This is a genomic window from Streptomyces sp. AV19 (genome assembly GCF_015999245.1).
GTDB lineage: Bacteria > Actinomycetota > Actinomycetes > Streptomycetales > Streptomycetaceae > Streptomyces.
Genome location: NZ_JAEAMR010000022.1, coordinates 285815 through 337602, shown reverse-complemented (window position 1 = coordinate 337602; position 51788 = coordinate 285815). Strand labels below are relative to the sequence as shown.

General features: G+C 72.5%; 54 protein-coding genes. 24 read left to right on the top strand and 30 right to left on the bottom strand.

The window, feature by feature from the left end; all coding sequences use genetic code 11:
* Positions 1 to 161: 161 nt before the first annotated feature.
* From I5Q34_RS29700 to I5Q34_RS29690, 3 genes are all read right to left on the bottom strand, one after another.
* Complete coding sequence (locus tag I5Q34_RS29700) at positions 162 to 743, bottom strand: hypothetical protein (protein ID WP_199895537.1); 582 nt, start codon at positions 741 to 743, stop codon at positions 162 to 164.
* A 107-nt stretch (positions 744 to 850) separates the two neighbouring features.
* Positions 851 to 2194: a diaminopimelate decarboxylase gene (lysA, locus tag I5Q34_RS29695; RefSeq protein WP_199895536.1), complete on the bottom strand. Its 1344-nt coding sequence runs from the start codon at positions 2192 to 2194 to the stop codon at positions 851 to 853.
* A 130-nt stretch (positions 2195 to 2324) separates the two neighbouring features.
* On the bottom strand, positions 2325 to 2759 hold the full coding sequence (locus I5Q34_RS29690) for an SAV_915 family protein (RefSeq protein WP_199895535.1): 435 nt from the start codon (positions 2757 to 2759) through the stop codon (positions 2325 to 2327).
* A 538-nt stretch (positions 2760 to 3297) separates the two neighbouring features.
* Here I5Q34_RS29690 and I5Q34_RS29685 point away from each other — a divergent pair.
* Both I5Q34_RS29685 and I5Q34_RS29680 read left to right on the top strand, forming a co-directional pair.
* Positions 3298 to 4983: an AMP-binding protein gene (locus I5Q34_RS29685; RefSeq protein WP_199895534.1), complete on the top strand. Its 1686-nt coding sequence runs from the start codon at positions 3298 to 3300 to the stop codon at positions 4981 to 4983.
* On the top strand, positions 4980 to 6596 hold the full coding sequence (locus I5Q34_RS29680; protein ID WP_199895533.1) for an AMP-binding protein: 1617 nt from the start codon (positions 4980 to 4982) through the stop codon (positions 6594 to 6596). Before I5Q34_RS29685 ends, I5Q34_RS29680 begins: the two co-directional genes overlap by 4 nt.
* 39 nt (positions 6597 to 6635) lie before the next feature.
* On the opposite strand, the gene I5Q34_RS29675 is transcribed toward I5Q34_RS29680, so the two are convergent.
* On the bottom strand, positions 6636 to 7634 hold the full coding sequence (locus I5Q34_RS29675; RefSeq protein ID WP_199895532.1) for an NADP-dependent oxidoreductase: 999 nt from the start codon (positions 7632 to 7634) through the stop codon (positions 6636 to 6638).
* Positions 7635 to 7733: 99 nt separating this feature from the next.
* On the opposite strand from I5Q34_RS29675, the gene I5Q34_RS29670 reads away from it, so the two are divergent.
* Entirely contained in the window at positions 7734 to 8681 is a 948-nt protein-coding gene (locus tag I5Q34_RS29670; RefSeq protein ID WP_199895531.1) for a LysR family transcriptional regulator, read from the top strand.
* Here the strand turns inward: I5Q34_RS29670 and I5Q34_RS29665 are convergent.
* The 9 genes from I5Q34_RS29665 to I5Q34_RS29625 form a co-directional block, all read right to left on the bottom strand.
* On the bottom strand, positions 8630 to 9031 hold the full coding sequence (locus tag I5Q34_RS29665) for a hypothetical protein (RefSeq protein ID WP_199895530.1): 402 nt from the start codon (positions 9029 to 9031) through the stop codon (positions 8630 to 8632). The two genes, I5Q34_RS29670 and I5Q34_RS29665, sit on opposite strands and share 52 nt — an antisense overlap.
* Before the next feature lie 159 nt (positions 9032 to 9190).
* Positions 9191 to 10126, bottom strand: coding sequence for an AraC family transcriptional regulator (locus I5Q34_RS29660; protein WP_199895529.1), 936 nt, complete (start codon positions 10124 to 10126; stop codon positions 9191 to 9193).
* A gap of 147 nt (positions 10127 to 10273) precedes the next feature.
* Entirely contained in the window at positions 10274 to 10945 is a 672-nt protein-coding gene (locus I5Q34_RS29655) for a hypothetical protein (RefSeq protein ID WP_199895528.1), read from the bottom strand.
* 96 nt (positions 10946 to 11041) lie between these two features.
* Positions 11042 to 12292 carry a helix-turn-helix domain-containing protein gene (locus I5Q34_RS29650; RefSeq protein ID WP_199895527.1) on the bottom strand — a complete coding sequence of 417 codons (1251 nt, stop codon included), beginning with the start codon at positions 12290 to 12292 and terminating at the stop codon, positions 11042 to 11044.
* A 320-nt stretch (positions 12293 to 12612) separates the two neighbouring features.
* Entirely contained in the window at positions 12613 to 13206 is a 594-nt protein-coding gene (locus tag I5Q34_RS29645; protein WP_199895526.1) for a pyridoxamine 5'-phosphate oxidase family protein, read from the bottom strand.
* A 53-nt stretch (positions 13207 to 13259) separates the two neighbouring features.
* A complete protein-coding gene (locus tag I5Q34_RS29640) occupies positions 13260 to 14183 on the bottom strand; it encodes a helix-turn-helix domain-containing protein (RefSeq protein WP_199895525.1) in 924 nt (307 codons plus the stop codon).
* A 299-nt stretch (positions 14184 to 14482) separates the two neighbouring features.
* Complete coding sequence (locus tag I5Q34_RS29635; RefSeq protein WP_199895524.1) at positions 14483 to 14782, bottom strand: hypothetical protein; 300 nt, start codon at positions 14780 to 14782, stop codon at positions 14483 to 14485.
* Positions 14779 to 15117 carry a DUF6247 family protein gene (locus I5Q34_RS29630; protein ID WP_199896044.1) on the bottom strand — a complete coding sequence of 113 codons (339 nt, stop codon included), beginning with the start codon at positions 15115 to 15117 and terminating at the stop codon, positions 14779 to 14781. The genes I5Q34_RS29635 and I5Q34_RS29630 overlap by 4 nt, the downstream gene beginning before the upstream one ends.
* A 226-nt stretch (positions 15118 to 15343) precedes the next feature.
* Positions 15344 to 15550, bottom strand: coding sequence for a hypothetical protein (locus I5Q34_RS29625; protein ID WP_199895523.1), 207 nt, complete (start codon positions 15548 to 15550; stop codon positions 15344 to 15346).
* 70 nt (positions 15551 to 15620) lie between these two features.
* On the opposite strand from I5Q34_RS29625, the gene I5Q34_RS29620 reads away from it, so the two are divergent.
* On the top strand, positions 15621 to 16247 hold the full coding sequence (locus I5Q34_RS29620; protein WP_199895522.1) for a TetR/AcrR family transcriptional regulator: 627 nt from the start codon (positions 15621 to 15623) through the stop codon (positions 16245 to 16247).
* Positions 16248 to 16519: 272 nt separating this feature from the next.
* On the top strand, positions 16520 to 16747 hold the full coding sequence (locus I5Q34_RS29615; protein WP_199895521.1) for a hypothetical protein: 228 nt from the start codon (positions 16520 to 16522) through the stop codon (positions 16745 to 16747).
* A 31-nt stretch (positions 16748 to 16778) separates the two neighbouring features.
* Here the strand turns inward: I5Q34_RS29615 and I5Q34_RS29610 are convergent, their stop codons facing one another.
* From I5Q34_RS29610 to I5Q34_RS36185, 5 genes are all read right to left on the bottom strand, one after another.
* The gene (locus I5Q34_RS29610) at positions 16779 to 17471 is read right to left on the bottom strand and encodes a hypothetical protein (RefSeq protein ID WP_199895520.1); all 693 of its coding nucleotides are present in this window, start codon (positions 17469 to 17471) and stop codon (positions 16779 to 16781) included.
* 155 nt (positions 17472 to 17626) lie between these two features.
* Positions 17627 to 19360 carry a glyoxylate carboligase gene (gene gcl, locus I5Q34_RS29605; protein WP_277965581.1) on the bottom strand — a complete coding sequence of 578 codons (1734 nt, stop codon included), beginning with the start codon at positions 19358 to 19360 and terminating at the stop codon, positions 17627 to 17629.
* A complete protein-coding gene (locus tag I5Q34_RS29600) occupies positions 19357 to 20244 on the bottom strand; it encodes a 2-hydroxy-3-oxopropionate reductase (protein WP_199895519.1) in 888 nt (295 codons plus the stop codon). Before I5Q34_RS29600 ends, gcl begins: the two co-directional genes overlap by 4 nt.
* The gene (locus tag I5Q34_RS29595; RefSeq protein WP_277965580.1) at positions 20241 to 21050 is read right to left on the bottom strand and encodes a TIM barrel protein; all 810 of its coding nucleotides are present in this window, start codon (positions 21048 to 21050) and stop codon (positions 20241 to 20243) included. The genes I5Q34_RS29600 and I5Q34_RS29595 overlap by 4 nt, the downstream gene beginning before the upstream one ends.
* A 256-nt stretch (positions 21051 to 21306) precedes the next feature.
* Positions 21307 to 21816, bottom strand: coding sequence for a transposase (locus I5Q34_RS36185; protein ID WP_199895517.1), 510 nt, complete (start codon positions 21814 to 21816; stop codon positions 21307 to 21309).
* A gap of 253 nt (positions 21817 to 22069) precedes the next feature.
* Between I5Q34_RS36185 and I5Q34_RS29585 the strand changes: the two genes are divergently transcribed.
* Positions 22070 to 22321, top strand: a complete 252-nt coding sequence (locus I5Q34_RS29585) for a hypothetical protein (protein WP_199896042.1) — start codon at positions 22070 to 22072, stop codon at positions 22319 to 22321.
* Positions 22318 to 22680: a helix-turn-helix domain-containing protein gene (locus I5Q34_RS29580; RefSeq protein ID WP_277965579.1), complete on the top strand. Its 363-nt coding sequence runs from the start codon at positions 22318 to 22320 to the stop codon at positions 22678 to 22680. The genes I5Q34_RS29585 and I5Q34_RS29580 overlap by 4 nt, the downstream gene beginning before the upstream one ends.
* Before the next feature lie 111 nt (positions 22681 to 22791).
* Here I5Q34_RS29580 and I5Q34_RS29575 read toward each other — a convergent pair whose 3' ends face one another.
* The 5 genes from I5Q34_RS29575 to I5Q34_RS29555 form a co-directional block, all read right to left on the bottom strand.
* Entirely contained in the window at positions 22792 to 23604 is an 813-nt protein-coding gene (locus I5Q34_RS29575; protein ID WP_199895516.1) for a protein kinase, read from the bottom strand.
* 20 nt (positions 23605 to 23624) lie between these two features.
* Complete coding sequence (locus I5Q34_RS29570; RefSeq protein ID WP_277965578.1) at positions 23625 to 24485, bottom strand: radical SAM/SPASM domain-containing protein; 861 nt, start codon at positions 24483 to 24485, stop codon at positions 23625 to 23627.
* Between the two features lie 716 nt (positions 24486 to 25201).
* Positions 25202 to 25393: a hypothetical protein gene (locus I5Q34_RS29565; protein WP_199895514.1), complete on the bottom strand. Its 192-nt coding sequence runs from the start codon at positions 25391 to 25393 to the stop codon at positions 25202 to 25204.
* Entirely contained in the window at positions 25390 to 26085 is a 696-nt protein-coding gene (locus tag I5Q34_RS35200) for a hypothetical protein (RefSeq protein WP_234429695.1), read from the bottom strand. Before I5Q34_RS35200 ends, I5Q34_RS29565 begins: the two co-directional genes overlap by 4 nt.
* 93 nt (positions 26086 to 26178) lie before the next feature.
* Complete coding sequence (locus tag I5Q34_RS29555; protein WP_199896039.1) at positions 26179 to 27390, bottom strand: helix-turn-helix domain-containing protein; 1212 nt, start codon at positions 27388 to 27390, stop codon at positions 26179 to 26181.
* 444 nt (positions 27391 to 27834) lie between these two features.
* Here I5Q34_RS29555 and uraD point away from each other — a divergent pair, with 444 nt between their 5' ends.
* From uraD to I5Q34_RS29530, 5 genes are all read left to right on the top strand, one after another.
* The gene (gene uraD, locus I5Q34_RS29550) at positions 27835 to 28680 is read left to right on the top strand and encodes a 2-oxo-4-hydroxy-4-carboxy-5-ureidoimidazoline decarboxylase (RefSeq protein ID WP_199895513.1); all 846 of its coding nucleotides are present in this window, start codon (positions 27835 to 27837) and stop codon (positions 28678 to 28680) included.
* A gap of 7 nt (positions 28681 to 28687) precedes the next feature.
* Positions 28688 to 29590, top strand: coding sequence for a factor-independent urate hydroxylase (pucL, locus tag I5Q34_RS29545; RefSeq protein WP_199895512.1), 903 nt, complete (start codon positions 28688 to 28690; stop codon positions 29588 to 29590).
* A gap of 15 nt (positions 29591 to 29605) precedes the next feature.
* Positions 29606 to 30997, top strand: coding sequence for an 8-oxoguanine deaminase (locus I5Q34_RS29540; RefSeq protein ID WP_199895511.1), 1392 nt, complete (start codon positions 29606 to 29608; stop codon positions 30995 to 30997).
* 120 nt (positions 30998 to 31117) lie between these two features.
* Positions 31118 to 32509 (top strand): nucleobase:cation symporter-2 family protein, encoded by a 1392-nt coding sequence (locus I5Q34_RS29535; protein WP_199895510.1) that lies wholly within the window; start codon positions 31118 to 31120, stop codon positions 32507 to 32509.
* A 51-nt stretch (positions 32510 to 32560) separates the two neighbouring features.
* Entirely contained in the window at positions 32561 to 34066 is a 1506-nt protein-coding gene (locus I5Q34_RS29530) for a YfcC family protein (RefSeq protein WP_199895509.1), read from the top strand.
* A 121-nt stretch (positions 34067 to 34187) separates the two neighbouring features.
* Here I5Q34_RS29530 and aceB read toward each other — a convergent pair whose 3' ends face one another.
* Together aceB and I5Q34_RS29520 are read right to left on the bottom strand one after the other, a co-directional pair.
* Complete coding sequence (gene aceB / locus I5Q34_RS29525) at positions 34188 to 35804, bottom strand: malate synthase A (RefSeq protein WP_199895508.1); 1617 nt, start codon at positions 35802 to 35804, stop codon at positions 34188 to 34190.
* A gap of 83 nt (positions 35805 to 35887) precedes the next feature.
* Positions 35888 to 36577 carry an NTP transferase domain-containing protein gene (locus tag I5Q34_RS29520; RefSeq protein WP_199895507.1) on the bottom strand — a complete coding sequence of 230 codons (690 nt, stop codon included), beginning with the start codon at positions 36575 to 36577 and terminating at the stop codon, positions 35888 to 35890.
* 158 nt (positions 36578 to 36735) lie between these two features.
* Here I5Q34_RS29520 and I5Q34_RS29515 point away from each other — a divergent pair, with 158 nt between their 5' ends.
* Positions 36736 to 37131 carry a DUF5955 family protein gene (locus I5Q34_RS29515; RefSeq protein WP_374193072.1) on the top strand — a complete coding sequence of 132 codons (396 nt, stop codon included), beginning with the start codon at positions 36736 to 36738 and terminating at the stop codon, positions 37129 to 37131.
* Between the two features lie 24 nt (positions 37132 to 37155).
* On the opposite strand, the gene I5Q34_RS29510 is transcribed toward I5Q34_RS29515, so the two are convergent.
* Entirely contained in the window at positions 37156 to 37941 is a 786-nt protein-coding gene (locus I5Q34_RS29510; RefSeq protein WP_199895506.1) for an IclR family transcriptional regulator, read from the bottom strand.
* Between the two features lie 237 nt (positions 37942 to 38178).
* Between I5Q34_RS29510 and allB the strand changes: the two genes are divergently transcribed.
* Both allB and alc read left to right on the top strand, forming a co-directional pair.
* Positions 38179 to 39513 (top strand): allantoinase AllB, encoded by a 1335-nt coding sequence (gene allB, locus I5Q34_RS29505; protein WP_199895505.1) that lies wholly within the window; start codon positions 38179 to 38181, stop codon positions 39511 to 39513.
* Positions 39510 to 40655: an allantoicase gene (gene alc, locus I5Q34_RS29500; RefSeq protein WP_199895504.1), complete on the top strand. Its 1146-nt coding sequence runs from the start codon at positions 39510 to 39512 to the stop codon at positions 40653 to 40655. The genes allB and alc overlap by 4 nt, the downstream gene beginning before the upstream one ends.
* 339 nt (positions 40656 to 40994) lie before the next feature.
* Here alc and I5Q34_RS29495 read toward each other — a convergent pair whose 3' ends face one another.
* From I5Q34_RS29495 to I5Q34_RS29485, 3 genes are read right to left on the bottom strand one after another with little or no spacing between them, the layout of a single operon-like run.
* On the bottom strand, positions 40995 to 41639 hold the full coding sequence (locus I5Q34_RS29495) for a transcriptional regulator (RefSeq protein ID WP_199895503.1): 645 nt from the start codon (positions 41637 to 41639) through the stop codon (positions 40995 to 40997).
* Between the two features lie 22 nt (positions 41640 to 41661).
* Positions 41662 to 41850, bottom strand: coding sequence for a DUF6126 family protein (locus I5Q34_RS29490; protein WP_199895502.1), 189 nt, complete (start codon positions 41848 to 41850; stop codon positions 41662 to 41664).
* On the bottom strand, positions 41847 to 42482 hold the full coding sequence (locus tag I5Q34_RS29485) for a helix-turn-helix domain-containing protein (RefSeq protein ID WP_199895501.1): 636 nt from the start codon (positions 42480 to 42482) through the stop codon (positions 41847 to 41849). The genes I5Q34_RS29490 and I5Q34_RS29485 overlap by 4 nt, the downstream gene beginning before the upstream one ends.
* A gap of 149 nt (positions 42483 to 42631) precedes the next feature.
* Here I5Q34_RS29485 and I5Q34_RS29480 point away from each other — a divergent pair, with 149 nt between their 5' ends.
* Together I5Q34_RS29480 and I5Q34_RS29475 are read left to right on the top strand one after the other, a co-directional pair.
* Entirely contained in the window at positions 42632 to 43048 is a 417-nt protein-coding gene (locus I5Q34_RS29480) for a ribonuclease domain-containing protein (RefSeq protein WP_199895500.1), read from the top strand.
* 258 nt (positions 43049 to 43306) lie between these two features.
* On the top strand, positions 43307 to 43957 hold the full coding sequence (locus I5Q34_RS29475) for a bifunctional 4-hydroxy-2-oxoglutarate aldolase/2-dehydro-3-deoxy-phosphogluconate aldolase (protein WP_199895499.1): 651 nt from the start codon (positions 43307 to 43309) through the stop codon (positions 43955 to 43957).
* Positions 43958 to 43983: 26 nt separating this feature from the next.
* Here the strand turns inward: I5Q34_RS29475 and I5Q34_RS29470 are convergent, their stop codons facing one another.
* Complete coding sequence (locus tag I5Q34_RS29470; RefSeq protein ID WP_199895498.1) at positions 43984 to 44610, bottom strand: LysE family translocator; 627 nt, start codon at positions 44608 to 44610, stop codon at positions 43984 to 43986.
* A 202-nt stretch (positions 44611 to 44812) separates the two neighbouring features.
* Between I5Q34_RS29470 and I5Q34_RS29465 the strand changes: the two genes are divergently transcribed.
* The 7 genes from I5Q34_RS29465 to I5Q34_RS29435 all read left to right on the top strand — a co-directional run.
* The gene (locus tag I5Q34_RS29465; RefSeq protein ID WP_199896038.1) at positions 44813 to 45532 is read left to right on the top strand and encodes a GntR family transcriptional regulator; all 720 of its coding nucleotides are present in this window, start codon (positions 44813 to 44815) and stop codon (positions 45530 to 45532) included.
* A 370-nt stretch (positions 45533 to 45902) separates the two neighbouring features.
* Positions 45903 to 46913 (top strand): sugar ABC transporter substrate-binding protein, encoded by a 1011-nt coding sequence (locus I5Q34_RS29460; RefSeq protein WP_199895497.1) that lies wholly within the window; start codon positions 45903 to 45905, stop codon positions 46911 to 46913.
* Positions 46910 to 47953, top strand: coding sequence for an ABC transporter permease (locus I5Q34_RS29455; protein ID WP_199895496.1), 1044 nt, complete (start codon positions 46910 to 46912; stop codon positions 47951 to 47953). Before I5Q34_RS29460 ends, I5Q34_RS29455 begins: the two co-directional genes overlap by 4 nt.
* Positions 47950 to 48783: an ATP-binding cassette domain-containing protein gene (locus I5Q34_RS29450; RefSeq protein WP_199895495.1), complete on the top strand. Its 834-nt coding sequence runs from the start codon at positions 47950 to 47952 to the stop codon at positions 48781 to 48783. Before I5Q34_RS29455 ends, I5Q34_RS29450 begins: the two co-directional genes overlap by 4 nt.
* A 209-nt stretch (positions 48784 to 48992) precedes the next feature.
* Positions 48993 to 50114: an ROK family glucokinase gene (locus tag I5Q34_RS29445; RefSeq protein ID WP_199895494.1), complete on the top strand. Its 1122-nt coding sequence runs from the start codon at positions 48993 to 48995 to the stop codon at positions 50112 to 50114.
* 5 nt (positions 50115 to 50119) lie between these two features.
* Entirely contained in the window at positions 50120 to 50677 is a 558-nt protein-coding gene (locus tag I5Q34_RS29440) for a hypothetical protein (protein WP_199895493.1), read from the top strand.
* Positions 50678 to 50727: 50 nt separating this feature from the next.
* Positions 50728 to 51788: alpha/beta fold hydrolase (locus tag I5Q34_RS29435; RefSeq protein ID WP_199895492.1), on the top strand; the 1061-nt coding region annotated here is incomplete at its 3' end.

Sequence of the window (51788 nt, the reverse complement as noted above, 5' to 3'; positions counted from 1 at the left end):
GGGCCCGGGGCCGCCCCCCCCCCCCCGGGGCGGGGGCCGGCCCCCTGGCGGCCACCCCCACCCCCATGCCCCCCCCCACCCGCCCCCCGGCCCCCCCCCCGGAAAACGGGAAAGGGGGGGGGGGGGCAAAAACCCCCCCCCCCCCGCCCCCCACCCGCCGCCTACGGCTGGAACTGGCAGATCACATACCGGTATCCTTCGACATTCGGCTTGGCCGCCGAGTGCCAGTTCCAGAAGAAGGACACGACCCGGCCCTTCTGCAGCGTGAACTTCTTCTTGTTGTCCTGCCGGACGAATGTCCGCTTCACCGTCCCATGGAACTTATAGTTCCACTTCTGCTTCTGGGTGCCGTTCCCGGCCACCTCATGCCCGTCGGCGAAGATCTGGGTCCGGAAATTGACCGTCCCCAGGTTGGAGTTGAGCTTCTTGCCCAGCCCCACCTGCCACGGAATGCCGCCCTTGAGCGACTCCTTGAGGGTCACGTCGGCGATGGGCATCTTGTACGTGCCCTGGCACTTGGGGATCGTGATGCCGGCCGCCAACGCGCCGTCGGCCGTGGCCCGCCGCAGGTCCGCCGCCGACGGACCGGCTCCGTACCCGCCGCCCTCGGTGGCACCCGAGAGGACCGCACCGGCCGGCGGCGCCTGCCGCGGAGCGGCGGCCTCCGCCGCGGACACCGACGTGAGGACGAGTGCCGCGCCACACGCGGCGGCGACGGCGGCGCGCGAACGGGATATGTGCATGAGGTTCTCCCCGTGATCTTGAGCTGTTCGGCATGCACCGTACAAGACTCCCGGGTGTTTTCGCGCAGGGGGCGCCACCGGGCCCCTCCGTGGCGGACCCCGCGCGATCAGACGCCCACGTCCCGCCCCCGCAGGTCCTCCGCCGTCTCCCGGCGCACCAGCAGCCGCGCCGTGCCGTCCGCGACGGCCACCACCGGCGGGCGGCCCACCAGGTTGTAGGCCGAGGCCATCGAGACGTGGTAGGCCCCGGCGGCGGGGACCGCCAGGACGTCGCCGGGGCGGACGTCGCCGGGCAGCGGCACGTCCTCGGCGAGGATGTCGCCCGCCTCGCAGTGCCGGCCCACCACGGTCACCGCCCGCGCGGGCACCCGCGAGGCGCGGCCCGCCAGGCGGACGGTGTAGCGCGCGCCGTAGAGCGCCGGGCGCGGGTTGTCGCTCATGCCGCCGTCCACCGCGACGAACGTCCTGGCGGCGGTGCTCTTGACGGCCAGCACCCGGTACAGGGCCACGCCCGCCGGCCCGGCGATCCAGCGGCCCGGCTCGACGGTCAGCCGGGGCACGGGCAGGTCCGCCCGGGCGCAGCGCAGGGCGAGTTCGCCGGTGACGCGCAGCGCGTAGGCGGCGGGGTCGAAGGCCGGGTCGCCGTCGCGGTAGGCGATGCCGAAGCCGCCGCCGAGGTCGAGCTCGGGGAAGGTGACGCCGTGCCGGTCGCGGAGCCGGGCCAGGAGGGCGACGAGCCGCTGGACGGCGGTGACGTACGGGCCGGTGGAGGTGATCTGGGAGCCCAGGTGGCAGTGCAGGCCCACGAGTTCGAGCCGGGGCTGGGCCAGGGTGCGGGCGATGGCCTCCTCGGCCTCGCCGCCGGCGATGGGCAGGCCGAACTTCTGCCCCTCCACGCCGGTGCGTATCGCGGCGTGCGCCCCGGCCTCGACCCCGGGGACCACCCGGATCAGCACCCGCTGCCGGCAGCCGGGCGGGACGAGGGCGGCGAGCCGGGCGATCTCGCCCGTGCCGTCGATGACGACGCGGCCGACGCCCAGGCGCAGCGCGGTGGCCAGGTCGGCGGGGCTCTTGGCGTTGCCGTGCAGGATGATCCGCTCGGCGGGGAAGCCGGCGTGGGCGGCGAGGTCGAGTTCGCCCGCCGAGCACACGTCCAGGCCCAGCCCCTCCTCGTCGATCCAGCGGACCATCGCGCGGGAGAGGAACGCCTTGCCGGCGTAGGCCACTTCGGCGTCCGGGAGGGCGGTGCGCCAGGCGCGGGCGCGGGTGCGGACCTCGTTCTCGTCGAGGACGTAGGAGGGGGTGCCGAACCGGTCGGCGAGCTCCGCGAGCGCCACGCCGCCGACGGCGAGCCCGCCGGTGGCCGCGGTGCGGGTGGAGGCGGGCCAGACCGGGGCGGGGACGGCCTCGTCGGGCGCGAGCGGGGGGAGGGGAACGACGGGGAGTGACACTGCGGTCTTCCTTCAACGGGCCGACAGGCCAACGTGCTTCGACGGGCCATCGCGGCCTCGGGATTCCTGGGCGAGGCGCCGTGGGACGGGCGGTCGTGCCGCGCCGCCCCACGGCGCGGGCGCCGGCCGGTCAGCCGGGGAACGTGGGCAGCGGGGACGAGGACGGGGACGCGGGACCGTCGGGCGAGGAGCGCACCGCGGGGGCCGTGAGCTGGGGGTCCACGGAGACGAGGGTGACGCCGAGGGGGCCGGCGAGGGACCGTACGGCGGGCAGGGCGAGACGGACGGCGGGCTGGCCGGGGCCCAGACACGCGGCGAGCCGTCCGGCGGTGGTGAAGGCGACGGCGGTCCGCGCGCCCAGGGGCGTGCGGAAGACCCGCAGGGAGTAGCCGTCGGCACAGGGGCGCACGGGGACCAGGAGTGCTTCCGAGGGGTGGCCGGCCCGCGGCGCCCCGCCGGGATGGGCCGGTTCCTCGGAGGTCTCCCCGCCCTCGGCCTGGGGACCGTTGGCGGCCGTCACGGCGGCGACGGCCGCCGCCTCGGCGGGGGTTCGGTTGACATGCATGGTGATCCTCGGGTGGGAGGAGGGATCCGTCGTGGAGCGGCCGCGGGGCCGCGCCGCTCACGCTATGCCCGCTCCACGGGCGCACGACCGTTTCCTTGACAGCCTGTTGACCCCCGCCACCGCAGCCTTGACGGCGCGTTGACGGGCCGCCGGTACGCGGCCGCGGCGGCTCCGCCCGCCGCCCGCCGGGCTCCCGGACACGGGCCGCGGATTCCGGCCGCCGCGGCCCGCGCCGACCGGCCTGAGAGGCCCTCCGGCCCCGTCCGCCCCGAGGGGGGCTCGCGGACCCCCGCCGTGACCCCGTGCGCCGGGTGTGCGCCCCTGCCGCGCGCCGGATCCCACCACCACGCTGCCGTGGAGGGTCGGAAAATTTGGAAGAATCGAAGCGGGGTCGGCCATCCGGTGGCCGCGCTTCCTCGAAGAAACCCGTGTTCGCGAGGCGCGGACACCACTGTCCGGGGCTGGCGGGTCCTCGATCACCGTCGCACGATGCTCACCTGCGACCGACGGCCCACCCGGCACCCTGGAGGCACACGCTATGACGACGAAGCAGCCCGTGCGAGGCCACGCGGAGTTCCGGGCGGCGAGGGACTTCCTCCTCGACCACCGGGCGGACTACCGGACCGCGTACGAGGGCTTCGTCTGGCCACGGCCGGCGACGTTCAACTGGGCGCTCGACTGGTTCGATCCGCTCGCCCGGGGCAACGACCGCACCGCCCTGTGGATCGTCGAGGAGGACGGCACCGAGGCGAAGTCGTCGTTCGACGCCCTGCGCCGCCGCTCCGACCAGGTCGCCCGCTGGCTGCGCGAGCACGGCGTGGCCGCCGGCGACCGGATCGTGGTCATGCTGGGCAACCAGACCGAGCTGTGGGAGACCATGCTCGCCGCGATGAAGCTGCGCGCCGTCGTCATCCCCGCCACCCCGCTGCTCGGCCCCGCCGACCTGGCCGACCGCGTCGGCCGCGGCCGCGCCCGCCATGTGATCGTCCGGGCCCGGGACGCCGGCAAGTTCGCCGACGTCCCCGGGGACTACACGAGGATCGCGGTCGGTGGCGCCCCTTCGCCGGGATGGCTCGCCTACGAGGACAGCGCCGGGGCCGAGGAGGACTTCACCCCCGACGGCCCCACCCGCGCCGAAGACCCGTTGCTGCTCTACTTCACCTCCGGCACCACCGCCCGCCCCAAGCTCGTCGAGCACACCCACGTCTCGTACCCCATCGGTCAGTTGACCACCATGTACTGGATCGGGCTGCGCCCCGGCGACGTCCACCTCAACATCTCCTCGCCCGGCTGGGCCAAGCACGCCTGGTCCAACCTCTTCGCGCCGTGGAACGCCGAGGCGACCGTCTTCGTGCACAACTACACCCGCTTCGACGCGGTCCGGCTCATGGCCGAGATGGACCGCTGCGAAGTGACCAGCTTCTGCGCCCCGCCCACCGTGTGGCGCATGCTCATCCAGGCCGACCTGCGCGCGCTGCGCACCCCGCCGCGCGAGGCCGTCGCCGCCGGCGAGCCCCTCAACCCCGAGGTCATCGAGGCCGTCCGGCGGGCCTGGGGGGTCACCATCCGCGACGGCTTCGGGCAGACGGAGACCTCCGTCCAGGTCGCCAACCCGCCCGGCGAGCCGCTCAAGACCGGCTCCATGGGCCGCCCGAGCCCCGGCTTCCGCGTCGTCCTGCTCGACCCGGTGACGGGCGAGCCGGGCGACGAGGGCGAGATCTGCCTCGACCTGACCGAGCGCCCGGTCGGCCTGATGACCGGCTACGCGGGCGACCCCGACCGCACCGCCGAGGCGATGGCCGGCGGCCACTACCGCACCGGTGACATCGGCTCCCGGGACGAGGACGGATACATCACCTACATCGGGCGCGCGGACGACGTGTTCAAGGCCAGCGACTACAAGATCTCCCCCTTCGAGCTGGAGAGCGCCCTCCTGGAGCACGAGGCCGTCGCCGAGGCGGCCGTCGTGCCGGCCCCGGACCCGCTGCGGCTCGCCGTGCCCAAGGCGTACGTCGTCCTGGCCGCCGGCTGGGAGCCGGGGCCGGACACCGCGAAGGCCCTGTTCGCCCACTCGCGCGCCGTCCTCGCCCCGTACAAGCGCATCCGCCGGCTGGAGTTCGCCGACCTGCCCAAGACCGTGTCCGGAAAGATCCGCCGCATCGAACTGCGCGAGCGCACCGCGCAGGGCGGCGGCACCGAGTTCAGAGAGGAAGACCACCGGTGAGCACACCCTCGTACGCGGGAGGCCCCACTGACACCCCCCTGCTCGACGAGACCATCGGCGCCAACCTGGCCCGCACCGTCGAGCTCTTCGTCGAACGCGAGGCGCTCGTCGACGTACGGGGCGGCCGCCGGTGGACCTACGCGGAGTTCGCGCGGGCCGTCGAGGAGGTCGCGCTGGGGCTGCTCGCCAAGGGGGTGGCCCAGGGGGACCGGGTCGGCATCTGGGCCGTCAACTGCCCGGAGTGGGTGATGGTCCAGTACGCCACCGCCCGCATCGGGGCCGTCATGGTCAACATCAATCCCGCCTACCGCGTCCACGAACTGGCGTACGTCCTGCGGCAGTCCGGGGTCTCGGTGCTCGTCTCGGCCGTCGAGTACAAGAAGAGCGACTACCGGCGCATGGTCGAGCAGGTGCGGGGCGACTGCCCCGCGCTGCGCGACGTCGTCTACCTCGGCGACCCGACGTGGACCGGGCTCGTCCGGCTCGGCGGCTCCACGCCGCGCGAGCGCCTCGCCGAGCGCGAGGTGAAGCTGCACCCCGCGGACCCCGTCAACATCCAGTACACCTCCGGCACCACCGGCTTCCCCAAGGGCGCCACCCTCACCCACCGCAACATCCTCAACAACGCCTACTCGGTGGGCGAGTTGCTCGGCTACACCGAGGAGGACCGCATCGCCCTCCCCGTGCCCTTCTACCACTGCTTCGGCATGGTCATGGGCAACCTCGCGGCCACCTCCCACGGCGCCTGTGTCGTCATCCCCGCCCGCACCTTCGACCCCACCGCCACCCTGCACGCCGTCGAGCGCGAGCACTGCACCTCGCTCTACGGCGTCCCCACCATGTTCATCGCCGAGCTCGACCTGCCGGACTTCGCCACGTACGACCTGTCGACGCTGCGCACCGGCATCATGGCGGGCTCGCCGTGCCCGGCGGACGTGATGAAGCGGGTCGTCGCCGAGATGCACATGGAGGAGGTGGTCATCGCCTACGGAATGACCGAGACGTCCCCGGTCTCCACCCAGACCCGCCGCGACGACGACCTCGACCGCCGCACCGGCACGGTCGGCCGGGTCCTCCCGCACATCGAGGTCAAGGTCGTCGACCCTGACACGGGCGCCACGGTCCCGCGCGGCGGGACCGGCGAACTGTGCACCCGCGGCTACTCCGTGATGCTCGGCTACTGGGACGAGCCCGAGCGCACGGCCGAGGCGATCGACGCCGACCGCTGGATGCACACGGGCGACCTGGCGGTGATGGACGAGGACGGCTACGTCCGCATCGTCGGCCGCAGCAAGGACATGATCATCCGGGGCGGGGAGAACGTCTATCCCCGGGAGATCGAGGAGTTCCTGCACACCCACCCGAAGATCGCCGACGTCCAGGTCATCGGCGTCCCGGACGAGCGCCTGGGCGAGGAGATCATGGCCTGCGTCATCCTCCGCGACCCCGCCGAGCCCCTCACCCGCGACGAGCTCGCCCGCTACTGCCGCGGGCGGCTGGCGCACTACAAGGTGCCCCGCTACCTGCGGATCATGGAGACGTTCCCGATGACGGTGAGCGGGAAGGTGCGCAAGGTGCAGCTGAGGGAGGAGGCGGCGGCGATCGTCGGGTGAGGGCGCTCACGGGGTGAAGTCGCTTACGGGCGAGGGCGCTCACCGGGTGAGGCGTACGAGCATCTTCCCGGTGTTGCGCCCCTGGAGCATCCCCCGGAACGCCTCCACGATTCCGTCGAACCCGTCCACGACCGTCTCGTCCTGCACCACCCGCCCGGCCAGGATGTGCGGCACGAGGAATTCCTCCCACTCACCTTGCAGATCGCGGTGGTTGCGGACGAGGAAGCCCTCCAGGCGAATGCTCTTCTCCACGACGTCGTAGAGGTTGCGGGGCGCGGGCGGCGGCTCGGTGCTGTTGTACTGGGCCACCGCCCCGCACCAGGCGATCCGTCCGTGCGGCCGCATCGCGGCGATCGCCCCCTCCAGGTGGTCGCCGCCCACGTTGTCGAAGTACACGTCGATCCCCTCCGGCGCGGCCTTCGCCAACTGCCCGGCCACCGGCCCGTCGTGGTAGTCGAAGGCCGCGTCGAAGCCCAGGCCGTCCACGAGGTGCCGGACCTTGGCCGCCGACCCCGCGCTGCCGATCACCCGTCCCGCGCCCATCAGCCGCGCCAACTGCCCCGCGACGCCGCCCACCCCGCCCGCGGCGGCCGAGACGAAGACCGTCTCCCCGGCGCGCAGCCGGGCGACCTTCGCCAGGCCGACGTACGCGCTCAGCCCGGTCCCGCCGAGCAGCCCGAGCCAGGCGCTCAGCGGCACGCCCTCGTGGCGCGGCAGCACCCGCGCCCCGTCCGCCGCGCTCACCAGCGCGTGGGTGCGCCACCCTTTGCGGTGGAAAACGAGGTCGCCGACGGCGAGCGCCGGGTCGCGGGACTCCACGACCCGCCCGACGGAACGGCCTTCGAGCGGCGCGTTCAGCTCCCACCCGGCGTCCATCGCCTCCCTCATGTACGGGTCCACGGACAGCAGGACGTTCTCCACGAGCGCCGTGCCGGGTGTCACGGCGGGAAGCGGCCCGTCGACGAAGGCGAAGTCGGCGGCGGTGGGCAGGCCCTGCGGGCGGGCGATCTGGTGCACGGAGCGGAAGGTGCTGGTCATGGGCTGCACGGTAGGCGCCGGGGGGCGGCCCGTCCCAGTACGTGGGACTGCTGGAACAACCCCTTCCATGAACACCATTCATGATCGTGGATTCGCCCCATGCCGTCGCCGTCGCCGCCACCGCCACCGACCGAACCGACCCTCCCCGAACTGCGCGTCCTCGTCGCCATAGCGGAGCACGGCAGCTTCACCGCCGCCGGTTCCCGCCTCGGCCTGACCCAGTCCGCGGTCTCCCACACCGTACGCACCTGCGAACGCAAGCTCGGCGTCGTCCTCTTCGACCGAGGCCGGCACGGCGCCCGCCCCACGGAGGCGGGGCTGCGGGCGGTCGCCCGGGCCCGCCGCATCCTGCGGCTGCTGGAGACCATGCGCGACGAGACGCGCGGCCCCGGCCCCGCGGGCCTCACCGGCCCGCTGCGGATCGCCGCCTTCCGCAGCGCCGCCGCGCACCTGCTGCCCGGACCGCTGGCCCGGCTCCGGGCCCGGCACCCCGGGCTCACCCCGGAAGTGCGCATCGTCCGGGAGATCGGCCGCGGCACGACGGGCGAGGTCGCGGACGGCCGCGCCGACCTGGCCATCGCGACGCTCGACGACTCGTCCGCCGCGATGGTCTCCGCCCGCCTCGTCACCGAGCCGTACTCCCTGGTCGCACCCGCCGACCACCCCGACCCGCGCTCCCTCCCCCTCGTCGACTGGGCCGAGAACTGCGGCTCCTGCACGAGGGACTGGTGGTCCCGGCAGGACTGGATCCCGCCCGCGACGATCGACGCGGAGGACGACAGCGTGGTCCTGTCGATGGTGGCCCAGGGCCTGGGCATGGCCATCATGCCCGCCCTCTCGCTCGCCTCCGCGCCCTCGACGGTGACCGTCACGGACCTGGGGGAGGAACGCCCGACGCGGGCCGTCGGCTACGTCACGACACCGGAGCTGGCGGGGAGCGCGGCGGTGCGCGAACTGATCCGGGAACTGCGGTCCGCGCGTACGCTCCCCCCGGCTCAGGGGACGTCATCGGCCTTCCAGAGGGAGTGCACCACGAGTCCGTCCTGAAGGATCACGATCTGAGTGTTGGGCCGCTGCGTCCAGGCGAAGGCCGCCCCGAAGTCCTCCCACTCCACCGCGAGTTGTTCCCAGTGCCGGGTGATGTCGGGGCCGGTGGGGTAGCACTCGTCCAGCGTGTACATGGTCCGGTCGGTCACCGGTGACCGGGGGTCGAAGGGGTTGACCGACTCCGGACCCTTGGTGAGGGTGTAGGCGATGAGGCACTGCCCATGGCCGTTCTTCAGGTACGCGAAGTAGCTGTCCCAGAGGCGGTCGCCGTCGGCGACGTTGCCGGGATCGGTCGTCATGACGATGGTGATCTTGTGGTGGTTCTCCTCGCAGGGATTGGGCAGCGGCACCTGGCTCTCCCCTCGGGCAGGAGCGGCGTTCCCGGCGGCTCGCTGCTCCGGTGCTCCGAGCGGATCCGCAAGGCCCCTCGACGAAGACTCTAGGTCCGCGCCTCACCCCGTGCGATCACCCACATGGGCTAAACCTGCGCGGAGCCGGGACCGTCGCGATCAGTGGCGAAATGTCCCTGGCGCGGTGGCCGTGATGCGCCGGAGGAGCGGCCGGGTGGTCATGAGCGGATTGCCCGTCATCAGCCCCGACCAGTCCGTCATGAGCGCGCGGAGCCCGGTCGGGGTGCCGCCGGCGAGCATCCGGAAGTCGCGGATGAGATGCGACTGGTCGGCGAAGCCGCACATCACGGCGGCGTCCGCCCAGGAAGGCCGCATGGTGCCGGTCATGAAGCCCAGGGTCTTCTGCAGCCGGGTGATACGGGCGACGGTCTTGGGCGGCAGGCCGATCTCCTGATGGAACCGGGCGTTCAAGTGCTGGCGGGACCAGCCCACTTCGTCCGCCAGCGTGCCGATCCGCATATCGCCCGACAGGGCCGTCAGCCGTCGCCAGGCATGCCATACCGGTGCCGCCAGTTCCGCTGCGGCACCGATGCGGGCGATCAGGTAGCCGTCCAGCATATGGAACCTTGCCGCCCAGTCGGGGGCTTCGGTGAGCCGCTCGGCCAGGCGCCGGGCATCGGCGCCCAGGAAATCGTCGAGTTCGACAACCCTGTTCGTGAGTTCGTGCAACGGCATGCCGAGCAGCATCCGGGCACCCGGCGGCGTCAGTTGCACCGTCATGCCGTACGCCCACCCGGCCTGCTCGACCAGCATCGGCCGGTCGGTCAGCCCGGACATCAGCGAGGCCTTCGGGAGCCACAACGGTGCGCGAGCATCGGCGATCACCCGACGCTCCGACGGCGAGAAATTGATCACGAGGACGACGGACGCCAGCGCCATCGCCCGTCGCACCAGCGGCCGGGCGAACGTCCAGTCCTCTCCCGTGTACGCGAGCACGAGACCGGCGAGTCGGTGATCAGGGGCGCGATAGACGAGTTCGGCCGACTCGGACATCCATGTATCGATCACAGCTGCCTGGTTGCCGCCGAGGCTCATGTCATGAATCCTACATTTCCCCAAGCAGGCTCCCAGGGCCCCGCGTTGACGTCGGGTCCAACTTGTGATCGGGGCGGCCGGGGGCGGTGCGACGAGCGTATGGTGCGAGGACCTGGGATTTTCCGGGCGCTGATCGCCTGCGGAGCGTCACAGCGGCGACGGGCCGTCACCGGCCAAGGAGGCATGGTGACGGTGGTCGCCTGTCCGGCCGTCCAGCCCCACGAGGCGCGTGCATGCGAGCAGCGCGCGGATGCAGTCGGGTACGCAGAGGTCCTGATCGCCTTCCGGGGCGGGCAGGAGCCAGTGGGCGCCTGGGGGTTCGTGGCGTGTGGGTGGGGGCGTGGCGAGGTAGTTGGTGTGATTGGTGGCGCCGAGGCATTGGGCGCCGGGAACATTCCAAGTGTCGGCGGTGTCCGGAGGTACGAGGATGCTGTAGCGGTCCCGGCGGCGGGAGACAAGGACAGCGGTGGTGATGCCGACGGCGCGGAAGTGGCGTTCGACGGCGTCGCGGTCGCGAGAACCGCGGATCCCGTCCTCGACGAGGGCGGCGGGGACATGGACGGCGTCGAAGTGGATGCCTGCGCGGAGGGTGGCGGGCAGTCCCTTGGACCATGCCTCGCGTGCGACGCGAGGGTGCGTTTCGCGGGACACGAGCCAGCGACCGGCCTTGTCGGTGGTGCGGTGGCATGGGCAGGTGCAGGGGAGGGCGTCGGTGCGCGTGGTGCCCACGCGGCGGATGGGTGTGGCCCCGATGCATGTGCCGTGCTGTCCGAGCCGGCACGGCTCGGTCGCATGGCTGCGGCTGTCCTCGGTGCGCATCGTAACTCCCGTTTCTGGAGAGGTCGGAGAGCTGCGACCGTAGGGGCGCCCGCGCCGAGGGAGGGGCAGGGATCCTGCCCCTCGCTCAACCGTTCGTCATGCGGCGAGGAACCCCAGCTTCACGGCCAGTTCGGAGGCGCGCTGCCGCCGGCCCGGGCTCTTCGCCTCCGTCTCCTCCAGGACGATGCGCCGGGCGTAGCCGTTGTACGTGACTGTGTCCGGCGCCGATTCGTGCGCTTTCGCCAGGGTGGCGAGAGCAACCTCCGGCTGCCCGTCGAGCTGGTAGCCGCGGGCCTCCTCGATGCGGTGCCGGGCCCTGCGCGGCCGCGAGGGAATCGTGTGGGCGTCGGCCGCTGTGGCTTGCCGTACGGACTCACCACCGGCGTGCAACTCGACGGCGACGGTCACGGCGTGGGCCGACATCACGGCCCGCGAGAAGGACGTGACGGGATGGTAGTAGTGCACCGGGAGTGACTCGGCGAGGGCATGGGCCTTCTCCCACCATGCCCAGGCCGTACCCGACTCGCCGCGTCGCGCTGCCGTGTACCCGGCCTCGAACTGCAGGGCTCCGACGACGGCCCGCACGTCGTCCCCACCGTCGGGCGTCAACGGCTCCAGGAAGGCCAGGGTGTCCCGGTTGACGGAGTCGGCGGCGTCGAAGTGGGCGTGCCCGGAGTCCCGGTGGGCCTGCACCGTCAGCCAGGCGGCGATGCCGATGACGTGCGGGTCCTCGGACTCCTGCGCCGCGACCATCCCCCGGTCCGCCACCCGCCACAGCAGAGCGGGATCGGGCTGGTACGCCACGAAGAACTGCGCCAGGGAATAGACCTCGGACAGGATGCCCTGCAGTCTGCGCCGGTCCGCAGCCGACGTGGCCTGGCGCACGGCCAGTTGGGCGTCCCGGATGAGCCCGGGCAGCAGCCCGCCCACGACTTCGCGGTGCCGTGCGGCCGAATGGCGCGCGGCCCACGCCCGGTCGAGCCGCGCCCGCAACCCTTCCGCCGACGGCGCCTCGCCGTCCCCCACCACGGGATAGGCGTTGACCGCTGCTTGGACGGCCGGCAGGAGGGGATGGCCGGGCCCGGTGAACAGATGAGTGGGCATGCTCTCGTCGCCGGTCAACTCGGCGAGATCGCGGACGCGGAGGACTTCGGCGACGCGCAGGATCATGGCCAGCGAGGGCGTGCCGATGCTGCCGTTCTCCACCTGCTTGACCCAGGAGGGCGAACGACCGAGCAGCCCGGCGAGCACAGGCCTGCTCAACCCGCGCCGCGTGCGGAGCACCTGCATGCGCTGGCCGAAGACCAACGGGTCGGTGTACGGGTCCGGGGTCGCGTCAGCCGGCATGGGTCTGCCCCTCTCTGGACGGCGCGTCACTGTCAGAGTACGGGGGCTGTGTCCGCCGACTGCCTTTGGCCGGTCGGTGAAACACCGTGGAGTGAGGAGCAGTGCGGTGGAACTCGTTCCGGACAACGATCCGTTGGGCGGTATGCGTCCATTGACGGAGCAGGACGATGCCATCCTGGGGCACACACCGCGGGAGGGGTTAGTGGACCGCTGCCGGGCCCCCTGGCAAGTGGTGCCACGCTACGCCCCCGGGCCGACCCGCCGGCCGATGCGAGAAGCCGGCAGGCACAGACAGCGTGGGCGCCCGACCGGACCGGGCTTCACGCGGTCCGCGGCAACGGCGGCAGGGGCAGCGGCAGCCCCGGCAGGCCGTCGATGCTGGTCGCGACGTGCTCCTTCTTCCGGAAGTACGCGTCCAGCGTGTCGTCCGTCTCGCGCGCGAAGCGCGACGCGTGCAGCGGGCGGTCCCCGTCGTAGGTCATGAACGGGACGGCGTACCCGCAGGTGTCGCGGATCTTCTCGGCGGTGACGACGATGATCGCGCGCAGGCCGTGCAGGGCCGGGTCGATGTCCGGGAAGTGCGCCATCAGCCCGGCCCAGCGCGCGTCGTCACGGAAGACCGGCTCTCCGCGCCCGTGCACGCGGACGATGTTGGGCGGGCCGTCGAAGGCGCACCACATCAAGGTGATGCGGCCGTTCTCGCGCAGGTGGGCGATCGTCTCGGCGTTGCTGCCGGCGAAGTCGAGGTAGGCCACCGTGAGTTCGTCGATCACGGCGAACGAGCCGTTCAGGCCCTTGGGTGAGAGGTTGATGGTGCCGTCGCCGTCCAGCGGCGCTGTCGCGGTGAAGAAGATGTGCTGCGCCTCGATGAACGTGCGCAGCCTGCCGTCTATTCGCTCGTAGCTCTTTCCCATGGATCGATTATGGCCGGATTGCGACGGCAGTTCTGGATCTTGTGCGATGAATGTCAAAGCGGCCCGGACATTCCATCCGTTATGCGACGGAGCAGTGGCCGATGGGTCATGAGCGGATTGCCCGTCAGCAGGCCGGACCAGTCGGTCATGAGGGTGCGGAGATCGGTCGGGGTGCAGCCGGCGAGCATCCGGAAGTCGCGGTTGAGGTGCGGCTGGTCGGTGAAGCCACAGGCCGCGGCGGCGTCGGCCCAGGAGAACCGCCCGGCGTCGCCCATGAAGGACAAGGTCTTCTGCAACCGTGCGATGCGGCCCACGGTCTTGGGCGGCAGTCCGATCTCCTGGTGGAACCGGGCGTTCAAGTGCTGCCGGGACCAGCCCACTTCGTCCGCCAGCGTGCCGATCCGCACGTCACCCGACAGGGCCGTCAGCCGTTGCCAGGCCCGCCGGACCGGTGCCGCCAGTTCGGGTCCGGCGCCGATCCGGGCGATCAGGTAGCTGTCCAGCAGCCGGAACCTCGAAGGCCAGTCGGGGGCTTCGGCGAGCCGGCAGGTCAGCCGCCGGGCGCTGACGCCCAACAGATCGTCGAGACCGAGGGTCGTGTTCGTGATCTCGTTCAGTGGAAGTCCGAACAATGCGCGGGCGCCCGGCGGAGTCAGCTGCACCGTCATGCCGTAGGCCCGCCCGGTCTGCTCGATCAGCATCGGGCGGTCGCTCAGCCCGGAGACCAGGGAGGCCGTCGGGTGCTGCCGTGCCGGTGGGCGGATGTCGGTGACCACCTGCCGGATCGGCGGCTCGAAGTCGATCACGAGGACCACGGTCGCCAGCGCCATCACCCGTCGCAGCAGTGGCTGCGCGGGTGACCGGTCCTCGCCCGTGTACGTGAGCACAAGTCCGGCGAGGCGGGGATGAGGGGCGCGGTAGGCGAGTTCGGCGGATCCGGGCACGGGGGTGCTGAGCACAGCTGTCTGGTCGACCACACCGCACTCCCTTCGGAGCACAGAACAACACCGGAACACGAGGGCTCGTGCCGCAGATCCTACATTTTTCCAATACTGCCTCCGAGGGCCTGACTAACGTCGTGGCCATCCCGCAATCGGGATGCGAGCGCCGCCGTCCCGGAGCAACGGCCGGCTCTCGCGTGTGCGCGGGTCCGTCGTGGACCGCCTCCACGGGGGTGAGGTGGTCCACGCGGGCCGCGTGGGCGGGCGGGAGGCATAGGGAGGGGCGGCGAGTCGCTCCCCCCGGCGGTGGGGGGAGGGCCTGTGCCCATGCCGGTTCATTGCCAGAACAGCTCTTCGATGACGATCTGGGGATCCTCGGAGCGCCGGACGAAGGTGAACCGGGCCCATCCACGGCCGCTGTCGAAGTAGAAGATGTGCGGGCCTCGGAACCGGGTGGAGCGTTCCGGCTCCACCGGGATGTCGGGACCGGGCCGGTACGGGTCCGGGGCGGTGTTGACGTCCACCAAGGCTTCTACGAGCGTTTCCCGGACGTCCTTCGGCAGTGAGTCGCGATATGCCCCGGCATCCGTCCGCCAGTCGATCTTCCAGGGCGGCCCCATGATGTCGTCGCTCACTCGCCGGGCTCCAGGCTTCGCAGGGCGTGCCGGATGCGGGCCGCTTCTTCCAGCAGTTCCTGGGCCTCGGCGTTGGTCGTCGCAGCGCCGGCCCGGGTCTCCAGGTCGTGGAGGTGCGCGTCGAGCTCGGGGTTCCGGGCGATGGCGAACTCCACCCACCAGCGCATCATGAAGGCCGGCACCGGCGCGAGGTCGTAGGCGTCGGCGATGTACTTCTTCCAGTGCGCGTCGAAGTCGGGCAGCAGGTCGGGTGTGTGCTGGGAGATGGCAGCCCGGAGAGCCTTGGGCGTGCGCTCGGGCATCGGCGGGACGCGCGGGCTGCCGATGGGTTCCATGGTCACCGATTGGTCCACCTCTCGGGTTATGCGCTCTTGCAGTGAGCCTATGGGGCTGTCCGCGTCCCGGGTTGGCGATCCCGGCTCAGGGCGCCACAGGTCCGTGAAGCCTTCCGCACAGTCCGCGTTGATCGCAATTCCTTGGACCGCCACGAGGCGATCGGCCAAGGGCGAAGCTGTCCCCGGGCCTGAGACTTTGAGAGGGTGACCCACCGGCAAGCGCCCATCACCGCCGGTCGCCCCGGCCCTCCAACCGCCGGACCGCTGCGCGGAGGAGCGCCTGCGTGGCGGGGTCGCCGTAGCGCCGGGCCCGAGTGAGGCTGCCGCGGCGCTTGAGGAGCAGGGCGATGACGAAGACCACCAGGGCGAGGACGGCCAGGCCGCCCGCCACCAGGCCGTACCTGATGAGTATGAGGTCGAGGAACCGCTCCACGGGGAGCCCCCTTCTATTTATCACATGCGTGATACGAAAGAATTTATCACGCCCGTGATAGAAAAACTCCATGCCGAAAATCGTGGACCCCGAAGCCCGTCGCCGCGACGTCGTCGACGCCCTGTTCCGCGTCGTCGTACGCGACGGCCTCCAGCGCGCCTCCCTCCGCGCCGTCGCCGGCGAAGCGGGGCTCAATATCGGATCGGTGCGCCACTACTTCGCGGGGCAGCGGGAGTTGATGGAGTTTGTGATGCGGGCGATGCTCGACCGGGTCACCAGGCGGCTGCTGTGCGGCGTGGAGGAAATCGGGGACCTGGGCGCGTACGCTCGCGCGGAGCGGCTGCGGCTGGTGGCCGGGCTGCTGTCGGAGCTGCTGCCGCTCGACGGGCGCCGACGCGCGGAGGTCGTCGTCTTTCTGGAGTTCACCCTCGCCGCGCGCACCGATCCGGCGTTCGCGGAGATCGCGAGGCAGACCGCCGTCGGTACGCGGCGGCTTCTGCGCCGCGTCCTCGTCCGGCTCGACGAGTCCGGTACGCTGCCGCACGGCCGCGACCTCGGCGTCGAGGTCGAACGGCTGGCCGCACTGCTGGACGGTCTCGGGCAGGCGGCCGTGGTGCATCCGGACGTCCTCGGCCCGGCTCGGTGCGAGGAGGTGCTGGTGACGCACTTGGAGGAGTTGGCGGGCGGCGGACGGTGAAATACCCAACCTGTCCGGTAATTACCTCAGTTGAGTGAAGTGTCGAGCGGATCGTTTTGCCCGCCCCGGGGGCCGGGGATGCTCACCGTGAAGCAAGTGCCTGGGTGGGGTCCCCGAACTCATTGACGGGGAAACGTTTTCGTATCTGCGTGTCGTCCTCGTGCGAGTGACACCGAGTGACACAGGGCATGTCGCGAGAGTGCCCAGGGCAAGTCGTGATGTGTCTCAGCCGATGAGCGGATTAGAGGTACTTCATGCGCACCGTCGCCGTAATGACCCTCCGAGCCGCCGCTTTCCTGGGCGTGCTCTCCAAGCCGTCCGCCACGTCCGCGCAGGAGTCCGCGCGGTCGGCGGACGGGGAACCCGCAGCCGGACGGACAGGATTCTTCGACGACGTGGTCAACTCCGGCATGGACGCCCTGGAGGCGTGGAAGCTGGAGGCGGCCGAGACCGTGGCGAGCGTGATCGCCCTGTCGAAGGTCGCGGAGCAACGCAGCTGAGAAGGGCGACGCAGCCCGGAAAAGGGACGGTTCACCGTCTGCGGACCAGTTCCTCGGCGCAGGAGTTGAGCGCCCGCGGCGCACCGGTGAGGTCCATGACGAACAGGGGCAGACCGAGGGCGTCCGCCTGGGCCCGGGCCTCGGTCGTGTAGCCGGCCAGGGAGAAGCACACGCCGGTGGAGTCGTCGGTCAGGGCGTACAGCCAGAGGCACTCGATGTCGCGCACGGTCGTGGGCAGGGTTGTCGGGTCCACCCGGACGACGAGGCCGTTCGCCGCCAGGTCGACGAGACCGCCGCCGGCGGCGGCACGGTGTGCCGGGCGCTGCACATGCGTGTAGCCGAGCCAGCGCAGATAGCGCTGGGCGGCGGTGACCGCGTCGCGCTCGGTGCGGATCGTGACCGGGCGGAAGGCGGCGCGGGTGGCGCGGCGGACGGCGGGGCGCGTCTCGTCGTCCGCCGCCGGCGGGTTCTCGACGGGCAGTTGGAGGACGGCGCCGCAGGCGCAGTCGAACTCCGGCCTGGGCCACTGGCCCTGGCGTCCGCAGCCCGCGCAGCGGACCGCGACCCAGCTCTCCTGCCAGGTGCGGTGGGCGAGCAACTGCGGGGCGGCGCCCGGCGGAACGGGCAGGGTCAGGGGCGCGCCACAGGCGCAGGGGTAGGTGGGGGGAGTGAACGGGTGCTCCTTGCCGCACGTCGGGCAGGGCACCGGCACGCTCTTGGCCATGGTCGGCTCCAGCGAAAGCGAACAAGTCCGTAGGACCGGGGCACTCCATAGTCCATGATGCGGACGCCGTCGGGGGCGCGAATGGCCGAAGGGGGAGTCCGGACGGCGGCTCCGCGGCGCGTGCGCGGCAGGTGCGGGCGCCGCCGTCCGGACGTCTAGGCGACCACGGGCGGAGCCTCGAACTCGCGGACGGCGTCGATGTCCGGCCCGTGCGGGGTGTTGGCCTCGCGCTCGATCATGATCTCGACGAGGGCGGGGCGCGAGGTGGTGGCGGCGCGCTCGCGCGCCCACTCCAGCGCGGGCCTGATGTCCGCCGGTTCGACGACGCGCCGCGCTGAACAGCCGTACGCCTCCACGATCTTGACGTGGTCGGTGCCGGTCGCGTCGTAGTGGATGTCCACCTGGTAGTTCATGCCGTAGCCGAGGGACGCCTGGCGGATCAGGCCCAGGTACTCGTTGTTGAGCATGACCAGCACGAGGGGGATGTCGTACTGGGCGGCCACGGCCAGTTCCTCGATGGTGTACTGGAAGCCGTAGTCGCCGACGACCGCGACCACGTCGGTGTCCGCGCGGCCCATGCCCTCCAAGGCCTTGCGGACGCCGATGGCCGCCGGGAGTTCCCAGCCGAGCGGGCCGGCCTGGCCGCAGACCTGGTAGTGGCGGGGCCGGTGGGCCTTCTGGTGCTGGCCGCCCCAGATCTGGTACAGGCCGATGGCGGTGACCACGTACGCGTCCTCGTCCAGCAGCCCGTTGAGCTCCCGGTAGATCCGGGGGGCCTTGACGGGGACGGTGTCGAAGTCCTCGCGGCGCACCAGCGTCCGCTTGAGTTCGGCGCAGCGGGCGCGCCAGGGGCCGATGTCCGGGCGCGCGCCGCGCGCGGCGGCCGCCGAGCGCAGGGCGGCGAGGAAGGCGCGGGCGTCCGCGACGATCCCGAGGTCCGGCTCGATCACCCGGCCCAGCTGGGTGGGTTCGACGTCGACCTGGACGAAGACGCGCCCGCCCCGGTAGACAGAGAGGTCCCCTCCGGTGTGGCGGTCGCCGAAGCGGGCGCCGACGGCGAGGACGAAGTCGGCCTCCAGGAACGAGGCGTTGGCGTACCGCTGGGACGTCTGGATGCCGGTGGTGCCCATGTTGAGCTCGTGGTCGTCCTCGACCGCACCCTTGCCCATCAGCGTGACCTGGAACGGGAGGCCCAGCTGCTCGGCGAGGGCGCGCAGTTCGTCCGCCGCGCCGGCGAGGATCACCCCGCCGCCGGCCAGGAGCAGCGGCCGTTCGGCGGCCAGCAGCAGGTCGAGGGCGGCCTCGACGGACGGGCCGTGCGGCGGGCAGGCGCGGACGGGCAGCCGGGCGTCGGCCGCCGGGTCATAGGCGATCTCGCGCCGGGCGACGTCCAGCGGGATGTCGACGAGCACCGGTCCGGGGCGTCCCTCGCGCGCGGTGCGGAACGCCTCGCGGAGCGTCCAGGGGATCTGCGCCGCCTCCTTGACCTGGACGGCCCACTTGGTGACGGGGGCGGCGACGGCCGCGATGTCCACGGCCTGGAACGCCTCCTGGTGCAGCTTGCCGGAGACGGCCTGGCCGGTGAGGCAGACCATCGGCACCGAGTCGGCGTGCGCGGTGTAGAGGCCGGTGACGAGGTTGGTGGCACCCGGTCCGGAGGTCGCCAGGGCCACGCCGACACGGCCGTTGGTGCGGGCCCAGCCGTCGGCCATGTGCGCCGCGGCCGTCTCGTGGCGGACGACGAGGTGCTCGATGCCGCCGTCGGCCTCCATCGCCCGGTAGAGCGGGAGGTTGGCGGCACCGGGGCAGCCGAAGGCGATGGTGACGCCCTCGTCCTTGAGGATGTGCACGGCCGCGCCCATGGCGGGGATCCGGGCGGCGGGCTTCACCGGGCCGCCGTCCGTTCGACGCCGCGCAGCAGCGCGGAGTGGTCCAGGTGGCCGTCGCCCCTCTCCCGGGCCTCGGCGATCAGCCGGGCCATCAACGTGCCGAGCGGCAGGGTGACTTCGGCCTCGCGGGCGGCGGCGGTGACGATGCCCATGTCCTTGTGGTGGAGGTCGATGCGGAAGCCGGGGGTGAAGTCGCGCCCGAGGAAGTTGTGGCGTTTGCGGGTGAGGACGGCGGAGGCGGCGAGCCCGCCGCCGAGCACGTCGAGGGCGGCGTCGAGGTCCACCCCGGACCGTTCCAGGAGGACGACGGCCTCGGCGCACGCCTGGAGTCCGGCGGCGACGATCAGCTGGTTGGCGGCCTTGACGGTCTGCCCGGCGCCGTGCGGGCCGCAGTGCACGACGGTGCCGCCGACCACGCCGAGGAGCGGCCGGGCGGCCGCGAAGACCTCCGGCGGGCCGCCGGCCATGACCGACAGCGAGCCCTCGACGGCCCCGGCCTCGCCGCCGGAGACCGGCGCGTCCAGCACCCGCAGACCGCGCCGGGCACCGGCTTCGGCGAGCGCGACGGCCGTGCGCGGGGCGACGGTTGACATGTCGACGAGGAGCGCGCCGGGCCGGGCGTTCGCCAGGATCCCGGCCCCGCCGTGCGCGACGGACTCCACGTCGGCGTCGGCGGGCAGCATGGTGACGACCACGTCGGCGTGGCGGACGGCCTCGGCCACGGAGCGGGCGGGGGTGCCGCCGTGCCCGGCGAGCCGGTCGAGCTTGTGCTGTTCGAGGGTGTACCCGGTGACCGGATGGCCGGCGCGGAGCAGGTTCTCGGCCATGGGCGAGCCCATGACGCCGAGACCGATCCACGCCACGCGGGGGAGCGGGGCGGTCATGAGACGTCCTCTCGACGGGGGAAGGCGCGGGCCAGTTCGCCGGCGGTCGGGCCCGAGGGGCGGTACTCCAGGGCGATCCAGCCCTCGTAACCGGCCGCGCGCAGCCGGGCGGCGAGGGCGGCGAGGTCGAGCGCGCCGGTGCCGGGGGCGCCGCGGCCGGGGCAGTCGGCGAACTGGACGTGCCCGGTGGCGGCGGCGTGCCGGTCGATGACGTCGTCCAGGTCCGCGCCGCCCCGCGCGAGGTGGTAGAGGTCCATGAGGAACGCGGTGTTGCCGAGGCCCGTGGCCGCGTTGACCCGGTCCGCGAGCGCGACGGCCGCGTCGGCGGTGACCAGGGGATAGGCAGGGGATTCGGGTGAGTTGAGGGCCTCGACGAGCAGGCGGGCGCCGATCCGGTGGGCGGCGCGGGCGGCCAGGACGAGGTTTTCCAGCGCGAGCGCGTCCTGGACGCGCGGGTCGACGCCGGGGAGGCGGTTGCCGTACAGGGCGTTGAGGGCCGTGCAGCCCAGGGACGCCGCGAAGTCCGCGGCGACGGGGAGGTTGGCGCGGAAGCGTTCGGACTCCGGGCCCGGCAGGGACAGGGCACCGCGGTCGGGGCCGGGGAGCCGGCCGGCGTAGAGGTTGAGCCCGACGAGCCGGGTCCCGGCGGCGGTCAGCGCGTCGCGCAGGGCGGCGAGTCCGGCGGGTGGGGGAGCCGGGTCGTCCGGCCAGGGCCACCAGAGTTCGACGGCGCGGAAGCCGGCGGCCGCCGCGGCCGCGGGGCGTTCCAGGAGCGGGAGTTCGGTGAACAGGAGCGAGAGGTTCACGGCGAGACGGGGATCGGGGAGACGGGGATCGGGGAGACGGGGATCGGGGAGATCGGGGAGGGGCACTTCGAGCGACTCCTTCCGCGCAGGAAATTCCGCATGACGGAAAGTCAACTCCGTTGAGTGGAATGGAGAGTGCCCGCGCCCCGAACGGCTGTCAAGAGTCCGCGTCATGCGGAACGGCCCCGCCGGGGCGGCGCCAACTGCCGCCCGGCAGGCCGTTCGTGGCGTTCTTCGTCCTCCTGTCTGCCGGTTTTCAGCCTCCTGTCGGTGGAATCCTGCCGGCCATGCACGGCAGCCCGGCCCGTTTGCGGATCTGGTGGCAGACGGTCCGGGTCCAGTCGGCGCGGATCGGGGTCCCGTGGCGGTCGGCGGTGGCCGCGCACAGGGAGTCCCACAGGCCCGCGCCCGTCCATTCGGTGAACCGGCGGTGCACGGTCTGCCAGGAGGCCCCGAAGACCGGCGGCAGTTGCCGCCAGCTGCATCCGGAGCCGGCCAGGAACACGATGGCGGCGAGGACTTCGCGGTCGCCGGCCCGGGGCCGGCCGCCGCCCTGGGGGCGTTTCGGCGCGGTCGGGAGGGCTTCGCTGATCAGGCGCCACAGGTCGTCCGGCACGAGTCTCTCGGTGAGGATCGTGGCGGCGGGGTCCTTCAGGGGGTCGGGGCCCTTCAGGGGGAGCGTGAACGGGCCCGGGTGGGGAAGGGGTGCCGACGGCGGGCTGTCGGGTAACGCGGGTGGGGTCACATCGTTCTCCGTCATCGCCATGTGCGGTAGGGAACTGTCGTGCGCGGCAGGGGAGCGGGGTGCCGCGGGTCATTGATCGCGAGCCGTGGGGCTTCGGGGCCTCGGAAGCGGGCCGTCCCTGGGCCGGAGCGGTGCGGATCATTCGGGACGTCTCGCAGGAGATCCTGAAACGACGGCAGTTAAATCATTGGCCACTACAATGATGGATGTAATGCCCCAGAACCGGCAAGTGTGATCCACGTCACCAAAGGCTCGGCGCTACCGTGGTCGCATGGTGCGCTTGAGAGTGGAATTCACCACGGAGCCGTTCGACTTGGAGCACGCCCCGCCGCACGCCGTGGTCGCCCGGGAGGTCGTGCAGGGCGCCGGTCTGGACTCCGTGGACGTCGGCCCGTTCGGCAACACCGCGGAGGGCGGGGCCGATGCCGTACTCGCCGCCGTGGACGAGCTGTTGCGCCGTTCGATCCGGGCGGGCGCCACGCGGGTGTCCCTGCAGGTGAACGTCGTCGGCGAGGCCGGCGCGTGAGCGGCGGCGAGAGCGAGCGGTTCCGGGCGGCGGTCGCGCCCCTCGTGGCCGCGGTGGGCGGGCGGATGCTCGACCCCGGCCAGGCGGGGGCGGACGACGTGGTGCTCTCCTGGGAGGGGCGCGAGGTGGTGGCCGTCCGGCTGCCACAGCTGTCCGACTCGCTCGAACGCATCCTGGGTGAACTGGAACGGCAGCACGGCGTGCCGCTCGCCGAACTCGACCGCAGGGCCAAGCAGTTGGTCGTGCGCGCCTTGGAGGCCCGGGGGGCCTTCGCTCTGCGTCACGGCGTGGAGACGGTGGCGGCGGCCCTGGGGGTCAGCCGGTTCACGGTCTACAATTACCTGAATCGTGAACGGTAGTTCTGCCCTGGGCAAGGGTGCATGGTGAAGCCCCGGCGGCGGCCGCCGGAGCTCCGGGAGCTTCCTCGGCAACAGCTGATGCGGCCACTGGGCATGACATGGGCAGGTGGCTTACGGCCCCACCTCGGGGATGCCTCGGTGGTCCGCCCATGCCTGAGCTGCTTCCGCCATGGCCGTGAGCCACGCCTCATCGGGACGCCGGTCGGCGATGGCCCGGTGCATGCGCAGATCGGCTGCGGCGAACGCGTCGATCGCTTTCGGGTCCGCGTTCTCCCACGCGGTACAGCGGGCTGCCCACCCCTCGGCGGATTCGGGGCTGTGGCCGGCGGAGATCAGCTGCACGACGAAACAGGCAGGATCGATGAACGCTGCCCCGCGTGTGGGCCATGACCAGTCAATAAGCCATGCGCCCGCATCTCCCACCATCGTATTGGACGGGTTGATATCGGTATGCAGCAGAGCGTCACCACGGAAGAAAGTCAACTCGTCTTCGCTTCTCACGTAGGCGTCCCACCGGTCTTCCCGCCAGTCCCGTGCGACGTCGGGCAGCTCCAGGCTCGCCGCACGGTTGAGAAGGCCCACGGCGATATGGAGATCCGGCGAGTCCGGCTCGAAGTCCAGGTCGCGCCCGTCGATGACTTCGAACCCGAGGATGATCCACCCGGCGTCGTCTCCGTCAACGCTCCATAGCACTCGGGGCGAGAGAGGCTGTACGTACGGGTTGATTGCCCGTTCCCGGAGGATGGAGTCCCGTCGTCCTCCCGGCCGGTTGAACATGGCCTTGACGAAGAAGGACCCCTTCTCACTGTCGATGACCGCAGCGAAGTCCGTAGTGAACCCCTGCTTCGGAACATGCACTTGATCGACTTCGCCGGTGTACGGGCGGATCAGTGCTCGGAAGTGCCCGTCGGGCAGTTCGGTCAAATCGGTTCCTTTCAAGCACTTCAGACTCTGGGGCGGCAAGTAGTCGGCGTGCCTGGACGGCACGCATCGTTCGGCTCGCACCGCGGGTCGCATGGGTTCTTCGGGACGCAGTCAGGACGGCATTCCTGGTTCTGGTCGTTGTCCTTGTCCTTCTTCCCCCAGTCGGCTCGTAGGGAGTCAACGGCCTCGGACAGGGCGGGACCGCTCAGGATAGAGGCCAACGAGTCGTTGAGGACGTTGCCGACACCCATCCAGGTGGAGAAGACGCACGGCGCGACGTTGCCGTCCGGGCCGATCACAGCTCGGCCGTCACCACACCCGCCACACAGACCCGATGCCGCCGGCTTCTGGCCTCCGGAGGCCCGTCCGAACGCCCGGATGTGGTCGGTGCCGATCCGACTGACGCCCATCGACTCCAGGTCGGCCTTCGCCGCCTCGATGATCTGCTCGTCGTCCCCGATGATGCCGACTCGGATGGGGATGCCGAGTTCGAGCGCCTTGACGATGTTGGCGCGAGTCCTGGCATGGCTCGGACGGCCGGTGACCTTGTTGTGTTCCGCAGCCGCGTTCGAGTAGTACGACGTGGCCAGTGACATTCCCTCACGCTGGAACAACTCCCAGTGCGACGGACGGACGTGCACCAGGTTGCTGTAGACCTCGGTCTTGAGGCCGACGTTCAACGCGTGGTCCACCAGCTCCGCGAACGCCGGGTGCATGGTCGGCTCGCCGCCGATGAACTGGATGTCCCGCACGCCGCATGCTGCGGCTTGGTCCAGGACGCCGATCCAGCCCTCACGGGACATGGTGCCGTGGTTGCCCTGCGGTCCCGAGGCGTTGTAGCAGTGCGTGCATGTGAGCTGGCACTTCCGTGTCAGGTCCACCCACAAGAACCGAGTGGTGGTCTGCCCGGCCGGTAACGCAGCAGTCGTCATACCTCTTGCCCTTTCACTCGTTGGCCTGGATCAACGTGGGGCTTTTCCTTGCGTCGTCGCCACTTGCCGACCCGCTATTCCTGGCCGGGACAAGCGTGGCGGGACAGGACTTTGGGTCCTTCCGGCTCCCTGCGCAGCCGGGAGGCTGCCCGCCCGGCTCTCCAGTGTCAAGGAGACGCCTGATCGGGCGGGCCCACCTCTCTGTTGGTGGCCACGACACAAGGGGCCGTGGCCACACCCCGGCATCACACAGCAGAGAGGGGGCTGGAAACCGAGTGGAGCCGGTCAGGTCTGCACGGCAAGGTGATCGTGGTGCCAGTGCCAGGAGAGGGCAGTTGCATGCTGCTCCTCTGCGCGGATGTCGCCCCGCCGCTGAGCTTCCCGAATGGCCGCGATCTTCGTCAGGCACACTCGGCAGTGTTCCTTGCTGCCGTCGGCCGATGCGGCCCGACCGGAGGAGTGCGGGACCGTAACGACGTGGCGCCACGCGTTGTCGAGGTCGGGGCGCCGGGCTCTCGGTCGGCCGGTCTTGGCGATGCTGCGACGGGAGTTTGTCATAGCGGGTTCCGTTCAGGTCGATGTACGCGGCAGGGCGTGGGGTGCGATGCTGCCCCCGCTGGATTCAATGCAGTTCGGCGACGGCAGGGACTCCGGTTCGTCCGGGCTCACCGTGGGCCCTGCTCGTCGGCGGCCGGGAGATCCTTCGGACGGCAGGTGGGGCAGGAGCACGGCGGGAAGCCGGGGCCGATGATCGGGTGCGAGTTCTTGCCCGGCGAATAGACCGTGGCCGGCCCGTAGTTCTGCCCGCTGTCACGGGAGACCCGTAACGTCATAGTGGAGCCTCGGCTCGCGGTCATGCGTCCCTCCAGGCCCCAGCCTCTTGGAGTTCCGCCTTGGTCGCGATCCGGACCTTGTCGGGGGGACACTCCCATTCGCCCCCGCTGTTGGGCGCGCAGAGCCGAATGCTGCTCCACCGCTTCTTCATCACCTGGCCCACCCGGTTGTCCCGGGTATCCACGGCCCAGTTCCCCTCACGGGGGACCATGCTCACCATCCCTGCGAGAGGCCCCTGAGCACTCCCATGTAGTTCGTCCAGAATCCGGGATTCATCTTCGGCTTCCGCGGACCGCCTGAAGTGCACGAAGCCGTTGTTGGCCTCGATCGAGGCCATGAAGGTGCGGCACTCGGCCTTGCAGCGCGGCAGCATGGAGGGGTGAACGGTCAGGACGGCCTTCGCCTCACGACGCGAGAGGTAGCCGAGAGCGCGTTCGAGCTCGGCTTCCTCTGTCGTTGAAGGCTGTTCTTCGGCCCAGACGACCGCGGCCACGACGTGCCAGCCGAGGGCGTAAGCGCAGTCTTCGCATTCCTGATGTGCGAGCAGTGCGTCAGCCACCGTCAGCCCCCGGACGTAGATGACGCACCGGAACTGTTCGACCGACGAGGTGAAGCCGGAGGCCGCGTCCACCAGGTTGCGCCGACGCGCGTGATCCCCCGATGAACGGCGTGCACTCTTGGTGAGTTGAGGTTTGGCTCGCTGGTTGCCGACCATGTGGGCATCTTGCAGGGGCGGGCAACGAGGATGAAGCGATGCAGCGTACGAGTCCCGAAGATCGCGTGAGCAGACTCGTACGCTCTGTAGGAGCTATGCGATCAAGGGCACGCCGATGAGTTCGCCGATACTGCGAACCTTTGCAGACGAGACCTTTGCGAGGCGTCGCCCGATCACCCCAGGGAGAGCTTGATGACGCACCCACTCCGGGGCTTCGAGCCCAACCTCGATGAGTGTGTCGCCGGCCTGGTCATAAAGCCCTGCCGCGCATTGAGCCAGGGCCACGTCCAGCCGGTACCGGTTCCGCGCAACCGTGGACATGTTGCCGGGGAGTTCCCGCATCCCTGGCTCGGTGGCGAGCTTCAGTGCGTGCCCGTAGTTCCTCAGCGCGACATGGACACCCACGGCTTCGGCCTTCGCCGCCGTAGGACCGAAGCTTGTGCCGTACAGGTCCACGTCTCCGCCGAGGCGGGCTGCGGCTGCTGTTGCCTGCGACAGGTAGTTCTTGGCTGAGTCCTCATCCTCGCGGCGCGAAGCGGCTACCGCAGCGGAGATCATCAATCGTCCGTACGCGACGAGTTCCGGTTGCGTCGCACGGCTGAAGCTGGGCTCCACGGCTAGGGCGGCTCGCTCGGCAACAGCCACGGCCCGGGGCAGCTTGGCACCTCGCAGGTACACCCACGACAAGGTGGATTCCAACAGTGCGAGGAGCACGGGGTCATCGGCCATGGTGGCCCACCGCTTCGCCGAGACCAGCGCACCCAAGGCGAGATCACGTTGCCCGAACCCGTTGGCGCAGGAAGCGGCAACTCGGTAGGTACTCGCGAGGATCACTCCTAGCTTTGCCCGTTCGGCGTCTGTCGCAGTCGCGAACCGTACATGGCCCTCCAGAAGGACCTTCGAAGCGAGTGTGCTGACCGCAGTGTTGTCGCTGATCCAGTAGGCGTCCCACGCCGCATCGCGGGCTCGGGCAAGCTCCTGAACGCTGCTCGGGTCCTCGATTCCTTCCCATTCGCCGAGTGCGCTCTCGTGCACAGCATCCGAGAGGCGCCGTAGTGCTGTTCGGTCCTCCCGGTTCATGCCCTGCCTCGGCGCTTGCTGGCCGAGGATCACGGACACGTCGGTCCGCAGCGCCGCAGCGAACTTCAGCAACGAACCCACAGACAGATCGCCCTTGTCCTGCTCGGCCTTCTGTACCAGGGCCAAGGAGACGCCGGCCGCCTCGGCGAGGCCCTGTTGCGTCATGTCTGAGCCGCGCAGTGCCTTGATGCGCTTGCCTGTGGTCAGGTCCGCCCAACTGGCCATGGCCACCTCAAGAGGGTCGGGTGCTTGGTGACTTCGCATCCGATGGTAGGGCGGACCTTGCAACAGCCGAGGCTCAGGTCCCGGGGGCGGATGGCAACGCTCAGCTCCTCGAAGTCGGCGGGCGCCCTGCCCGGGCCGCCCTCCGCCGCCAGGCGGACGCGGGGGACCGGGTCGTCGTCGAGCCCGTACTCAACGGAGTCCATCCGCTCCCGCACCTCGGGCCGCCCGGCGCGCCCGGGATGTCAAGGCGGCCGGGGTCAGCTGGCTCGTGACCGGGAACGCGGTCACGGGGTAGTGGCAAGGTTGACAACTACCTCGAACGCGAACGGCAGTTCTGCCTTCGGCAAAGGGTTTTCAACAAACTGTTGACGTCCCGTCCGTGAGAGCGTTAGCTGTCCGCAGCCCGGCCGTCGGAGCGCGGCCGCGAGCGCCACGGAGGTTCCCGTGACTTCGAGTTCGACGCCGGGGCTGGCCCGGTTCAACGCGGCGGACGACGGCGCGGCCCGCACCGCGCTGCTGGGGGTCTGCGCGAGCACCACCTGGGCCGGCGCGCTGCTGGCGCGCCGCCCCTACCCCGACGCCCGGACCCTGCTCGCCGCCTCCGACGCGGCGGTCGCGGCACTGGACGAGAAGGACCTCGCGGAGGCGATGTCCGCGCACCCCCCGATCGGCCGGCCGGCCGACGGGGACGACCGCTCGGCCCGCGAACAGCGCGGCATGGCGGACGCCCCCGCCGACCTCCTGGCCGAGATGCTCGGGCTCAACCTCGCCTACCAGGAGAAGTTCGGGCACGTCTTCCTCGTCCGCGCGAGCGGACTGACCGCCGCCGAGCTGCGCGACGCCGTCCGCCGCCGCATCGCCAACTCCCCCGACGAGGAACGGGAGATCGTCCGCGCCGAGCTGGCCGGGATCAACCGGCTGCGGCTGGCCGCCCTCGTCGGGGCGGACACCGCCACCGTCTCCACCCACGTCCTGGACACCGCCGCCGGCCGCCCCGCCGCCGGGATCGCCGTCGCGCTCGCCGCCCGCACCGGCGCCGGGCCCTGGAGAGAGCTCGGCACGGCGGCCACCGACACCGACGGACGCTGCGCCCGGCTGCCGCCGCTCCCGGCGGACGCCACCCACGCGCGGCTGCAGTTCGACACCGAGCCCTACCTGACCCGTGAACCGGCCGGAGGCGCAGCGTTCTTCCCCGAGGTGACGGCCGTCCTCGCCGTCACGGCGGGCGAGCACCACCATCTGCCGCTGCTGCTCAGCCCCTTCGGCTACTCCGTCTACCGAGGGAGCTAGCAGGGAAATGACCGCAGAACCCCGCCGGGCGGTGCTCGGCCAGAACCAGTACGGCAAGGCCGAGACCCGCGTCGTCCGGATCACCCGGAACGGCTCCACCCACCACCTCAAGGACCTCAACGTCTCCGTCTCGCTCTCCGGCAACATGGACGACGTCCACCTCACGGGCGCCAACACCCACGTCCTCACCACGGACGCCACCAAGAACACCGTCTTCGCCTTCGCCAAGGAGCACGGCATCGCCTCCGCCGAGGAGTTCGGGATCCGGCTCGCCCGCCACTTCGTCGGCAGCCAGGAGCCGATCGGCTCGGCGCTGATCCGCGTCGAGGAGTACGCCTGGGACCGCATCGAGGCGCCGGACGCCGGCGGGGCCCGGCACTCGTTCGTCCGCGCCGGGCGGGAGACCCGTACGGCCGAGGTCCGGTACGACGGCGAGGAGTGGGAGGTCGTCTCCGGGCTGGAGGGCCTCGTGGTGCTCAACTCCACCGACTCCGAGTTCCACGGCTACGTCAAGGACCGCTACACCACGCTCCCCGAGACACGGGACCGCGTCCTCGCCACCCAGGTCAACGCCCGCTGGCGGCACGGCAGTACGGACGCCGACTGGGACGCCTCCTGGGCCCGCGCCCGCGACCACCTGCTGCACGCCTTCGCCGGTACGTATTCCTACTCGCTCCAGCAGACGCTCTACGCGATGGGCACCCGCGTCGTCGAACACCTCCCCGAGGTCGAGGAGATACGCCTCTCCCTCCCCAACAAGCACCACTTCCTCGTCGACCTGGAGCCCTTCGGCCTCAAGAACGACAACGAGGTCTACTACGCGGCCGACCGGCCCTACGGCCTCATCGAGGCCACCGTGCTCCGCGAGGGGGCGCGGCAGCGCATCCCGGTGCACCCGGCCCGTCCGTGACCCGAAGGGAACGCAGTGACCGCAACCCCACCGGCCCGCACCGTCATCGAGAACTGCGCCATCGCCACCGTGGACGCCCACGACACCGAACACCCCTCGGGGCACATCGTCATCGCGGGCAACAGGATCGAGTCCGTCGGACCCGGCCCCGCGCCGGAGCAGCCGGAGCCGCGGGAGGGCGTCGTCCGCTGCGTCGACGGCACCGGCCACCTCGCCACCCCCGGCCTGGTCAACACCCACCACCACTTCTACCAGTGGCTCACCCGCGGACTCGCCCAGAACTCCGGGCTGTTCGACTGGCTCACCGCCCTCTATCCCGTCTGGGCGCGCATCGACGAGCCGATGGTGTACGAGGCCGCCCGCGCCTCCCTGGCCATGATGGCGCGCGGCGGGGTCACCACGGCCATGGACCACCACTACGTCTTCCCGCGCGGCGCCGGGGACCTGCTCGGCGCCGAGATCCGCGCCGCCCGCGAACTCGGCGTCCGCTTCCACCCCACCCGGGGGTCGATGGACCTCGGCGCCTCCGCCGGCGGGCTGCCGCCGGACTTCGCCGTCGAGACCACCGACGAGGCGCTCGCCGCCACCGAGGCGGCGGTCGACGCCCACCACGACCCGTCGCCCGACTCGATGCTGCGCGTGGGCGTCGCGCCCTGCTCCCCGTTCTCCGTCTCCACCGAACTCCTGCGGGAGGCGGCCGTGCTGGCGCGCCGCAAGGGCGTCCGGCTGCACACCCACGGCTCGGAGACCGTCGAGGAGGAGAGGTTCTGCAAGGAGCGGTTCGGCATGGGCCCGACCGACTATCTCGACTCCACCGGCTGGCTCGGCGACGACGTGTGGATGGCCCACTGCATCCACATGAGCGACGCCGACATCGCCGCCTTCGCCCGCACCGGCACCGGCGTCGCCCACTGCCCCTCCTCCAACGCCCGCATCGCCGCCGGCACCGCCCCCGTCCCCGCCCTGCTCGCGGCCGGTATCCCCGTCGGCCTGGGCGTGGACGGCACCGCCTCCAACGAGACCGGCGAACTCCACACCGAGCTGCGCAACGCCCTCCTCGTCCACCGACTGTCGGGCGGGCCCGAGGCGTTGACGGTCCGTCAGGCGCTGCGGCTGGGGACGTACGGCGGCGCCCGGGTCCTCGGCCGGGCGGACGACCTCGGCTCGCTGGAGGCGGGCAAGCTCGCCGACCTGGTGCTGTGGCGGCTCGACGGGCTGGGCCACTCCACCGTCGCCGACCCGGTGGCGGCCCTCGTCCTCGGCCCGCCGGCGCCCGTCACCCTCTCCCTGGTCGACGGCCGGACGGTGGTCGAGGACGGCAGGCTCATCACCGCCGACGAGGACGGCATCGCCCGCCGCGCCCGCGACGAGGCCCGGCGCCTCGCCCGGATCGCCGCCGGGGACTGACGCACAGGACCGGCCGAGGGGTACGGCCCTCGGCCGCGGCGGGGACGGGGCGCGGCCCCCGGCCCCGCACCCGCCGTCCGCACGGCCCACACGGTCCTCACGACAGGAGGAACCCCCCTCGTGGCCATCGCCTCCAGGCCCACCGAGCCGCCGGGAGCGGTCCACCCGGTGGACGAACTGCCCCGCCCGGGACGGCTCCTGGCGACCGGGCTCCAGCACGTCGCCGCCAGCTACGCGGGCGTCGTCGCCCCGCCGCTGGTCATCGGCTCCGCCGTCGGGCTCCCCCCGGCGCAGGTCACCTTCCTCGTCGGCGCCGCCCTCTTCACCGCGGGCATCGCCACCCTCCTCCAGACGATCGGCTTCTGGAAGGTCGGCGCCCGGCTGCCGTTCGTCAACGGCGTCTCCTTCGCGGGCGTCGCGCCCGTCCTCGCCGTCGCCGGCCAGCAGGCCGACAAGCGCGACGCGCTGCCCGTCGTCTACGGGGCGGTCATGGTCGCCGGAGCGCTCGGCTTCCTCCTCGCCCCCTGCTTCGGACGGCTCGTGCGCTTCTTCCCGCCCGTCGTCAGCGGGACGGTCATCACCCTCATCGGCCTCAGCCTGCTCCCCGTCGCCTTCGGCTGGATCCAGGGCGGCCACCCGGAACGGCCCGCCTCCGGCACGGACCTCGGCCTGGCCGGGGCCACCCTGGCGATCGTGCTGCTGCTCCGGCGGCTGCTGCGCGGCTTCGCGCGGCAGATCGCGATCCTGCTCGGCCTGGTGGCCGGCACCCTGCTGGCGATTCCGGCCGGGGCCGTGCACACCGACGTCACCCGGGACGCGGCCCTCGTCGGCTTCCCCGCGCCCTTCCACTTCGGGACGCCGCAGCTCCAGCTCGCCGCGGTCGTCAGCATGTGCATCCTCATGCTGGTCTGCATGACCGAGAGCACCGCCGACATGCTGGCGCTCGGCGAGATCGTGGACCGGCCGGCGGACGCGCCGGTCATCGCCGCCGGACTGCGCGCCGACACCCTCGGCAGCGCGCTGAGCCCGCTCTTCAACGGCTTCGCCAACAGCGCCTTCGCGCAGAACATCGGCCTGGTCGCGCTCACCGGCGTGCGCAGCCGCTTCACCGTCGCGGCCTGCGGGCTGATGTTCACCGTCCTCGGGCTGAGCCCGGTCTTCGCGTCGCTGGTCGCGCTGGTGCCGCAGCCGGTGCTCGGCGGGGCGGGGCTCGTGCTGTTCGGGACGGTGGCCGCGAGCGGCGTCGGGGTCCTCGTCAAGGCCGGTCTCGACCGCGGCGACAACATGCTGATCGCCGCCGTCTCGCTGGGCATCGGCCTGATCCCCGTGGTCTCCCGGACCTTCTACGCCGGCCCGGCCGTCCCCGAGACCCTGCGCACCGTCCTGAACTCGGGCGTCAGCGCCGGATGCCTGACCGCCGTCCTGCTCAACCTGGCCTTCCACCACCTCGGCCGGGGGCGCCGGGAGGTGCCGCCGCCCCGCGTGGCGGCCGAGGAGAAGCGGATGATTTAGCGATAATTCGGGGTATTCCTGCCGAACAGTCGTGCGGAGAGGGGCCCCGTCATGGAGCGACAGAGCGCGGAAGAAGGACGGAAGTTCGTCTTCCCCAGCGCGCTCACCGTCCTGGCCGTCGTGACGGTCGCCGTCTGGGCCCTCGCCTTCGTCATCCCCGCCGGCACCTACCGGCGGACCCCGGCCGGCGACCCGATCCAGGGCACCTACCACCGCGACGCCGCCCCCGGCGACTTCGTGCACCGCCTCGGCGAGCTCTTCCTCGCCCCGGTCAACGGGCTGTACGGGGTGCGGGACGCCGCGACCGGGCAGGTCGCCCCCGACGTGGCCGGCACGCTCTACGGCAGCGCCGGCGTCTTCCTCTTCGTCCTGGCCATCGGCGCGTTCATCACCGTCGTCTTCGCCACCGGGGCCCTCGACAGCGGCATCGAACGCCTCGCCCACCGGCTGCGCGCCTGCGGGGCGCTGCTCATCGCCGGGGTCATGACCGTCTTCTCGCTGCTCGGTACGGTCGAGGGGTTCGCGGAGGAGACGCTCGGCTTCTACGGCCTGCTCGTGCCGCTGATGCTGGCCCTCGGCTACGACCGGATGGTCGCCACCGGCGCGATCATCCTCGGCGCGGGGGTGGGGGTGCTGGCCTCCACCGTCAACCCCTTCGCCACGGGCGTGGCCTCGTCCGCGGCGGACGTCTCGCTCGGGGACGGGATCGCGCTGCGGTTCGCCATGTGGCTCGTGCTGACCGCCGTCACCATCGGCTACGTCCTGCGCTACGCGCACCGGGTGCGGGCCCGGCCCGAGCTCTCCCTCGTCGGATTCCGGCCCGGTGACCGGGAGTTGGCGGCGGCGGCCGAGGAGCCGCCGTCGCTCACCGGCCTCCAGAAGGCCGTGCTCGTCCTGGTCGCCGTGGTCTTCCTCTTCATGGTCTTCTCGGTGATCCCCTGGGCGCAGGCCCTCACGGGCCGGGCGGACGCGACCCCTTACGCCTGGGAACCCGGCTGGTCCTTCCCACAGTTGGCGGCCCTGTTCCTCGTCGCCTCGATCCTGGTCGGAACGGTCGCGCGGTTGGGCGAGCAGCGGCTGAGCGCCCTGATCGTCCAGGGCGCGGGGGACTTCGTCTCCCCGGCGCTGACGATCGTCCTCGCCCGGGGCGTCACCGTCATCATGAACAACGCCCGGATCACGGACACCGTGCTCCACACGGTCGAGAGCGCGGTCGCCGGCACCTCGGCGGCCGCCTTCGCCGTCATGGTCTTCGTCGTCAACCTCCCCCTGGCCTTCCTCATCCCCTCCTCCTCCGGCCACGCGACCCTCGCCATGCCGATCCTGGCCCCCCTCGCCGACTTCGCCGACGCCCCGCGCTCGGTGGTCGTCACCGCCTGGGCCGCGGCGAGCGGCTGGATGAACCTGTGGGTACCGACGACGGCGGTGGTCGTGGGCGGGGTGTCCCTGGCGAAGGTCGGCTACGACCGCTATCTGCGCTTCGTGTGGCCGCTGTTGGTGCTGCTGGCGGTGCTGATCTGCGGCTTCGTGGCATTGGGCGCGGTCACTGCGAAGTGATCCGGAACCGGCTGCCGTCGCGCGCCCCGAGCGCCGGCCTCAGCCGCACGCCCTCTCCCGCCGGGCGGCGGGGAGAGGGCGGGGCGGGGGCGGATCCCCCTGGGGCCGGGGGCGGGCGCGGTCAGTCCTCCAGGCGCCCGTACGCCGGCAACGTCAGGAACTCCACGTACTCCTCGTCCAGCGCCACCTTCAGCAGCAGGTCGTGCGCCTCCCGCCAGCGGCCCCCGGCGTACGCCTCCTCGCCCAGCTCCGCCCGGAGCGCCGCCAGTTCGCGGGACGCGACCTCGCGGACGAGGGCGGCCGTGGCCTTCTCGCCGCCCTCGAAGACGACGCCCGCGTTGATCCACTGCCAGATCTGCGAGCGCGAGATCTCCGCCGTCGCCGCGTCCTCCATGAGGTTGAAGATGGCCACGGCGCCGTGCCCGCGCAGCCACGCCTCGATGTAACGGAGGCCGACGCGCACGGCGTTGAGGAGGCCGTCGTAGGTCGGCCGCGCCTCGACCTCGTCGATCGCGATCAGCTGCGCGGCGGTCACGCGGACGTCCTCGCGGAGGCGGTCCTTCTGGTGCGGGCGGGTGCCGAGGACGGCGTCGAAGGAGGCGCGGGCGATGGGGACGAGGTCGGGGTGGGCGACCCAGGAGCCGTCGAAGCCGTCCGCCGCCTCGCGGTCCTTGTCGGCCCGGACCTTGGCCAGCGCGGCCTCGTTGACGGCCGGATCGCGGCGCGAGGGGATGAACGCGGCCATGCCGCCGATCGCGTGGGCACCGCGCTTGTGGCAGGTGCGCACCAGGAGTTCGGTGTAGGCGCGCATGAAGGGCACGGTCATCGTGACCGCGTTGCGGTCGGGGAGGACGAACCGCTCGCCCGCGTCCCGGAAGTTCTTGATGAGGGAGAAGAGGTAGTCCCAGCGGCCCGCGTTGAGCCCGGACGCGTGGTCGCGCAGCTCGTGGAGGATCTCCTCCATCTCGTAGGCGGCGGTGATCGTCTCGATCAGGACGGTGGCCCGGACGGTGCCGTGCGGCAGGCCCAGCCGCTCCTGGGCGAAGACGAACACGTCGTTCCACAGCCGCGCTTCGAGGTGCGACTCGGTCTTCGGCAGGTAGAAGAAGGGGCCCTTGCCCGACTCCGCGAGCCGGCGCGCGTTGTGGAAGAAGTAGAGGCCGAAGTCGACCAGGGCGCCGGGCACGGCCCGTCCGCCGACGGTGAGGTGACGTTCGTCCAGGTGCCAGCCGCGCGGGCGGACGACGACGGTGGCGAGCTCGGCGTCGGGCCGCAGGGCGTACGTCTTGCCCTCGGGGCTGGTGAAGTCGATGCGGCGGGCGAAGGCGTCGATCAGGTTCAGCTGGCCGAGGACGACGTTCTCCCAGGTGGGGGAGGAGGCGTCCTCGAAGTCGGCGAGCCACACGCGGGCCCCGGAGTTGAGCGCGTTGACGGTCATCTTCCGGTCGGTGGGACCGGTGATCTCCACGCGGCGGTCCTCCAGGGCGGCCGGCGCGGGGGCGACCCGCCAGTCGGGGTCCTCGCGGACGTGCGCCGTCTCCGCGAGGAAGTCCAGCGTGCCGGTCCGCGCGATCTCCGCGCGCCGCTCGGCCCGGCGGGCCAGCAGCGCGTCGCGGCGCGGGGTGAACCGTTCGTGCAGGGCGGCGACGAACTCCAGGGCCGGGGCGGTCAGTACCTCGTCCTGCCGTGCGACGGGGGCACCGAGGACGGTCAGCGGGGACGGCGCTGCTGCTGGCATGGGCTGGTCACTCCTCGTCCGGGCGGTCCGCGCATGGCACGGGGTGCCAACACGCGCTGCTGTGGCGGAATATAGATTCCTCATCACGGAACATCAATGGGGCGGGAGGGGTTTCCGGCCGGGCTGGGCGGACCAGTTGGGCCGGGCAGGCCGAGCAGCCCGAGATCGGCGGGGGTGTCGATGTCGTCCGGCGCCGCGACGTCCGCGCACTCCACCAGCGTGAGCTCGTCCGCGTGCGCCCGCAGATAGGCCCGGGCGCCCCGGTCCCCGGTGGCCGCCCGGGCCGCCCCCGCCCAGTGCCGGCGGGCCAGCAGCACCGGATGCCCGCGCTCGCCCCCGTACGCCGCCGCCACCAGCGACGCGCCCGCCCGGTGCGCGGCCAGCACCCGGGCCACCGCCGGGGCGCCCACCCGCGGCTGGTCCACCAGCAGCACCACGACGGCGGTGGCGGAGGTGCCGGCGAGGGACGCCAGCCCGGCGCGCAGCGAGGAGCCCATGCCGTCCGCCCAACGCGGGTTGTCCACCAGGGTGCACGGCGCACAATCCAGGCGTGCGTGGACCTCCCGCGCGCCCGCGCCCAGCACCACGTGCAGCGGGTCGCAGCCCGCCTCGGCCAGCTCGGCCAGCGCGCGCTCCGCCAGCGTGCGTCCCCGGTGCTCCAGGAGCGCCTTGGGGTGGCCGCCGAGGCGCCGGCCGCCGCCGGCCGCGAGCACCAGCCCGGCCGCCGCCGGGAGTTCGGCGTCTGCCGCGTTCGTGTCCGTCGTCACAGCCATGCCTCATTGCACCGCACGAGCGGGGGCCGTGTGTACGGCGTGCGCGCGTTCGTCACTCGACCGTGAAGACGCGGCCTGAATTTCGCTTTCCGTGTGGCGCGGCGCACGGAAAGTGGCGTTAACTGATCCGGGCGAGCGCGTGGGGCAGGGGGTATGTCGTGGCGGAAGGCGCCGTAGTGGTGGAACAGGAGCTGACGGGCCGTCCCGGCGAGCGGGATCCGAGAGTGGTCGAACTGAGCGCGGCGGTGTCCCGCCTGCGCCGTGCCCTGGCCGGACACCCCGCCCGGTTACCCGACCGCGACGCCGCGGAGGACGAGCTCGCCGCGCTCGACGCGATGGCCGGCGCGGGCGAGCCTGAGCTCTCCCGGCTGCGCCGCTCCCTGCTGCTGGTCGCGGGCGCCGTCGGCTCGGTCAGCGCCCTGGCCCCCGCCCTCGGCGACGTCCGCGCGGCCGTGGACCGCTTCGACGAGAAGGGCGGGAAGGGCGGGAAGGAGGGCGGGCGGGAGCCGGCGCCGGACCGCGAGGAGCCGGCCGGGGATCCCGGCCGGCGCTGATCAGGCGGACGCCATGGCCGTCGTTCAGGCGGACGCCGTGGTCGCGAGCGCGGCCGAGAGCTCCGTGGCGATCTCCTTGAGCAGCGGCACGATCCGCTCCGTCGCCTCCTCCGTGACCCGCCCCGCCGGACCCGAGATGGAGATGGCCGCCGCGGTGGGGGAGTCCGGCACCGGGACCGCCAGGCAACGGACGCCGATCTCCTGCTCGTTGTCGTCGACCGCGTAGCCGACGTCGCGGACCCGGACGAGGGCGTCGACGAAGGCGTCCGGCGTCGTGATCGTCTTCTCGGTCGCGGCCGGCATGCCGGTACGGGCCAGGATCGCCCGCACCTCCTCGTCCGGCGCCTGCGCGAGCAGCGCCTTGCCGACGCCGGTCGTGTGCGGCAGCACGCGCCGGCCCACCTCGGTGAACATCCGAACGGAGTGCCGCGAGGGCACCTGCGCGACGTAGACGACCTCGTCGCCGTCGAGCAGCGCCATGTTCGCCGTCTCGCCGGTCTCCTCCACCAGGCGCGCCAGGTACGGCCGGGCCCAGTGGCCCAGCAGCCGCGCGGAGCTCTCGCCGAGCCGGATCAGCCGGGGGCCGAGCGCGTACCGCCGGTTGGGCTGCTGGCGGACGTAGCCGCTGGCCACCAGGGTGCGCATCAGCCGGTGGATGGTGGGCAGCGGCAGCCCGCTGCTCGTGGCCAGCTCGCTCAGCCCCACCTCGCCGCCGGCGTCGGCCATCCGCTCGAGCAGGTCGAAGGCGCGTTCGAGAGACTGGACGCCTCCGGTGGCTGCGGGGGTTCTGGGCTCGGCGGACGAGGGCACGGTGCGGGTCCTTCCGGGGTGGAGTGGTAGTGCAGCCTACCGGGCCGTGGCCGGTGGCTCACGCTCGGTTCGAACGCGCGGAACCGCTCTCCCGGCATCCGGAAAGCGCCGGGTGGGGTGGGTGGTGCCCGGCGAGGGGTTGACGGGCGCACGCGGGCGGTCGAGACTGCGGGGCGTCGTGCTTCAACAAAACGTTGAAATGGGCCCGTTGGGGTCCGGACGATCGAGGGGGCGCCGATGGCCGGCCCGGAACTGGTGGTGCGCTCGACGCGCGTCGTGACGCCCGGAGGGACGCGCCCTGCCTCCGTCGCCGTCGCGGACGGCCGCATCACCGCCGTCCTGCCGCACTCCGCCCCCGCGCCGCCCGGCGTCCCGGCCGAGGACGTGGGCGACGACGTGCTGCTGCCCGGCCTCGTCGACACCCACGTCCACGTCAACGACCCGGGGCGCACCGAGTGGGAGGGCTTCGCGGCCGCCACCCGGGCGGCGGCCGCCGGGGGCGTCACCACCCTCGTCGACATGCCGCTCAACAGCGTCCCGCCCACCACGACGGTGACCGGTCTGGACGTCAAGCGGGCCGTGGCGCGTCCGGCGGTCCACGTCGACGTCGGCTTCTGGGGCGGGGCGCTGCCCGGCAACCGGGCCGAGCTGCGCCCGCTGCACGACGCGGGGGTCCTCGGCTTCAAGGCGTTCCTCTCGCCGTCCGGCGTCGAGGAGTTCCCGCACCTGGGCGCGGACGACCTGGAGGCGGTGGCCCGGGAGGTCGCCGGGTTCGGCGGACTGCTGATCGTCCACGCCGAGGACCCGGACCGGCTCGGCCGCGCCCCGCTCCCCGAGGGCCCGCGCTACGCGGACTTCCTCGCCTCCCGGCCGCGCGAGGCGGAGGACGCGGCGGTGGCGCGGCTGGTCGCGGCGGCCGAGCGGCACGGCACGCGGATCCACATCCTGCACCTGTCCTCCGCCGGCGCGCTGGGCGCGATCGCCGCCGCCCGGGCGCGGGGCCTGCCGGTCACCGCCGAGACGTGCCCGCACTTCCTGACCCTGACGGCCGAGGAAGTCCCGGACGGGGCAACGGAGTTCAAGTGCTGCCCGCCCATCAGGGAGGCGGGCAACCGGGACGCGCTGTGGGACGCCCTCGCCGCCGGGGTCCTGCAGTGCGTGGTCTCCGACCACTCGCCCTGCACCGCGGACCTCAAGGTCCCCGACTTCGGGCGCGCCTGGGGCGGCATCTCCTCGCTGCAACTCGGCCTGCCCGCCGTCTGGACCGAGGCGCGGCGGCGCGGGCACACCCTGGACGACGTGGCCCGCTGGATGGCCACCGGCCCGGCGGCGCTCGCGGGCCTGGCGCGCAAGGGGGCCGTGGAGGCCGGCCGGGACGCGGATCTCACCGTCCTCGCCCCCGACGAGACCTTCACCGTGGACCCGGCCGCGCTCCACCACCGCAACCCGGTCACCGCCTACGCGGGGCGGACCCTGTACGGCGTCGTACGGTCCACCTGGCTGCGCGGCCGCAGGATCCATCACCGCGGCGTCCTCGCCGCGCCCGCCGGACGACTCCTGGAGCGCACGTGACCGCGTCCTTTACGGCTGTAACGTCCTTCACCGGTGCCGCGGAGCCCTACCGCGGCGGCGACCCGTACGCCGACTACCGCTCGGCCGCCGTCCCCTTCGAGGACCTGCCCGACCTCGCCGACCGGCGGCTGGGCGGGGCGGTGGTCGCCGCCAACGACGAGTTCTTCGCCGAGCGGGAGAACCTGCTCGTGCCCGGGCCGGCCCGCTTCGATCCCGGCCTGTTCGGCCACAAGGGCAAGGTCATGGACGGCTGGGAGACGCGGCGGCGGCGCGGCGCCTCGGCCGGGGCGCCGCACCCCGCCGACGGGGACCGCGACTGGGCGCTGATACGGCTCGGGGTGCCGGGGGTCGTCCGGGGCGTGGTCGTCGACACCGCGCACTTCCGCGGCAACCATCCGCGGGCGGTGAGCGTCGAGGGCGCGTCGGTGCCGGGTGCGCCGTCGCCGGCCGAGCTCCTGGACGCCGCCTGGACGACGCTCGTGCCGCCCATCCCCGTCGGCGGCCACGCCGCCAACGTCTTCGCTGTCCACTGCGAACGGCCCCTCACCCACCTGCGGCTCGGCCAGCACCCCGACGGGGGCGTCGCCCGCCTCCGCGTCCACGGCGAGGCCGTGCCGGATCCGTCCTGGATCAGGGCGCTGGGCGTCCTCGACGTCGCCGCCCTGGAGAACGGCGGCCTCGTCGAGGACGCCTCCGACCGCTTCTACTCCTCCCCCCTCCGCACGATCCTCCCCGGCCGCCCGGCCCGCATGGACGAGGGCTGGGAAACGCGCCGCCGCCGGGACGACGGCCATGACTGGGTCCGCTACCGCCTGGCGGGACGGGCGGTGCTGCGCGCCCTGGAACTCGACACGGGGTGCCTCAAGGGCAACTCGGCCGGCTGGGCGGAGATTTGGGCGCGGGACGGGGAGAAGGGGGAGTGGGGGCAGATCCTCCCGAGGACGCGCCTGCAGCCGGATGCGGTGCATCGATTCGTGGTGGGGGGAGGGGGAGCCGCGTCCGCTGCCGCCACTGCCGCTGCCGCCACGCATGTGCGGCTGGAGGTGTATCCGGACGGGGGGATCGGGCGGTTGCGGGTGTACGGGGAGTTGACGGAGGGGGCGGTGCGGGGGTTGGAGGAGAGGTGGGGGGTGGTGGGGTAGGGGGTTTGTGCCCCGGTCCCGCCCTTTCACCGTTTCTTCCGGGCCCGCCCGGGTCGGCACCGCGCTCCGCGCGGTGGTGCGGGGGCTCCGCCCCCTGCGCCCCTTTCGGGGCTCCGCCCCGGACCCCGTTTCGCGGCTTCGCCGCTCGTCCTCAAACTCCCCCAGAGGGGGTGCCCCCAGACGGGCTGATCATTCAGCCCGTCCGGCGTTTGAGGACAGCGCCCGGAGGGCGCTTCGGGGGTGCAGGGGGCGGAGCCCCCGCCAACCCGCGCGGAGCGCGGTGCCGACCCGGGCGAGCCCGGAAGAAACGGTGAAAGGGCGGGACCGGGGCACAACCCCCTACCCCCCACCCACCCCCTCCCAGAACATCCCCTCGTACCCCTGCAACAACCGCCCGTACCGCCACGCCAACCGCTCCGACAACCCCCCACTCCCCAACCCCTCCTCCACCGCCGCCCGCAGCAGCGCATCCCCGCCCTCCCGGGCGAAGAAGTCGAAGAAGCCGCACGCTTCGTCGGCGAAGCCGTACCGCGAGCGCAACGCCCGCCCCATCACCCCGCAATACCCGCCCCACGCGGCGAAGTTGACGCTCAGCGCCACGGCCACGTCCACCGGCTCCGCCTGCAGCGCCAGCCACGCCGTGCAGGCGGGGTACGCCTGGCAGGGGAGCGACGGTTCGTGGGCGCGGAGTGCCGCCTCGTCCAGGCCGCACGCCGCGGCCAGCGGGCCGAGCAGGGACAGCGCGGTGTCCTCGCCGTCCGCGAGCGCCGTGAAGAAGGCGGCCACCGCCCCGGCCGAACGCCCGGCCAGATGCCGGTAACTGACCCGGTCGGCGGCGATGACGTGATGCTGCTCGAGCGCGAACGCGGCGAGCACCGAGCGCGGAGCGGCACCGGCGGCGATCAGGGGGACGACGCGGTTGTCGTCCGCCCCGGAAGCCGCCCGGGCCGCGTCCGCGAGGACGTCCTGGGCCGTACGTGCCATCCCGCCAGCGTAGCGACGACGCTCAGCGGTCGCCCAGATAGAAGAGGAGGAAGAAGAAGGCGGAGATGACGTGGACGGCGACCAGGTAGACGAAGGCGCGGAAGGCGATGCCCCGCGGGGTGCGGTCCTCGATGTCCGCGACCTCCGCGACCTCCGCGACCTCCGCGGCGTCCGCCTGACGCGGGGCGGTCGGTTCGACGGTGTCACTCATGCGTGTCCCCTCCGGTTCGGTCCGGCGTCCCCGAGGCACAGCCCGGCGGCGCCGCTCTGCATCAGCGTGTGCATGAACAGCAGGTCCGCCCCGCCCGGCGAGGCGGCGGAGATGCGGTGCGGGGTGAGCGAGTCGAAGTGGGCCGCGTCGCCGGGCGCCAGCACGTGCGCCGTCCCGCCGAGGACCAGCCGGAGCCGGCCCCCGGTGACGTACAGCCACTCCTCCCCGGGATGCACCCGCACCAGGTCCCCCTGACCGCCCGGGCCGTGCGGCACGTGCAGGCGCAGGGCCTGCATGGCGCGCCCGGACCCGCCGGCCCGCCAGTACGTCCAGCCGCCGGCCCGCTGGGCCTCCATGCGGTCGGCGCGCACGATCGGGTCGGCCGTCTGCGGCACCTCGCCGAGCAGGTCGGATACCGTCGTCTCATACGTCCGTGCGAGGGCGAGCAGCATCGGCAGCGACGGGGTGCGGCGCCCGGTCTCCAGCCGCGACAGGTGCGCGGGCGACAGTCCGGCGCGGGCCGCGGCCGCCTCCAGGGTCAGCCCGCTGCGCATCCGCAGGGCGCGCAACTGCGGGGCGACGGCGGGCAGCTCGCCGTCCGGGGGATCGGTGGGTCCGGGCTCCGGGCTCATGCCTCCGGTATAGCCCCGCCGTACCTCGGAGGCAAAGTCTCTTGCCTGCGAGGCAAAAGCCTCCGGAAGGCCAGATTCCGGTGAACGATGCGGAAACAACGTCTATTTGGCATTGACATGACAGGATCCGCGCGGGCCATCCTGGGCGCATGAGCATCCCCCACCGCATCGCGAAGGCCGGCGTCCTCGCCGCCCTGGCCTCGTCGCTCCTCCTCGGCGGCGGCACCGCCCTCGCCGCCCCCGCCCCGTCCGCCCCCCTCTCCGGGACCGCCCTGAAGGCCGTCGGCCACGTCTGCTACTCGGCGCTGCCGTCGCAGGCCCACGACACCCTCGACCTGATCGACGAGGGCGGGCCCTACCCGTACCCCAAGGACGGGACGGTCTTCGGCAACCGGGAGGGCGTGCTGCCCAAGCAGAGCACCGGTTACTACCACGAGTACACGGTGATCACCCCGGGTTCGCCGGACCGGGGCGCGCGCCGGATCGTCACCGGCAAGAAGGCTCAGGAGGACTACTACACCGCCGACCACTACCGCTCGTTCTCCCGCGTCGACTTCTCCTGCTGAACCTGCCGATCCCGCTGATCCCGCTGATCCCGCCGGTTCCGCCGGCCGCCGCGCCCGCCGCCGCACGTCCGTCCGGCGGCGGGCGCAGTTGACGGAGCGTCACCGTACGTACGCCACAGGGCCGAAGCCCTCACGCCCCCCGCGCGCGCCTTCGCGCGAAGGGCGCCCGTGAGCCGGAGCCGGATGTCAGTGCCTGCCGTTACCGTTTTCTCGTCCCGCAAGCCGATCCGCTGCGTACGAGAGAGGCGGCGAACTGCCGTGTACCGCTGGGAGATCACCCGGGCCGCGCTGGCCCAGCGCGTCATCGCCACGGTGCGGAGCGACAGCTACGACCGGGCGGCCGAGACCGCGGGGACGCTGCTCTCCGCCGGCTTCACCAGCCTGGAGATATCGCTCGCCACGCCCTTCGGGCTGGAGGCCGTCGCCACCCTCGTCCGGGAGGCCGGCGACGAGGCGGTCATCGGCGCGGGCGCGGTGCTCGACGCGGCCTCGGCCCGGCTGGCCGTCGAGGCGGGCGCCCGCTTCCTGGCCTCGCCGGTGCTCGACGCCGAGGTCGTGCGCACCGGCCACCGCTACGGCATCCCCGTCCTGCCCGGCGTCGCCACCCCGGCCGAGATCGTCCGCGCGCTGGAGCTGGGCGCCGACGCGCTGAAGTTCTTCCCCGCCGCCGGCCACCGCCCCGCCGTCCTGCGGGACATCCGGGCCGAGCTGCCCCAGGCGGCCCTGGTGCCCTGCGGCGACCTGGACGTCGAGGCCGTCCCCGAGTGGATCGCCGCGGGGGCCGTCGCCTGCTCCCCGGGGCCCGCCCTGGCGGAGGGCGACCGGGACGCGGTGGCCAAGCGGGCCGAGGATCTGCTCGCCCGGCTCGCCGAGGAGTTCGGGGAGGACGAGGAGGAGGGGGAAGGGTGAGGGGCGGGGACAGGACGGGGCGTCGGCTACGCCGCCAGCTCCCGGCCGAACTCGGTCAGCAGCATCCCGGAGGCCGCCAGCAGCAGCGCCCCCGCCCCGGCGAGCAGCACCCGGTAGGCCCGGGCCGTCATCCGGTGCCGGGTGCGGGCCACGACCACCGCGAAGAGCGCCTTGCTGCCCACCAGCAGGGCGTAGAAGCCGAGGACGAAGCCGCCCGCACCACCCGGCCCGTCCCGCCAGGCGTCCACCAGCAGCGGCGCGCCGGTCGTCAGCCAGAACAGCCACGGGTGCGGGCTCAGCAGGTTGACCAGCGCCGCCTGCCGGAGCGTCCGCCGCTCCTGGGCACGTGCCTCGGCCGTGCCCGCGTCCGGCATCTCGGCGGTCCGGGCCTCCCGCAGGGTGGAGACGGCCAGCCACAGCAGGAAGAGCCCGCCCGCCGCGCCGCCGGCGGCCACGGCCCGGTCCGGCAGCGCGGAGAGCGCCGTCACGGACAGCAGGACCACCGGCAGGTCGGTGAGCAGCGGCACCGCGGCCACCCGCAGCCCGGTCGCCAGCCCGCCGCGCAGCGTGCCGGACAGGACGAGGGCGAGCAGGGGGCCGGGGGTGATCCCCGCGCTGAAGCCCAGTGCCACTCCGAGAGCCGTGATCCTCACCGTGCCCGTCCCTCCCGGCCCGTTCCGGCGCCTTCCCGCGCCGGGCCCGATCCTGCCGCAGTCCCGGACCGGGCGCCTCCGGAATGCCCTGCGCACCCGCCGAATCCGGCCTTGTCCGTACATCCGGACCTCAGGACTTCCCGTCATCTGGCCCCGGGGCTACCCTCCCTGGGTGGCGAAGCACCGACCCCTCCAGTTCACCGTGGACCGCAGCAGCCCCGTTCCCCTCTACTACCAACTGGCGCAGCAGCTCGAGGCGGCCATCGAACAGGGCGGGCTCGCGCCCGGCAGCCTGCTCGGCAACGAGATCGAGCTGGCCGCCCGGCTGGGCCTGTCCCGGCCCACCGTCCGCCAGGCCATCCAGTCGCTCGTCGACAAGGGGCTGCTGGTGCGCCGCCGCGGGGTCGGCACCCAGGTGGTGCACAGCCAGGTCAGGCGCCCACTGGAGCTGAGCAGCCTCTACGACGATCTGGAGACCGCCGGCCAGCGGCCCGCGACCCGGCTGCTGTCCCACACCGTCGAGCCGGCGACCGCCCAGGTCGCCGCGGCCCTCGGGGTCCCCGAGGGCGCCGAGGTCGTCCACATCGAGCGGCTGCGCCTGGCGCACGGCGAGCCCGTGGCGCACCTGCGCAACCACCTCCCGGCCGGGCTCCTCGACCTCGACGGCGACATCCTGGCGGAGACCGGTCTCTACCGGCTCATGCGGAGCGCCGGCATCACCCTGCACAGCGCCCGGCAGACCATCGGGGCCCGCGCCGCCACGCCCGAGGAGGCCGGTCTGCTCGGCGAGCCGACGGGCGCGCCGCTGCTGACGATGGAGCGGACGACCTTCGACGACACGGGCCGGGCGGTGGAGTTCGGCTCTCATCTGTACCGGGCGTCGCGCTATTCGTTCGACTTCCAGCTGCTCGCCCGCTCGTAAGGATGTGCTGACAAAGTAGCGACACGGTGTGGCGTGCGTCACTGGGGCTCGGTGACCCGGCCGACAGCCGTGACGGATCGTGACGGATACTGGGGCGTCGGTCCCCCGGGAGCGGGGCCCCGCCGCCCCCTGACAGACAGTGGAAGGGCAAGTCCTCGTGGCAAGGGTTGGGACAGGCGTACGTGCGGTGAGCGCCGTGCTTTCGGTGGCGCTGGCCACCCCAAAAAGCTGCGCAGGGTGTGTGGGGGTCGTCTGGGGGGGTCGCCCCGGCGGCCTCCTGCTTTGCCGGGGGGGCCGGGTTGGGGGGGGGGGGCGCGGGGGCCCCCCCCCCCCGGCCGCACCGTGACAGACAGTGGAAGGGCAAGTCCTCGTGGCAAGGGTTCGGACAGGCGTACGTGCGGTGAGCGCCGTGCTTGCGGTGGCGCTGGCCACCGCGCTGGCGGGGTGCAGCAGCACGGGCGGCAAGCGTGCGGAGGAGCGGGCCGCCAAGGCCGCCCAGGGGCGCGCCGCGGTCGACACCCCGCGGTGGACCTTCGCGATGGTCACCCATTCGGGCGATGGCGACACCTTCTGGGACATCGTGCAGAACGGCGCCAAGCAGGCGGCGGTGAAGGACAACATCAAGTTCCTCTACGCCCACGACGTGGAGGGCAACAAGCAGGCGCAGAACGTCCAGGCCATGATCGACCAGAAGGTCGACGGCCTGATCGTCACCCTCGCCAAGCCGGACGCCATGAAGGACGTCGTGGAGAAGGCGAAGAAGGCCGGCATCCCGGTCATCACCGTCAACTCCGGCTCCGAGGAGTCCAAGAAGTTCGGCGCCCTCACCCACATCGGCCAGGACGAGACCATCGCCGGCGAGGCCGTCGGCGACGAGCTCAACAGCCGCGGGAAGAAGAAGGCCGTCTGCGTCCTGCACGAGCAGGGCAACGTCGGCCACGAGCAGCGCTGCGCCGGTGTGAAGAAGACCTTCAAGGGCGACCTGCAGAACCTCTATGTCGAGGGCACCAACATGCCGGGCGTCCAGTCCTCCCTGGAGGCCAAGCTCCAGTCGGACAGGGACATCGACGCCGTCGTCACCCTCGGCGCCCCCTTCGCGCCGACCGCCGTCAAGGCCGCCGAACAGGCGGGCAGCAAGGCCGAGATCGACACCTTCGACCTCAACGAGAAGGTCGCCACCGCCCTCCAGGACGGCTCCCTCGGCTTCGCGGTCGACCAGCAGCCCTACCTCCAGGGCTACGAGGCCGTGGACCTGCTGTGGCTGTACAAGTACAACGCCGACGTCCTCGGCGGCGGCCGCCCGGTCCTCACCGGCCCGCAGATCATCACCAAGGACGACGCCAAGGAACTGGCCGAGTACGCGAAGCGGGGTACGCGATGAGCGCCCCCGCGACCGCCGCGGCCGACGTAGCCCCGGCGCCGGCCCGTTCGTACCTGCGCCGCGTCCTCGGCCGCCCCGAGCTGGGCGCGGTCGTCGGCGCCGCCGCCGTCTTCCTCTTCTTCACCTTCGCCGCCGAAAGCTTCCTGCGCGCCTCCAGCCTCTCCACCGTGCTGTACGCGTCCTCGACGATCGGCATCATGGCCGTCCCGGTGGCGCTGCTGATGATCGGCGGCGAGTTCGACCTGTCCGCCGGCGTCATGGTGACCAGCTCCGCGCTGGTCTCCTCGATGTTCAGCTACCAGATGACCGCCAACGTCTGGGCCGGCGTGGGCGTCTCGCTGCTCGTCACCCTGGCGATCGGCTTCTTCAACGGCTTCGTGCTCACCCGCACCAAGCTGCCGAGCTTCATCATCACGCTCGGCACGTTCCTGATGCTGACCGGCCTCAACCTCGGCTTCACCAAGCTCATCAGCGGCACCGTCTCCACCAAGACCATCGGGGACATGGAGGGCTTCGACTCCGCCCGCGCGGTGTTCGCCTCGCACTTCACCATCGGCGGCGTCGACCTCCAGGTCACCGTCCTGTGGTGGCTCGGCCTCGTCGCGCTGGCCACCTGGGTGCTGCTGCGCACCCGCGCCGGCAACTGGATCTTCGCCGTCGGCGGCGGCCCGGAGGCGGCCCGCGCGGTCGGCGTCCCCGTCCGGCGCACCAAGACCGGGCTCTACATGGCGGTCGCCTTCTGCGCCTGGATCTCCGGCCAGCACCTGCTGATGTCCTACGACGTGGTGCAGTCCGGCGAGGGCGTCGGCAACGAGCTGCTCTACATCATCGCCGCGGTGATCGGCGGCTGCCTGATGACCGGCGGCTACGGCTCGGCCATCGGGTCCGCGGTCGGCGCCTTCATCTTCGGCATGACGAGCAAGGGCATCGTCTACGCGCAGTGGAACCCGGACTGGTTCAAGTTCTTCCTCGGCGCGATGCTGCTGCTGGCGACCCTGCTGAACGCCTGGGTCCGGAAGCGCGCGGAGGCCAGTAAATGAGCGCCTTGGTGAAGCTGGCCGACGTCAGCAAGTTCTACGGCAACATCCGTGCCCTCGAAGAGGTCTCCCTGGAGGTCCACGCGGGCGAGATCACCTGTGTGCTGGGCGACAACGGAGCCGGCAAGTCCACCCTGATCAAGATCATCGCGGGGCTGCACCGGCACGACGCGGGCACCTTCGAGATCGAGGACGAGGAGGTCCGCCTCGGCTCGCCCCGCGAGGCGCTGGACCGCGGCATCGCCACGGTCTACCAGGACCTCGCCGTGGTGCCGCTGATGCCGGTGTGGCGCAACTTCTTCCTCGGCTCGGAGCCGACGAAGGGGACGGGCCCCTTCAAGCGCCTCGACGTGCAGCTGATGCGCGAGACGACCCGCTCCGAGCTGCACCGCATGGGCATCGACCTGCACGACGTCGACCAGCCCATCGGCACCCTCTCCGGCGGCCAGCGCCAGTGCGTGGCCATCGCCCGCGCCGTGCACTTCGGCGCCAAGGTGCTGGTGCTGGACGAGCCGACGGCCGCCCTCGGCGTCAAGCAGTCGGGCGTCGTCCTCAAGTACGTGGCCGCCGCCCGCGACGCGGGCCTGGGCGTGGTCCTGATCACCCACAACCCGCACCACGCGTACCTGGTCGGCGACCGCTTCGTCCTGCTCAAGCGGGGCGCGATGGCCGGCAGCCACGCGAAGTCGGACATCGCGCTCGACGAGCTCACCCGCCAGATGGCGGGCGGCAGCGAGCTGGAGCAGCTCAGCCACGAGCTGGAGCGGGCCCCGGTGCCCGACCTCATCGGCGGCAAGCCGGTCGAGGCGCCCGAGGACGACCGGAACGCCTGATTCCCGACGCGGGGTCCGTCCGGTGGCGGGCCCCGCGGCCCGTTGTGCGACCGGTGCCACCGGTGAGGCACAATCGGCGACGCGGGCCGCGCCCGCACCGACCGCATCCGCGAGGCCCCGGCCTCCCGAGACCACCGCAGGGACGACGACCTCGTGCGAGCACGCCCCCGATCATCCGCCGGAGCCCGCCCCGTGGCGGAGGTGTCGCGATGAGCATCTACCGCGAGCGGGTGTACCGGGGCACGGCCAGGGCGACCGTCCTGCGCACCGCGGGCACCCGGGAGCGCCGCTCCCACCTCACGGCGCCGCGCGTGCCCACCGTCGGCATCGACATCGGCGGCACCAAGGTGATGGCCGGGGTCGTCGACGCCGACGGCGCGATCCTGGAGAAGGTCCGTACCGAGACCCCCGACAAGTCCAAGAGCCCCAAGGTCGTCGAGGACACCATCGTCGAGCTGGTCCTGGACCTCTCCGACCGGCACGACGTGCACGCGGTGGGCATCGGCGCGGCCGGCTGGGTCGACGCCGACCGCAACCGCGTCCTGTTCGCCCCCCACCTGTCCTGGCGCAACGAGCCGCTGCGCGACCGTCTCGCCGGCCGTCTCGCCGTCCCCGTCATGGTCGACAACGACGCCAACACCGCCGCCTGGGCCGAGTGGCGCTTCGGCGCCGGCCGGGGCGAGGACCACCTGGTGATGATCACCCTGGGCACCGGCATCGGCGGCGCCATCCTGGAGGACGGCCAGGTCAAGCGGGGCAAGTACGGGGTCGCCGGCGAGTTCGGCCATATGCAGGTCGTCCCCGGCGGGCACCGCTGCCCGTGCGGCAACCGCGGCTGCTGGGAGCAGTACAGCTCCGGCAACGCGCTGGTGCGCGAGGCCCGCGAGCTGGCCGCCGCCGAGTCCCCGGTGGCGTACGGGATCATCGACCGCGTCGGCGGCAACGTCCATGAGATCACCGGCCCCCTCATCACCGAGCTGGCCCGCGGCGGCGACGCGATGTGCGTCGAGCTGCTCCAGGACATCGGCCAGTGGCTGGGCGTCGGCATCGCCAACCTCGCCGCCGCCCTCGACCCGTCCTGTTTCGTCATCGGCGGTGGCGTCAGCGCCGCCGACGACCTGCTGATCGGCCCCGCCCGGGACGCCTTCCGCCGCCACCTGACCGGCCGCGGCTACCGGCCCGAGGCCCGCATCGTCAAGGCGCAGCTCGGCCCCGAGGCGGGCATGGTCGGCGCCGCCGACCTGGCCCGCCTGGTCGCCCGGCGCTTCCGCCGCGCCAACCGGCGGCGCGTCGAGCGCTACGAGCGGTACGCGCGGGCCGGCCGCGGGTGATCACCGTGGACCACACCGAGCGCGAGACGCTTCCGGAGGGCGGTGCCCCGCCACCGCGGCGGCACCGCTGGCTCAAGCCGGTGATCGTCTTCCTGCTGATCGCGATCCCCGCGGGCTACCTCTACATCTCCGCCATGCAGAGCCGCGGCGGCAGCGGCACCAAGCAGGAGCAGGCCGCTGCCACCGGGCTGGAGGAGGGCTGGCCCTCCCGCCTCCAGCGGCGCATCTACGAGGTGACCGTCGCGCCGGACGCCGAGGACGTGGCCCACTTCGAGACCAACTCCTGGAAGTCCAGCTCGCTGTACCTCCAGTTCACGACCACGAAGGAACGGCTCGGACCCTGGCTGGACGAGCACGGCCTTGGCACGTCCGACTTCGAGGACGGCGACATCACCATCGACGACGACGAGGCCGCCCGGGTCGGCTGGAAGTTCGGCGAGGGGCACCACTGGACGGGCGCGGTCCGCGAGGAGGACAAGCCCAAGCCCAGCCTGGAGGTCGTCGTCAACCTGGACGACCCGAACCGTCCGCGCGTCTTCGTCGTGTCCACGACCACTCCATGAGCGCGCCCTGAGCCGACATCCGTTCGACTTCGTCGGATAAGTTGGCACGGGTGAGCGAGCAGCAGACCCTTCAGTACCGGACGGACGGCCCCGAGGACGCTCCCGTCCTCGTCCTCGGCCCCGCTCTGGGCACCACCTGGCATATGTGGGACCGGCAGATACCGGAGCTCATCCGCACCTGGCGCGTCCTGCGCTTCGATCTGCCCGGGCACGGCGGCGCGCCCGCCCGGTCGGCCGTCACCGTCGGTGACCTCACCGACCGGCTCCTCGCCACCCTCGACGCCCTCGGCGTCGACGACTTCGGCTACGCCGGCAGCTGCCTCGGCGGCGCCCTCGGCGCCGACCTCGCGCTGCGCCACCCGCAGCGGCTCGCGGCCCTCGCCCTCGTCGGCGCGTCCGCCCGCTTCGGCACGGCCGAGAGCTGGGGCGTACGGGCCTCCGAGGCCCGTTCCCACGGCCTCGGCCCGGCCGCGCGCACCGCGCCCGAGCACTGGTTCACCCCCGGCTTCGCGGCGGCCCAGCCCGCGATCGTCGACTGGGCCGTTCAGATGGTCCGCACCACCGACGTCCCCTGCTACTCCGCCGCCTGCGAGGCGCTCGCGGTCTTCGACGCCCGGCCCGGGCTCGGCCGCGTGGACGTGCCCACGCTGGTGCTCGTCGGCGCCGAGGACGAGGTCACACCGCCGGCCGACGCGCGGGTGCTGGTCGCCGGCATCCACGACGCGCGCCTCGCGGTGGTGCCGGGCACCCGGCACCTGGCCCCCGTCGAGCAGCCGGCCGCGGTGACGGACCTGCTGGTCCGGCACTTCACGACGGCGTGGCGGCAGCCGTCCGCCCACCGCGCCCCCGCGCCGGGTCCGCTGCCGCAGACGGCGTCGCCCTGGCCGCAGGGCGGAACGCCCGCGGAGGGCACGGTCCCGGCCGGTGCAGTCCCCGCACCGCAGGGCGTCTTCGGACCGCCGCCGGGCGGCCCGCAGGGGCCGGGGGGTGCTTTCGCGGGCTTCCCGGGCCGGGGGCCCGGGGACACGCCGCCGGCGGGGGTGCCGTACGTCGGCGGCGCGTTCGGCGCCGGTCCGGCGGCGGACGCGCCCGGGGCGGGTGCGGGCCATGT

Excerpts from the sequence above, each read along its gene's own strand:
- I5Q34_RS29620 (WP_199895522.1), top strand. The coding sequence starts at position 15,621 with ATGCCGAAAATCGTGGACCCCGAAGCCCGTCGCCGCGACGTCGTCGAC.
- I5Q34_RS29600 (WP_199895519.1), bottom strand. The coding sequence starts at position 20,244 with ATGACCGCCCCGCTCCCCCGCGTGGCGTGGATCGGTCTCGGCGTCATG.
- I5Q34_RS35200 (WP_234429695.1), bottom strand. The coding sequence starts at position 26,085 with ATGGTCGGCAACCAGCGAGCCAAACCTCAACTCACCAAGAGTGCACGC.
- I5Q34_RS29565 (WP_199895514.1), bottom strand. The coding sequence starts at position 25,393 with ATGACCGCGAGCCGAGGCTCCACTATGACGTTACGGGTCTCCCGTGAC.
- I5Q34_RS29610 (WP_199895520.1), bottom strand. The coding sequence starts at position 17,471 with ATGGCCAAGAGCGTGCCGGTGCCCTGCCCGACGTGCGGCAAGGAGCAC.
- I5Q34_RS29555 (WP_199896039.1), bottom strand. The coding sequence starts at position 27,390 with ATGGCCAGTTGGGCGGACCTGACCACAGGCAAGCGCATCAAGGCACTG.
- I5Q34_RS29650 (WP_199895527.1), bottom strand. The coding sequence starts at position 12,292 with ATGCCGGCTGACGCGACCCCGGACCCGTACACCGACCCGTTGGTCTTC.
- I5Q34_RS29490 (WP_199895502.1), bottom strand. The coding sequence starts at position 41,850 with ATGAGTGACACCGTCGAACCGACCGCCCCGCGTCAGGCGGACGCCGCG.
- I5Q34_RS29670 (WP_199895531.1), top strand. The coding sequence starts at position 7,734 with ATGCCGTCGCCGTCGCCGCCACCGCCACCGACCGAACCGACCCTCCCC.
- I5Q34_RS29685 (WP_199895534.1), top strand. The coding sequence starts at position 3,298 with ATGACGACGAAGCAGCCCGTGCGAGGCCACGCGGAGTTCCGGGCGGCG.
- aceB (WP_199895508.1), bottom strand. The coding sequence starts at position 35,804 with ATGCCAGCAGCAGCGCCGTCCCCGCTGACCGTCCTCGGTGCCCCCGTC.
- I5Q34_RS29455 (WP_199895496.1), top strand. The coding sequence starts at position 46,910 with ATGAGCGCCCCCGCGACCGCCGCGGCCGACGTAGCCCCGGCGCCGGCC.
- I5Q34_RS29690 (WP_199895535.1), bottom strand. The coding sequence starts at position 2,759 with ATGCATGTCAACCGAACCCCCGCCGAGGCGGCGGCCGTCGCCGCCGTG.
- I5Q34_RS29450 (WP_199895495.1), top strand. The coding sequence starts at position 47,950 with ATGAGCGCCTTGGTGAAGCTGGCCGACGTCAGCAAGTTCTACGGCAAC.
- I5Q34_RS29700 (WP_199895537.1), bottom strand. The coding sequence starts at position 743 with ATGCACATATCCCGTTCGCGCGCCGCCGTCGCCGCCGCGTGTGGCGCG.
- I5Q34_RS29485 (WP_199895501.1), bottom strand. The coding sequence starts at position 42,482 with ATGAGCCCGGAGCCCGGACCCACCGATCCCCCGGACGGCGAGCTGCCC.
- I5Q34_RS29530 (WP_199895509.1), top strand. The coding sequence starts at position 32,561 with ATGGAGCGACAGAGCGCGGAAGAAGGACGGAAGTTCGTCTTCCCCAGC.
- I5Q34_RS29675 (WP_199895532.1), bottom strand. The coding sequence starts at position 7,634 with ATGACCAGCACCTTCCGCTCCGTGCACCAGATCGCCCGCCCGCAGGGC.
- I5Q34_RS36185 (WP_199895517.1), bottom strand. The coding sequence starts at position 21,816 with ATGGCGATGACGGAGAACGATGTGACCCCACCCGCGTTACCCGACAGC.
- I5Q34_RS29615 (WP_199895521.1), top strand. The coding sequence starts at position 16,520 with ATGACCCTCCGAGCCGCCGCTTTCCTGGGCGTGCTCTCCAAGCCGTCC.
- I5Q34_RS29630 (WP_199896044.1), bottom strand. The coding sequence starts at position 15,117 with ATGGAACCCATCGGCAGCCCGCGCGTCCCGCCGATGCCCGAGCGCACG.
- I5Q34_RS29655 (WP_199895528.1), bottom strand. The coding sequence starts at position 10,945 with ATGCGCACCGAGGACAGCCGCAGCCATGCGACCGAGCCGTGCCGGCTC.
- I5Q34_RS29660 (WP_199895529.1), bottom strand. The coding sequence starts at position 10,126 with ATGAGCCTCGGCGGCAACCAGGCAGCTGTGATCGATACATGGATGTCC.
- allB (WP_199895505.1), top strand. The coding sequence starts at position 38,179 with ATGGCCGGCCCGGAACTGGTGGTGCGCTCGACGCGCGTCGTGACGCCC.
- I5Q34_RS29495 (WP_199895503.1), bottom strand. The coding sequence starts at position 41,639 with ATGGCACGTACGGCCCAGGACGTCCTCGCGGACGCGGCCCGGGCGGCT.
- pucL (WP_199895512.1), top strand. The coding sequence starts at position 28,688 with ATGACCGCAGAACCCCGCCGGGCGGTGCTCGGCCAGAACCAGTACGGC.
- I5Q34_RS29445 (WP_199895494.1), top strand. The coding sequence starts at position 48,993 with ATGAGCATCTACCGCGAGCGGGTGTACCGGGGCACGGCCAGGGCGACC.
- I5Q34_RS29520 (WP_199895507.1), bottom strand. The coding sequence starts at position 36,577 with ATGGCTGTGACGACGGACACGAACGCGGCAGACGCCGAACTCCCGGCG.
- I5Q34_RS29480 (WP_199895500.1), top strand. The coding sequence starts at position 42,632 with ATGAGCATCCCCCACCGCATCGCGAAGGCCGGCGTCCTCGCCGCCCTG.
- I5Q34_RS29645 (WP_199895526.1), bottom strand. The coding sequence starts at position 13,206 with ATGGGAAAGAGCTACGAGCGAATAGACGGCAGGCTGCGCACGTTCATC.